General features: G+C 68.3%; 61 protein-coding genes, 1 tRNA gene and 1 other RNA gene (2 of these 63 only partly in view). 33 read left to right on the plus strand and 30 right to left on the minus strand.

Annotated elements, in window-relative coordinates; translation table 11 throughout:
* The 3 genes from U8D42_RS23700 to U8D42_RS23710 all read right to left on the minus strand — a co-directional run.
* A protein-coding gene (locus tag U8D42_RS23700) for a hypothetical protein (RefSeq protein ID WP_322860847.1) crosses the window boundary here: on the minus strand, window positions 1–408 show its 5' portion. The gene continues 99 nt to the left of window position 1, outside the view; only the first 408 of its 507 coding nucleotides appear in the window; its start codon is at window positions 406–408; its stop codon lies off the left edge, out of view.
* A 24-nt stretch (window positions 409–432) separates the two neighbouring features.
* Window positions 433–2,112: a DUF4185 domain-containing protein gene (locus U8D42_RS23705; protein ID WP_322860846.1), complete on the minus strand. Its 1,680-nt coding sequence runs from the start codon at window positions 2,110–2,112 to the stop codon at window positions 433–435.
* An 81-nt stretch (window positions 2,113–2,193) separates the two neighbouring features.
* Window positions 2,194–3,327, minus strand: coding sequence for a 1,4-beta-xylanase (locus tag U8D42_RS23710; RefSeq protein ID WP_322860845.1), 1,134 nt, complete (start codon window positions 3,325–3,327; stop codon window positions 2,194–2,196).
* 190 nt (window positions 3,328–3,517) lie between these two features.
* Here U8D42_RS23710 and U8D42_RS23715 point away from each other — a divergent pair, with 190 nt between their 5' ends.
* The 10 genes from U8D42_RS23715 to U8D42_RS23760 all read left to right on the plus strand — a co-directional run bounded on the left by U8D42_RS23715 (window position 3,518) and on the right by U8D42_RS23760 (window position 10,730).
* Window positions 3,518–3,850 (plus strand): PE domain-containing protein, encoded by a 333-nt coding sequence (locus U8D42_RS23715; RefSeq protein WP_085241223.1) that lies wholly within the window; start codon window positions 3,518–3,520, stop codon window positions 3,848–3,850.
* A gap of 89 nt (window positions 3,851–3,939) precedes the next feature.
* Window positions 3,940–4,326, plus strand: coding sequence for a DUF2237 family protein (locus tag U8D42_RS23720; protein WP_322860844.1), 387 nt, complete (start codon window positions 3,940–3,942; stop codon window positions 4,324–4,326).
* A gap of 71 nt (window positions 4,327–4,397) precedes the next feature.
* A complete protein-coding gene (locus U8D42_RS23725) occupies window positions 4,398–5,660 on the plus strand; it encodes a sulfotransferase family protein (RefSeq protein ID WP_090418967.1) in 1,263 nt (420 codons plus the stop codon).
* An 18-nt stretch (window positions 5,661–5,678) separates the two neighbouring features.
* A complete protein-coding gene (locus U8D42_RS23730) occupies window positions 5,679–6,920 on the plus strand; it encodes an MBL fold metallo-hydrolase (protein WP_322860843.1) in 1,242 nt (413 codons plus the stop codon).
* Window positions 6,917–7,666, plus strand: a complete 750-nt coding sequence (locus U8D42_RS23735; RefSeq protein WP_085241229.1) for an SDR family NAD(P)-dependent oxidoreductase — start codon at window positions 6,917–6,919, stop codon at window positions 7,664–7,666. Before U8D42_RS23730 ends, U8D42_RS23735 begins: the two co-directional genes overlap by 4 nt.
* Window positions 7,667–7,680: 14 nt before the next feature.
* A complete protein-coding gene (locus U8D42_RS23740) occupies window positions 7,681–8,157 on the plus strand; it encodes a VOC family protein (protein WP_322860842.1) in 477 nt (158 codons plus the stop codon).
* Window position 8,158: 1 nt separating this feature from the next.
* Window positions 8,159–9,124, plus strand: a complete 966-nt coding sequence (locus U8D42_RS23745; protein WP_322860841.1) for an LLM class flavin-dependent oxidoreductase — start codon at window positions 8,159–8,161, stop codon at window positions 9,122–9,124.
* Between the two features lie 50 nt (window positions 9,125–9,174).
* Window positions 9,175–9,450: a hypothetical protein gene (locus U8D42_RS23750; RefSeq protein ID WP_322860840.1), complete on the plus strand. Its 276-nt coding sequence runs from the start codon at window positions 9,175–9,177 to the stop codon at window positions 9,448–9,450.
* A gap of 32 nt (window positions 9,451–9,482) precedes the next feature.
* Entirely contained in the window at window positions 9,483–9,686 is a 204-nt protein-coding gene (locus tag U8D42_RS23755; protein ID WP_322860839.1) for a hypothetical protein, read from the plus strand.
* Between the two features lie 45 nt (window positions 9,687–9,731).
* Window positions 9,732–10,730 carry a D-2-hydroxyacid dehydrogenase family protein gene (locus U8D42_RS23760; protein ID WP_322860838.1) on the plus strand — a complete coding sequence of 333 codons (999 nt, stop codon included), beginning with the start codon at window positions 9,732–9,734 and terminating at the stop codon, window positions 10,728–10,730.
* Here U8D42_RS23760 and U8D42_RS23765 read toward each other — a convergent pair whose 3' ends face one another.
* The 4 genes from U8D42_RS23765 to U8D42_RS23780 are packed head-to-tail and all read right to left on the minus strand — an operon-like array spanning window position 10,731 to window position 13,682.
* Window positions 10,731–11,345, minus strand: a complete 615-nt coding sequence (locus U8D42_RS23765; protein ID WP_322860837.1) for a TetR/AcrR family transcriptional regulator — start codon at window positions 11,343–11,345, stop codon at window positions 10,731–10,733.
* The gene (locus tag U8D42_RS23770; protein ID WP_322860836.1) at window positions 11,342–12,115 is read right to left on the minus strand and encodes an SDR family NAD(P)-dependent oxidoreductase; all 774 of its coding nucleotides are present in this window, start codon (window positions 12,113–12,115) and stop codon (window positions 11,342–11,344) included. The genes U8D42_RS23765 and U8D42_RS23770 overlap by 4 nt, the downstream gene beginning before the upstream one ends.
* Entirely contained in the window at window positions 12,112–12,606 is a 495-nt protein-coding gene (locus U8D42_RS23775; RefSeq protein WP_322860835.1) for a VOC family protein, read from the minus strand. Before U8D42_RS23775 ends, U8D42_RS23770 begins: the two co-directional genes overlap by 4 nt.
* On the minus strand, window positions 12,603–13,682 hold the full coding sequence (locus U8D42_RS23780; protein ID WP_322860834.1) for an NAD(P)H-dependent amine dehydrogenase family protein: 1,080 nt from the start codon (window positions 13,680–13,682) through the stop codon (window positions 12,603–12,605). Before U8D42_RS23780 ends, U8D42_RS23775 begins: the two co-directional genes overlap by 4 nt.
* 103 nt (window positions 13,683–13,785) lie before the next feature.
* Here U8D42_RS23780 and U8D42_RS23785 point away from each other — a divergent pair, with 103 nt between their 5' ends.
* Genes U8D42_RS23785 through U8D42_RS23805 form a run of 5 tightly spaced genes read left to right on the plus strand, consistent with a single transcriptional unit; the run spans window position 13,786 to window position 18,199 of the window.
* Window positions 13,786–14,643 carry an SDR family NAD(P)-dependent oxidoreductase gene (locus tag U8D42_RS23785; RefSeq protein ID WP_322860833.1) on the plus strand — a complete coding sequence of 286 codons (858 nt, stop codon included), beginning with the start codon at window positions 13,786–13,788 and terminating at the stop codon, window positions 14,641–14,643.
* A 9-nt stretch (window positions 14,644–14,652) separates the two neighbouring features.
* Complete coding sequence (locus U8D42_RS23790) at window positions 14,653–15,039, plus strand: DUF1330 domain-containing protein (RefSeq protein WP_322860832.1); 387 nt, start codon at window positions 14,653–14,655, stop codon at window positions 15,037–15,039.
* Window positions 15,040–15,081: 42 nt separating this feature from the next.
* A complete protein-coding gene (locus U8D42_RS23795; protein WP_322860831.1) occupies window positions 15,082–16,437 on the plus strand; it encodes a WS/DGAT/MGAT family O-acyltransferase in 1,356 nt (451 codons plus the stop codon).
* 4 nt (window positions 16,438–16,441) lie between these two features.
* The gene (locus tag U8D42_RS23800) at window positions 16,442–16,927 is read left to right on the plus strand and encodes an NUDIX domain-containing protein (RefSeq protein ID WP_322860830.1); all 486 of its coding nucleotides are present in this window, start codon (window positions 16,442–16,444) and stop codon (window positions 16,925–16,927) included.
* 45 nt (window positions 16,928–16,972) lie between these two features.
* Window positions 16,973–18,199 carry a cytochrome P450 gene (locus tag U8D42_RS23805; protein ID WP_322860829.1) on the plus strand — a complete coding sequence of 409 codons (1,227 nt, stop codon included), beginning with the start codon at window positions 16,973–16,975 and terminating at the stop codon, window positions 18,197–18,199.
* Window position 18,200: 1 nt separating this feature from the next.
* Here U8D42_RS23805 and U8D42_RS23810 read toward each other — a convergent pair whose 3' ends face one another.
* Window positions 18,201–18,569: a hypothetical protein gene (locus U8D42_RS23810; protein ID WP_322860828.1), complete on the minus strand. Its 369-nt coding sequence runs from the start codon at window positions 18,567–18,569 to the stop codon at window positions 18,201–18,203.
* Window positions 18,570–18,700: 131 nt separating this feature from the next.
* Between U8D42_RS23810 and U8D42_RS23815 the strand changes: the two genes are divergently transcribed.
* Window positions 18,701–20,236, plus strand: coding sequence for an HNH endonuclease signature motif containing protein (locus U8D42_RS23815; RefSeq protein WP_322860827.1), 1,536 nt, complete (start codon window positions 18,701–18,703; stop codon window positions 20,234–20,236).
* On the opposite strand, the gene U8D42_RS23820 is transcribed toward U8D42_RS23815, so the two are convergent.
* The gene (locus U8D42_RS23820; RefSeq protein ID WP_085241255.1) at window positions 20,233–21,303 is read right to left on the minus strand and encodes an ATP-dependent DNA ligase; all 1,071 of its coding nucleotides are present in this window, start codon (window positions 21,301–21,303) and stop codon (window positions 20,233–20,235) included. The genes U8D42_RS23815 and U8D42_RS23820 overlap by 4 nt on opposite strands.
* 26 nt (window positions 21,304–21,329) lie before the next feature.
* Here U8D42_RS23820 and ligD point away from each other — a divergent pair, with 26 nt between their 5' ends.
* Together ligD and U8D42_RS23830 are read left to right on the plus strand one after the other, a co-directional pair.
* Window positions 21,330–22,373, plus strand: coding sequence for a non-homologous end-joining DNA ligase (gene ligD, locus U8D42_RS23825; protein ID WP_322860826.1), 1,044 nt, complete (start codon window positions 21,330–21,332; stop codon window positions 22,371–22,373).
* A gap of 665 nt (window positions 22,374–23,038) precedes the next feature.
* Complete coding sequence (locus U8D42_RS23830; RefSeq protein ID WP_322860825.1) at window positions 23,039–23,179, plus strand: hypothetical protein; 141 nt, start codon at window positions 23,039–23,041, stop codon at window positions 23,177–23,179.
* A gap of 180 nt (window positions 23,180–23,359) precedes the next feature.
* On the opposite strand, the gene U8D42_RS23835 is transcribed toward U8D42_RS23830, so the two are convergent.
* On the minus strand, window positions 23,360–23,491 hold the full coding sequence (locus U8D42_RS23835; protein ID WP_276327146.1) for a hypothetical protein: 132 nt from the start codon (window positions 23,489–23,491) through the stop codon (window positions 23,360–23,362).
* 629 nt (window positions 23,492–24,120) lie between these two features.
* On the opposite strand from U8D42_RS23835, the gene U8D42_RS23840 reads away from it, so the two are divergent.
* On the plus strand, window positions 24,121–26,088 hold the full coding sequence (locus U8D42_RS23840; protein ID WP_322860877.1) for a glycoside hydrolase family 172 protein: 1,968 nt from the start codon (window positions 24,121–24,123) through the stop codon (window positions 26,086–26,088).
* Here the strand turns inward: U8D42_RS23840 and U8D42_RS23845 are convergent.
* Both U8D42_RS23845 and U8D42_RS23850 read right to left on the minus strand, forming a co-directional pair.
* A complete protein-coding gene (locus tag U8D42_RS23845) occupies window positions 26,085–26,843 on the minus strand; it encodes a rhomboid-like protein (RefSeq protein ID WP_085241260.1) in 759 nt (252 codons plus the stop codon). The genes U8D42_RS23840 and U8D42_RS23845 overlap by 4 nt on opposite strands.
* Complete coding sequence (locus U8D42_RS23850) at window positions 26,840–28,156, minus strand: diaminopimelate decarboxylase family protein (RefSeq protein WP_322860824.1); 1,317 nt, start codon at window positions 28,154–28,156, stop codon at window positions 26,840–26,842. The genes U8D42_RS23845 and U8D42_RS23850 overlap by 4 nt, the downstream gene beginning before the upstream one ends.
* Window positions 28,157–28,361: 205 nt before the next feature.
* On the opposite strand from U8D42_RS23850, the gene U8D42_RS23855 reads away from it, so the two are divergent.
* Entirely contained in the window at window positions 28,362–29,564 is a 1,203-nt protein-coding gene (locus U8D42_RS23855; RefSeq protein WP_085241264.1) for a cytochrome P450, read from the plus strand.
* Window position 29,565: 1 nt separating this feature from the next.
* Here the strand turns inward: U8D42_RS23855 and U8D42_RS23860 are convergent, their stop codons facing one another.
* Window positions 29,566–30,129, minus strand: a complete 564-nt coding sequence (locus U8D42_RS23860; protein WP_322860823.1) for a TetR/AcrR family transcriptional regulator — start codon at window positions 30,127–30,129, stop codon at window positions 29,566–29,568.
* 106 nt (window positions 30,130–30,235) lie between these two features.
* Here U8D42_RS23860 and U8D42_RS23865 point away from each other — a divergent pair, with 106 nt between their 5' ends.
* On the plus strand, window positions 30,236–30,622 hold the full coding sequence (locus U8D42_RS23865) for a PPOX class F420-dependent oxidoreductase (protein ID WP_322860822.1): 387 nt from the start codon (window positions 30,236–30,238) through the stop codon (window positions 30,620–30,622).
* On the opposite strand, the gene U8D42_RS23870 is transcribed toward U8D42_RS23865, so the two are convergent.
* The 4 genes from U8D42_RS23870 to U8D42_RS23885 all read right to left on the minus strand — a co-directional run bounded on the left by U8D42_RS23870 (window position 30,606) and on the right by U8D42_RS23885 (window position 33,723).
* On the minus strand, window positions 30,606–31,769 hold the full coding sequence (locus U8D42_RS23870; RefSeq protein WP_322860821.1) for a zinc-binding dehydrogenase: 1,164 nt from the start codon (window positions 31,767–31,769) through the stop codon (window positions 30,606–30,608). The two genes, U8D42_RS23865 and U8D42_RS23870, sit on opposite strands and share 17 nt — an antisense overlap.
* A gap of 65 nt (window positions 31,770–31,834) precedes the next feature.
* A complete protein-coding gene (locus U8D42_RS23875) occupies window positions 31,835–32,818 on the minus strand; it encodes an SDR family NAD(P)-dependent oxidoreductase (protein WP_322860820.1) in 984 nt (327 codons plus the stop codon).
* 27 nt (window positions 32,819–32,845) lie between these two features.
* The gene (locus U8D42_RS23880) at window positions 32,846–33,526 is read right to left on the minus strand and encodes a cutinase family protein (protein WP_431523889.1); all 681 of its coding nucleotides are present in this window, start codon (window positions 33,524–33,526) and stop codon (window positions 32,846–32,848) included.
* Between the two features lie 23 nt (window positions 33,527–33,549).
* The gene (locus tag U8D42_RS23885; protein ID WP_055403166.1) at window positions 33,550–33,723 is read right to left on the minus strand and encodes a CsbD family protein; all 174 of its coding nucleotides are present in this window, start codon (window positions 33,721–33,723) and stop codon (window positions 33,550–33,552) included.
* A 60-nt stretch (window positions 33,724–33,783) separates the two neighbouring features.
* On the opposite strand from U8D42_RS23885, the gene U8D42_RS23890 reads away from it, so the two are divergent.
* Complete coding sequence (locus U8D42_RS23890) at window positions 33,784–33,936, plus strand: hypothetical protein (protein WP_167542613.1); 153 nt, start codon at window positions 33,784–33,786, stop codon at window positions 33,934–33,936.
* Between the two features lie 13 nt (window positions 33,937–33,949).
* Here the strand turns inward: U8D42_RS23890 and U8D42_RS23895 are convergent, their stop codons facing one another.
* Genes U8D42_RS23895 through U8D42_RS23905 form a run of 3 tightly spaced genes read right to left on the minus strand, consistent with a single transcriptional unit; the run spans window position 33,950 to window position 35,837 of the window.
* The gene (locus U8D42_RS23895; protein ID WP_322860819.1) at window positions 33,950–34,594 is read right to left on the minus strand and encodes a cutinase family protein; all 645 of its coding nucleotides are present in this window, start codon (window positions 34,592–34,594) and stop codon (window positions 33,950–33,952) included.
* Window positions 34,591–35,658, minus strand: coding sequence for an NAD(P)H-dependent amine dehydrogenase family protein (locus U8D42_RS23900; RefSeq protein ID WP_167542638.1), 1,068 nt, complete (start codon window positions 35,656–35,658; stop codon window positions 34,591–34,593). Before U8D42_RS23900 ends, U8D42_RS23895 begins: the two co-directional genes overlap by 4 nt.
* A gap of 29 nt (window positions 35,659–35,687) precedes the next feature.
* Entirely contained in the window at window positions 35,688–35,837 is a 150-nt protein-coding gene (locus U8D42_RS23905) for a hypothetical protein (protein ID WP_322860818.1), read from the minus strand.
* A gap of 160 nt (window positions 35,838–35,997) precedes the next feature.
* Here U8D42_RS23905 and U8D42_RS23910 point away from each other — a divergent pair, with 160 nt between their 5' ends.
* Both U8D42_RS23910 and U8D42_RS23915 read left to right on the plus strand, forming a co-directional pair.
* Window positions 35,998–36,378: a hypothetical protein gene (locus U8D42_RS23910; RefSeq protein ID WP_085241272.1), complete on the plus strand. Its 381-nt coding sequence runs from the start codon at window positions 35,998–36,000 to the stop codon at window positions 36,376–36,378.
* A 15-nt stretch (window positions 36,379–36,393) separates the two neighbouring features.
* Window positions 36,394–37,137 carry an enoyl-CoA hydratase/isomerase family protein gene (locus tag U8D42_RS23915; RefSeq protein ID WP_085241273.1) on the plus strand — a complete coding sequence of 248 codons (744 nt, stop codon included), beginning with the start codon at window positions 36,394–36,396 and terminating at the stop codon, window positions 37,135–37,137.
* On the opposite strand, the gene U8D42_RS23920 is transcribed toward U8D42_RS23915, so the two are convergent.
* Window positions 37,138–37,917, minus strand: coding sequence for a hypothetical protein (locus tag U8D42_RS23920; protein WP_322860817.1), 780 nt, complete (start codon window positions 37,915–37,917; stop codon window positions 37,138–37,140).
* A gap of 92 nt (window positions 37,918–38,009) precedes the next feature.
* Window positions 38,010–38,095 (minus strand) — tRNA-Ser (locus U8D42_RS23925).
* Between the two features lie 75 nt (window positions 38,096–38,170).
* Here U8D42_RS23925 and ffs point away from each other — a divergent pair.
* From ffs to U8D42_RS23940, 3 genes are all read left to right on the plus strand, one after another.
* Window positions 38,171–38,267: signal recognition particle sRNA small type (gene ffs / locus U8D42_RS23930), an RNA gene on the plus strand.
* 75 nt (window positions 38,268–38,342) lie between these two features.
* Window positions 38,343–39,635, plus strand: a complete 1,293-nt coding sequence (locus tag U8D42_RS23935; RefSeq protein ID WP_322860816.1) for an aminotransferase class I/II-fold pyridoxal phosphate-dependent enzyme — start codon at window positions 38,343–38,345, stop codon at window positions 39,633–39,635.
* Between the two features lie 107 nt (window positions 39,636–39,742).
* Window positions 39,743–41,569 carry a DNA polymerase III subunits gamma/tau gene (locus U8D42_RS23940; protein WP_322860815.1) on the plus strand — a complete coding sequence of 609 codons (1,827 nt, stop codon included), beginning with the start codon at window positions 39,743–39,745 and terminating at the stop codon, window positions 41,567–41,569.
* Here U8D42_RS23940 and U8D42_RS23945 read toward each other — a convergent pair whose 3' ends face one another.
* On the minus strand, window positions 41,570–42,880 hold the full coding sequence (locus tag U8D42_RS23945) for a class I SAM-dependent methyltransferase (protein ID WP_322860814.1): 1,311 nt from the start codon (window positions 42,878–42,880) through the stop codon (window positions 41,570–41,572). It abuts the gene before it with no gap.
* Entirely contained in the window at window positions 42,877–44,268 is a 1,392-nt protein-coding gene (locus U8D42_RS23950; RefSeq protein ID WP_208859302.1) for an FAD-binding oxidoreductase, read from the minus strand. Before U8D42_RS23950 ends, U8D42_RS23945 begins: the two co-directional genes overlap by 4 nt.
* A gap of 67 nt (window positions 44,269–44,335) precedes the next feature.
* Between U8D42_RS23950 and U8D42_RS23955 the strand changes: the two genes are divergently transcribed.
* The gene (locus U8D42_RS23955) at window positions 44,336–44,779 is read left to right on the plus strand and encodes an SRPBCC family protein (RefSeq protein ID WP_085241280.1); all 444 of its coding nucleotides are present in this window, start codon (window positions 44,336–44,338) and stop codon (window positions 44,777–44,779) included.
* Here U8D42_RS23955 and U8D42_RS23960 read toward each other — a convergent pair whose 3' ends face one another.
* Window positions 44,780–45,541: an Rv3717 family N-acetylmuramoyl-L-alanine amidase gene (locus U8D42_RS23960; protein WP_322860813.1), complete on the minus strand. Its 762-nt coding sequence runs from the start codon at window positions 45,539–45,541 to the stop codon at window positions 44,780–44,782.
* A 98-nt stretch (window positions 45,542–45,639) separates the two neighbouring features.
* Between U8D42_RS23960 and U8D42_RS23965 the strand changes: the two genes are divergently transcribed.
* The gene (locus tag U8D42_RS23965; RefSeq protein WP_085241284.1) at window positions 45,640–45,987 is read left to right on the plus strand and encodes a YbaB/EbfC family nucleoid-associated protein; all 348 of its coding nucleotides are present in this window, start codon (window positions 45,640–45,642) and stop codon (window positions 45,985–45,987) included.
* A 13-nt stretch (window positions 45,988–46,000) separates the two neighbouring features.
* Entirely contained in the window at window positions 46,001–46,612 is a 612-nt protein-coding gene (gene recR / locus U8D42_RS23970; RefSeq protein ID WP_085241286.1) for a recombination mediator RecR, read from the plus strand.
* A 6-nt stretch (window positions 46,613–46,618) separates the two neighbouring features.
* Here recR and U8D42_RS23975 read toward each other — a convergent pair whose 3' ends face one another.
* From U8D42_RS23975 to U8D42_RS23990, 4 genes are read right to left on the minus strand one after another with little or no spacing between them, the layout of a single operon-like run.
* Window positions 46,619–47,056: a hypothetical protein gene (locus U8D42_RS23975; RefSeq protein ID WP_322860812.1), complete on the minus strand. Its 438-nt coding sequence runs from the start codon at window positions 47,054–47,056 to the stop codon at window positions 46,619–46,621.
* A gap of 1 nt (window position 47,057) precedes the next feature.
* Window positions 47,058–47,765: a type 1 glutamine amidotransferase gene (locus tag U8D42_RS23980; RefSeq protein ID WP_322860811.1), complete on the minus strand. Its 708-nt coding sequence runs from the start codon at window positions 47,763–47,765 to the stop codon at window positions 47,058–47,060.
* Window positions 47,758–49,050 (minus strand): Mur ligase family protein, encoded by a 1,293-nt coding sequence (locus U8D42_RS23985; RefSeq protein ID WP_322860810.1) that lies wholly within the window; start codon window positions 49,048–49,050, stop codon window positions 47,758–47,760. Before U8D42_RS23985 ends, U8D42_RS23980 begins: the two co-directional genes overlap by 8 nt.
* Entirely contained in the window at window positions 49,047–49,172 is a 126-nt protein-coding gene (locus tag U8D42_RS23990) for a hypothetical protein (RefSeq protein WP_322860809.1), read from the minus strand. Before U8D42_RS23990 ends, U8D42_RS23985 begins: the two co-directional genes overlap by 4 nt.
* Window positions 49,173–49,181: 9 nt before the next feature.
* Between U8D42_RS23990 and U8D42_RS23995 the strand changes: the two genes are divergently transcribed.
* A complete protein-coding gene (locus tag U8D42_RS23995; protein WP_322860808.1) occupies window positions 49,182–50,174 on the plus strand; it encodes a DEDDh family exonuclease in 993 nt (330 codons plus the stop codon).
* Between the two features lie 57 nt (window positions 50,175–50,231).
* Here U8D42_RS23995 and leuA read toward each other — a convergent pair whose 3' ends face one another.
* Complete coding sequence (gene leuA, locus U8D42_RS24000) at window positions 50,232–52,073, minus strand: 2-isopropylmalate synthase (protein WP_322860807.1); 1,842 nt, start codon at window positions 52,071–52,073, stop codon at window positions 50,232–50,234.
* A gap of 350 nt (window positions 52,074–52,423) precedes the next feature.
* Between leuA and U8D42_RS24005 the strand changes: the two genes are divergently transcribed.
* Window positions 52,424–53,689, plus strand: coding sequence for an aspartate kinase (locus tag U8D42_RS24005; protein ID WP_085241294.1), 1,266 nt, complete (start codon window positions 52,424–52,426; stop codon window positions 53,687–53,689).
* Window positions 53,690–54,229 carry the 5' portion of an aspartate-semialdehyde dehydrogenase gene (locus U8D42_RS24010; protein ID WP_322860806.1) on the plus strand. 495 nt of this gene lie beyond the right edge of the window, so only the first 540 of its 1,035 coding nucleotides appear in the window; the start codon lies at window positions 53,690–53,692; its stop codon lies beyond the right edge, outside the window.

Consider the following 54,229-nt stretch of genomic DNA (forward strand, 5'->3'; position numbering starts at 1 on the left):
AATCACGCCATCCACAGTGATGGAGTGGAAAGGCGGTAGCGTTTTCAGTGGATGCCCGTAAACCTGACCGTTGGGCGCGATGGGATTGCCGGACTGCACCAAGCCGGAGGTCGTTCCGATCGCGTTCACAGTGCCTGGTTCGGCAGCAGGCGGGATACCGGGAAAATTGTTGCCGGTGCATTGAGCCTGACCGGAAAAAAAGTCGCACGTTATACCGTCTGGCGTAAGAAAATACACGGTATTGAGAGGGGTTCGGCCCGTATTGGGGAGCCCTATCGTGTAATCTTCTACATTTACTTTCGTAAAGTTGTTGATGTCCGGAAATGTAGGCGTGTCGGCGTGCGCACTGCAGCTGGTCAAGAGTGCGCTCAGAATTGCTGCGGCAACCGCCGGTGTCTTATAAATCATATTATGATCCTGTCATCCTATCATTCACCGAGTCGCACTGACCTGAAATTCTCGAGTGTTATACGGAGTGTTCGCTGTCGTATTCCACTGACTTACAAGCAAATTCAGGTGATCGAGCGTAGATCCAGGCATGATAAATCCACCGTAATTCTGTGGCAAGAAATTAGCCCCCTCATGATTGCTCTGCTGTGCAACAACGGTCGGTCCAACGCTGAGCACTTTCGTGGGGTCGTCCGCCACGCGAACTTCGACATTCCCCGTTCCTTGATTAAATCCCGAAAGCACCGCCTTGCCGCTGACGTCCCGGAAACTGATTTCACCAAAGGGTGTTTGGCTAACAGGCACCGTTGCGACTTCTCCTGCATTGCCCCATCCGGATCCGTTCCACGGTTGCCATTTACCGCGGTCGGTGACTTGGTCAGCATCAACTCGGTACATCGTGACGCCCTGGCTGCGGTCGAAAGAGTTAGCCGCGATGTACACCTTGCCGTCTTTGGCCTGAAAGCCGCTGATCTGGGTGGGCTGGCTCGCCAAGCTTGTTCCCGGGTGGGTGCCCGGGGGAACGGGATCATTCGGATTCGGCAGATTTGGCGTCCAGGGACGCCAAGACTTGTCGATCGGTTTCCAACCTTCTGCGGGGTTGCCGGTGGCCTTGACGAGCCAGGACCCCCCGGTGGGATTCAGGTTGTCGGTGCCCGCCACCATCATGTACGTGGTGCCGTCTCGCATCCGGATACTCCCGGCAGGCAAAGTGTCGGTTTTCCCTGCTTCGGGCGGCGGCGGGAACAGAACACTGGTGCTCTTGTCGTCCCCGGTCAGCGGCGGACCGAAGTGCGGACGCCCCTGTGCATCGAAGGTGACCGGTACAGCAACAGACGGGTAGTGCTTGCCGTCGTAGGCCTTATCGCCGGTGAATGAATCGCCGAAGATCGCAAGAAATTTCGTGGGCTGCCCGTTCTCTCCCGGCACCTCGACGACCTCGCCAAGATCTGCCGCGCCGATCCCCGGTATGCCGGGCACGGCACCGGTACCGGCGATCGGCCCGAGGTCTCGCACCTCACCCCGCAACGGACGCTCCATGGTGTCGTCGACGGCGGCGGGTGGGTCGTAGCCCTCGCTGTGCAACGAGCCCAGCGCTTTGTGCAAGGTATCCGAGTAGCCGTTGCGGATGGAGTTCATCTGTTTCACCGCGTCGCGGACGTCGTCCACGGCGTCGGCGTGGGCGGCTTCCATGATCATGCGCAGCTTTGCTACCTCCTTCGGCGGAAGGCTGGGATCCCGCAGATCCGCTTGCGCGGCGCCATAAAGCTCGTCGAGCCAATGCAACTGATGCTCTAAGGTGGCGATCTCGGCGGCACCCTGCTTCTGCGCATCGGCCAAGGCGCCGGCGATGTTCTCCAAGTCTGCGCCGATCTTGGGCAGTTGCTCCGATTGGGCGCCAAGGGATTTCGTCAACCGCTGCACTTCCGCGGAGTCGTTGATCGGGTTGTCGCCGTTCTGGTGGTTCCACGACTCGCGGAAGCGCTGCTGGGCAATCTGGAAGGCATGGTCGGCTTCGGCGGTGTGTCGGCCCGCGGCATAAAACGTCTCAGCCAGGCGTGAGATTTGAAATGGGCTACCCGCTTGCAGGCTCCGGTTGATCGCCCAGGGGTCGCCCCCGGCCGAGGCGATCAGCTCCGGCTCGCTCAGATGAGTCAGAGTCATCGCCGCCCCCTTCCCGCGGGTCAACCCTACTACCGCAAAAAGGGCATTCAACGGCGAATTCGGCTAACCGAACGGCCCCGCTCAAGCCTGGGTGCCGGCCAGCTTTCGGGTCGTCAGCGCCTCGCTGTCCCTGAAGGGTCGGCCGTCGGGCGCGAGCAGGTCGTGGAACCAGACTTTCGGGATCGTGGTGTACGGGTGGTCCCACGATTCCCAGGGAAAGTAGGTCTGCGTCTTGCCGGCGACCAGGCCCCAGTTGATGGCTCCGACGTTGTGGCGCTTGGCCACCGGCAGAATGGCCTCGACGGTGCTGCCCCGTGGCCGCGCCATGTACTCCGTGCACAGGATCGGTCTGCCGAGCGGGGCGAGCTCGCCGATCCGGGACTCGAAGCCCGCGGGGTCGGCGTAGGAATGGAACGTGATCACGTCGGCGTTGGCCAGCTGAATATCGCTGATTGCGCTGCGGCCCTGGGGTTGTCCCCAGTCGCCGCGCCACACGCCGCTGGTGAGCGGTTGGCTGGGGTCCACCGCGCGCGCCCAGCGGAATACCTGCGGCAGCAGATTGCCGACGAGCTGTTCCTTGTCGCTGCGCTCGGTGTTGCGGTATTGGCGTGCCGGGTTGTCGGGCTCGTTCCACAGATCCCAGCCCAGGATGCGGTCGTCGTTGCGGAACTGCGTCAACACGGCCGTGACGTAGTCGCGCATGACGCCGGTGTAGCGGGGGTCGCCCAAGCGTTCGGCGCCCGGGCTCTGCACCCAGCCGGAGTTGTGCACCCCGGGCGTCGGCGGGCGCTGGCGGCCCGCCCGGGGCGCCGGGTCCCAGCATGAGTCGAAGAACACGAACAGCGGTTTGATGCGGTGGCGCGCGGCGATGTCGACGAACTGCGCGAGCCGCGTCTGAAAGCCGCGCTGGTCCTGGGCCCACAGCTGATCGTGCAGGAACACCCGGGCGGTGTTGTGTCCGTAGAACCTGGCCCAGCCGAGCTCGGTGTCGATGCGCCGCGGGTCGTAGGTGTCTGGCTGGAACATCTCGAGCTGGTTGATGGCGTTGGAGGTGATGTAGTTCGACCCGACGAGGAAGCCCTGCGCCTGGTACCAGCGGTTCGCCCGGTCGGCGGGCCACCGGCCGCGTTCCTCCGCGGAGGCGCGGGGGGCTCGCGCCAGCGCGGTGCCTGCTGCCAGCAAAAGTGGCAGCTTGAGGGCCGTTCTTCGGTGCACGATGTGACGATAAATTTTCCCGGCCATTTCCCCGGGATTTGCTCAGCGCGTCGCGCCGGCTTGACGTGGGAATTGTTATCGCTCCGTCACCCGCACCGCTTAACTCTTTCTCAGGAAAAGTTTTGCATACCCAAACAGTTGCCTGGTGCTATGATTCCCCCACGACATATCGGCGTGGAGGAGTAGGCCCGTGCAGGCACTGTCATTCGATCCGGCCGCCGCCAACGTCGGGTCCGACGTCGTCCGGGGCGCCATGCAGGGGCTGCAGGCCGGTGTGACCGCATCGCCTCCCACCACGGCGCTGCTTCCCGCCGGTGCCGACGAGGTGTCAGCGCAGGCGGCCCTCGCGTTCGCCGCGGAGGCCACCGCCTTCCTGGCACTGCACGCGACGGCGCAAGGAGAGCTGGTCCGGACGGGCACGGCGATCGTCGACATCGCCCGCATCTACACGGAGGTCGACGCGGCCGCGGCGCGAAGCGTCCTCGGCGCCCGCCCGCTGGCCGGCTACCCGATGGCGGGATGACCCCGCTCTTTGCCGCCCGGAGAAATTCGCCGGGCAGCGGACGGCAAAGTCACTTCAAACTTCACCCCACCGAGCGCGATACTGAATACGTGCGCGAGCGAAATGTGTTAGGCGGTCCGCTGGAACCGTGCGGCACAGAGCCACTTACCGGGTACTACCGCGACGGCTGCTGCTCGACGGGGCCCGAGGACCTCGGCCGGCACACGATCTGTGCGGTCATGACGGCCGAATTCCTGGAGCACCAGCGGTCCATCGGCAACGACCTGCTGACGCCGGTTCCCGAATACCGGTTCCCCGGACTGCTGCCCGGTGATCGTTGGTGCGTCACCGCGCTGAATTGGCTTCGGGCGCATCAGGATGGCTGCGCCGCGCCGGTGGTGCTGGCCTGCACGCACGAGCGCACCCTCGAGGTCGTGCCGCTGGAGGTGCTGCAGGAACACAAGGTCGACGTGCCCGACGACTTGGCGAACCTGTAGGGGCCACGCCGGCTCGACGGCTAGCGTCTGTGTCATATTTTCCGTCGGCGACACGTCGAAAAGAGGATCCGGTGGGCTCTGCCGTTGACGACATCGACTTCGACGACCTGACCGCGCCCAAGCTGACCGACGTCCAACGCCAGATCCTGGAATTCACCGAGGCCAGAGTCGTCGAGTTCGGCATCGACCGGATGCTCGCCGAGGCGGTCGAGCAGGCCGGGGTCGACGATATCGACGACGTCGACGGATTCGGCGATCGTCTCGCCGCCCACGTCGCCGCGATCGAAGGCGACGTGGGCCTGCGGCAGCTCACCCGCTCGTCGCTGCGGCAACGCGTCGTGCGGTTGCTGCGCAACCGGTTGTCGCTGACCGATCTCCTCCGTCGTTATCCCGAAATCGAAGCCATCCCGATCGAGAACCCGTTCATCGTCGTCGGAATGCCGCGGTCGGGTACCACCCATCTGGTGAATCTCATTGCCGCCGACCCTCGTCGGCGGGCGCTGCCGTACTGGGAGAGCCAGGAACCGATTCCCGCGCGTGGCCAGGGTCCCGACATCTTCGGGATCGACCCGCGCTACGCGCGGGCCAGCTCCGAGCACGACGCGCTGATGGCCAGCGCGCCGGCGGTCGCCGCCATGCACGACCGGTTCCCCGAGGCGATCGAGGAGGAGGTCGAACTCCTCGACCTCGATATGGCCGCCTATGTCCTGGAATGGCATGCGCGCGTGCCGGACTGGCGCGACTACTACCTGAACCTGGACCAGACCCGGCATTACGCATACCTGAGGAAGGTTCTCCAGGCGCTGACCTTCCTGCGCGGCCCGCGGACCTGGATTCTGAAGAGCCCTCAGCACTGTGAGCAACTGGGTCCGCTCCTGGCGACGTTTCCCGACGCGACAGTGGCTTTCACACACCGCGATCCCGTTGCGGTGATCCAGTCGGCGGTCACGATGATGGCCTACTCCGATCGACTACGACGAACGAGCATCGATCCGGACTGGCTACTCGACTACTGGACCGACCGGGTGCACCGGCTGCTGAGCGCATGCGTGCGCGACCGCGATCTCGTGCCGGACGAACGCAGCATCGACATCGGCTTCCATCAGCTCAACGGCAACGAAATGCCGGTGCTCGAACGGCTTTACCAATGCGGCGGCGTCGAATTGACACCGAAGGTGCGCGCACAGTTCGACAAATACCTGGCGGGCAATCCGCGCGGCAAACACGGTCGCATCCACTACGACCTGCAACGGCACTTCGGCGTCACCCCGGCCGAGCTCCGCGGTCGCTTCGACTTCTACTTCGACAGGTTCGACGTCCATGCCGAGAGCTAGTGAGAGGCGACGAGAGCGATGAGTTTCGAACCGGTCTACCGCACCAGGCCCGGGGCCGACGCCATGCGGCCCGCGGCCGCCGACCGGGCCGAGGAGATCGCGCCCGGGCTGTGGTGTTCGCCGGGGCTCTCGAACGCCTACCTGCTCACCACAGATGAAGGCCGGGTGATCGTCAATACCGGTATGGGGTTCGAGGGCCCGGTGCATCGCGCCAACTTCGACGCCGTCGACGCCTCCCCGGTGCGCTACGTCATCTTCACCCAGGGGCACGTCGACCACGTCGGCGGCTTGGACAGCGTGCGCGACCCGGAGACCACCGTGGTGGCCCAGGCGAACTGGACGTTGTGGCGCGACGACAACGAGCGCCTCATGCCCTACCGTGCCGGCCGCAGCGCCTTCGCGTTCAAGGACACCCTGGCGGCCGGGATCCAAGCGATTCAGCGACGCCTCGATAGCACGCGGCTGGCCGGTCAGAGTGTTCCCGTCGTCGACCTCGACTTCGAAGACACCCTGACCCTGCAGCTCGGTGGTCGGCGGATGGAGCTGATCTCCGTGCCGGGCGGCGAAACCACCGATTCGCTGGTGGTGTGGCTGCCGGACGAGCAAATCTGCCTGTGCGGCAACGTCTTCGGGCCGCTGTTTGGGCACATCCCCAACCTGGTGACCATGCGCGGTGACCGGTACCGCGACGCCCTGGCGGCCGTCGCGTCGGTGGAGCGGGTGCGCGACCTGCGCCCCGAGCTCCTGGTGACCGGCCATTTCGAGCCGATCGCGGGCGCCGAACGCATCCATGCCGAACTGACCCGGCTGCGGGACGCGATCGCCTATGTCCACGATCGCACCGTGGAGGGGATGAACGCCGGCAAGGACGTGCGGACGCTGATGCGGGAGATCACGTTGCCCCCGGAATGCGAAGTGGGGCAGGGCTACGGGAAGGTGGCCTGGGACGTGCGGGCCGTCTGGGAGAACTACTCCGGATGGTTTCACCACGAGTCGACCACCGAACTCTATCCGGTCGGGTTCGACACCGTCGCCGCCGACGTGGTCGAGCTTGCCGGGGCCGACGCTGTGGTGGGCAGGGCTCGGGAACACCTGGCGGCCGGCCGCCCGCTGCAGGCCATCCACCTCGCCGAGCTCCTGCCGTCGGACCACACCGGGGCGCGGGCCGTGTTGCGGGACGCCCACGAAAAGCTTCTGGCCGGCTGCTCCAACTTCTGGGAAAGCGCCTGGCTCAGACACCAGATCGCGAGGAACTCATGACGGCACGCGCCAGCTTCGACTTCAGCGGCACCACGGCCCTGATCACCGGCGGCACCAGCGGAATCGGGCACGCGACCGCGGTCTTGTTCCGCGACGCCGGGGCCCGCGTCGCCGTCACCGGAACCAAGCCGGGGCCGGCCGACTATCAGGCCGACCTGTCCGGCATGGATTACCATCAGCTGCAGATCAGCGATCCGGAGTCGGTCGACGCGCTGGCGCAGAAATTCACCGCCCTCGACGTGCTGGTCAACAACGCCGGCGCCAATTTCCCCGGCGGCCTTGATGAATCGAAGCCGGAAGGGTTCGAGGCGTCGGTCGCGCTCAACCTCACCGGACCCTATCGGCTGACTGTCGGGCTCTATCGTGCCCTGCGGACGTCGACGGCGGCGGGCGGCGCGAGCGTGGTGAACCTGGCGTCGATGTCCGCACTGCGTGCGGTCCCGTTAGTGCCCGGCTACGGCGCGGCGAAGGCCGGGATCGTCTGTATCACGAGGAATCTCGCCGTCAAGTGGGCGCCAAAGGGCATTCGGGTGAACGCGGTGGCGCCAGGTGCCGTCGATACCCCGATGACCGCGCCCATGCACGGCTCGGCCGAATTGGTGGAGGCCGAGCTGGCGCATATCCCGTTGCGCCGCTTCGGTTCCGTGGGGGAGATCGCCCCCACCATCGCCTTCTTGTGCACCGAGCAAAGCAGCTACACCAGCGGCGCGGTGTTCGTCGTCGACGCCGCGTCGGACTGCGTCTGAGACACGAGGAAAACATGGCACTTGCGCTGCGACCCGAGGACCTCTACCACACCGGCATCGTCGTGCCCGACCTCGAGGCGGCCATGGCCCGGCTGAGGGCACTGGCCGGCTACCGGTGGATCACGCCGATGAGCTACACCTTGCCGTTCCGCACCACGGCCGGCGTCCGCGAGCTGACATCGACGATCGTCTACTCGTTGCAGAGCCCGCACGTCGAACTCGTGCAGGAGGTGCCCGGTACGCCGTGGACCGCCCCGCCGGGCAACGCGGTCCACCACCTCGGCTACTTCAGCGACGACCTGGCCGCGAGCGCACGAGCGCTGCGGGACAACGGCTTCACCCTCGAGATGACCGCCGAGGTGCCCGGCTCCGACCTCGGGATGTTCGCCTACTTCACCGACGCGTTCGGCGCGCGGATCGAAATCGTCGATCGCGCGCTGTTTCCCGACTTCCCGGCGTTCCTGCAGTCGATGGCCCCGCGGGAGGCGTGACGTGTTGCTGACGGTGTTGCGCTTCAATTTCGCGTCGCCGCAGGGTGAACCGCGCACGCAGAGCGCGCTGTTGTCCGCTGCCCTCGAATTGGCGCAGTGGGGCGAGTCGCGCGGCATCACCTCCGTCAGCGTCGACGAACACCACGCGACGGGACACGGCTGGAGCTGTAACCCCATCATGGCGGCGGCCATGTTCCTGGCGCGGACCTCGAGGCTGATCGCCAGCGTGGACTGTGCCCTGGGCCCGCTCTGGAATCCGGTGCGCCTCGCCGAGGACATCGCCCTGGTCGACAACATGAGCCGGGGCCGGCTGCACACCACGGTCGGCCTCGGCTACCGCACGGTCGAATACGACACGCTGGGAGCCGATTTCGCACGGCGCGGTGCGCTGATGGACAGCCTGCTGGAGCGGATGCTGTCGGTGTGGTCCGGTGCCGAGCCGGGACTCTGCACCGGCACCTGGACGCGGCCGCATCCACCGCTGTACGTCGGGGGCGGCGCGCCGGTCACGGCGCGACGGGCGGCACGGTTCCGGCTGCCGCTCAGTCTGGCCGACCACCTGCCCGAGGTGGCCGCCTACTACCGGGAGTTGTGTGTCGAGGCCGGCATGACGCCGTTCATCCTCATGCCGGGGCCGGTCAACCGCGGCATGATCTTCCTGCACGAGGACCCCGACCGGGCCTGGGCCGAGCTCGGTGACCACATCCTTTGGGAGGCCGTCACTTACGGCGGATGGTCGACCGACCAGCGGTCCCTGATGCATCTGCCCGGCGTGCAGACGCTGGACGAGGTCAGGGCGTCGGGCCGCTACCGGTTCCTGACCCCCGACGAGCTGATCGCCGAGGTGCGCGGCGCCGACAACTACGGACCGCTCGTGATGCACCCGCTGGTCGGCGGCATGCCCGTCGACGAGGCGTGGACGTCGGTCCAGCTCCTCACCGACAAGGTCCTGCCCGCGCTCAGCTAACTACGCGAAAGTTCGGATTGCGCATGCGAATAAGGGGTATGCGGCCAACCATGAAACCTGACACGAGAAAGACCCTGGCCGTCCTCGGCGGCGCCGCCACACTCGGACTGGCCGTCACGTTCGGCGGCGGTGCCGCCGCAAGCACGCTGGCAAGTAACACGCCGGCGGCGCCGCCCGTGCCGACGTCGTCCAGCCCGGCGCCCCCGCCGCCCCCACCGCCCGTTTACGGCGGGACGTACGGTAACGGCGGTAGCGGTGAAAGCGGTGCCGGTGGCGGGGGCGCCGCCGGAGGTGCCGGCGGTGGCGGCGGCGGAGGTGGGGGCTGAGCCGCGCCCGGTCCGCGCGTGATGGAGCACCGATGAAGAGATCGCAGGCGAATACCGCAATTGCGGCCTTGGGTGGCGCCGCCGCGCTGACGGCCCTGGTCGGGTACGGTGTCGACACGCCGGTGGGGCTCGCGCCCGCGGCGCCGGCAACGCCCACGTCGTCCAGTCCGTCCACGCCGCAGACGAGCCCCGCTCGCGTCCCCGACAGCGGCTGCGTCTCCGGTGCTAATTGCTAGCCCGAAAGGCCGAGTGCGCGACCTGACCTAGGGTTCAATGGGGCGATGGCGAACCCTGCGCCCCAGGTGGCGATCCTCGACGACTACGCGGGCGTGGCACTACGGCTCGCCGACTGGTCGCCGGTGCAAAGCCGTTCCCATGTGACGGTTTTCGACCGGCACCTGTCCGAGGAGGACGCGGCGGAGGCGCTGCGGCCGTTCGACGTGATCTGCACCCTGCGCGAGCGGATGGCGCTGCCGCGGACGCTGCTCGAGCGGCTGCCCAACCTCAAGCTCATCACCATCGTCGGCAAAAGCCTGCCCAACCTGGACATGGCCGCGGCCACGGAGCGGGGGATCCTCGTCGCCCACACCGACTTCACCCATCCGCGATTCCGCTCCGTGCAGGACGCCACGCCGGAATTCGCGTGGGGACTGCTGATCGCCACGGTACGCAACCTGGCCGAGGAACACCGACGCATGCGGGACGGCGGCTGGCAGGTGACGACGGGTCTCACGCTGTCCGGCAAGACGCTCGGCCTGCTCGGCCTCGGACGGGTGGGCCAGCGGATGGCCGGATACGCCAAAGCCTTTGGCATGGAGGTCATCGCGTGGAGTCAGAACCTCACCGCGGAAGCCGCCGCGGCGGTCGGTGCGCGCCGGGTCGACAAGGCGGCGCTGTTCGAGGAGTCCGACGTGGTCTCCGTCCATCTGGTGCTCTCGGAGCGCACGCGCGGGCTGGTCGGCGAATCCGAACTCGCCCTGATGAAGCCGCACGCATTCCTGATCAACACGTCGCGCGGGCCGATCGTCGACGAGGCCGCCATGATCGCCGCCCTCACCGCGGGGCGTATCGCCGGCGCTGGGCTTGACGTCTACGACGTCGAACCGCTGCCGTTCGACCACCCGCTTCGATTGCTCCCGAATGTCACCCTGGCACCCCACCTGGGGTATGTCACCCGTGAAATGCTCGGCGCCTTTTACTCCGACACCGTGGAGGCGGTGGTCGCCTGGCTGGACGGCGACCCGATCCGGATCGCCAACCCCGAGGCCTCGCGGGCTTGATCAGCCGCGCTTCCCTCTCCAGTGCGGACTCCTCACCGCTTCCAGCGCCTCGGTGACGTAGCGGTGCAGCGGCCACGCCCGAGCGGGCCGGCGGACCCATTGCTGGAAGCCGAAATCGGCCGCGGCGAAGGCGAGTTGCACCAGCAGGCCGGGACGCATGTCGGCGTCCGGGTTGACCCTCATGCGCGCGGCGATCAGCTTGGCCGCCCGCTCCTTGTCGGCGGGCGTGTGGACCGTCACCTTGCCGAGCAGATCGGGCGCCACCAGCAGCGCTTCTCGCCACTCGTCGGTGTCGGCCTCCTCGAACGCCCGGGTCCGCGTGACAATGGCGTTGATCAACGCGACATCCGGGGCCTCGTTCGCGGGCCGCTGCTCGAGCAGGTTGACGATCGCGGCCCCGCCATGGCGAACGGGCGCGAGCAGCAGGTCTTCTTTCGTCGGCACATGCCGGAAGAAAGTGCGCGCCGAAACGCCCGCGGCGGCGGCGATCTCCTCCGTGGTGACGGCGTCGTACCCCCGCTCGACGAACAGCCGGAACGCCGCGCGCCGGAGGTCGGCCCGGATCTGTGCGCGCTGCCGATCGCGCAGCGACTCCGGCCTGCCGGGCGCGCTCACCGGAAACAGCCGATCCCGCCGTCGACGTGAATGGTCTGCCCGGTGACGAACGTCGAGTCGGTGCCCAGCAGGAACGCCACCAGCGCGCCCACGTCCGTGCGGACATCGCCGATGCGCTTCATCGGCACGCGTCCCACGGCCTTTTCGTACTCCTTGGGGGCGAACGACTTCCAGAACTTGACGCCGTCCGATTCGGCGAACGGGCAGATGACGTTGACGCGAATGTTGTCGCGCCCCCACTCCAGGGCGGCGACCTTCGACAGGCCCCGGATGGCCTCCTTGGCGGCGGCGTAGCCGCCCCACTTCGGCTCGCCGCCGGTGCCCGTCCCCGAGCCCAGGTTGACGATCGACCCGCCGCCCGCGTCGACCATGACGGGGTATACGGCCTGCATGAGCAGGAAGGTCGCGCGCGGGCCGACCTCATGGCCGAGCGCGAAGTCTTCGGTGGTGATGTCGACGAACGCCTTGGGTTCGTTGGTGGCGATCGCGTTGTTCACCAAGCCGTGGACCGTGCCGAAGGCGTCGACAGCGGCCGTCACGATCAGTTGAGCGCTGTCCGGCTCACGCAGGTCGGCGGTGAGCTTCTCGACGCGACCGATCGCCGCGAGTTCCTCGGCGGTTTTGCCCAGCAACTCGTCCTGGATGTCGACCAGCAGCACCGATGCGCCGCGCTCCAGCAGTGCGGCGGCGGTGCCCTTGCCCACACCCTGGGCGGCGCCGGTGACGACCGCCACGTGGCCGCGCATCGAATCGGGATGCGAGTAGCTCATGTCGCGGGCCCCATCCGGACGGGTACGCCGCGGTGCATCTCGTACGTGCTGCGCGCGCCGCCGGGAAGTTCGATGAACTCGACGGCGGTCCCGTCCGGATCCTTGACGAAAAACATTCGGACGCCGCCGATTTCGAAGGGATCCTGATCGGGGGCGTAAGCGGCCGCGGTGACACGGCGGTGGGTTTCGTCGAGGTCGGTCACCGACAGCGCGACGTTGTGGATTCCGGTGATGCCACTACGTGCCGGCCGGTGATCCGATTTACCCAGCGACAGCAACTCGACCATCAACCCGCCGAGCAGTCCGCCCACCACCCGGCCCTCCTGCTTGCGGGTGGCGTGCAGCACAGCGTCGAAAGGTTCACCGGAGACCAGGGTTTCGAAGACGACCTCCATGCCCAGCAGGTCGCGGTAGAACTCCAGGGCGCGGTCCATGTCGGTCACCCCGACGACGAGGTGGCAGAACGAGACGTCGCCGAGGACGCCGGTCATGACGCGGCGAGGCCGGGAGCGGGGCGACCGGCGAACAGGGGCAGGTCGAGGTAGGTCTTGATGCCGGGTTCGGCGGCGCAGACGTCGGGGATCGCGTTGACGCAATGGTTGGCCGTGGCCACCACGCCGGGATTCTTCACCAGCCCTTCGGCGATCGTCTCGGGTTGCAGGCCCTTGAAGGTGAGGCACACCGTGGGATCGCCGGTGATCTCGACCTCGAACCGTTCGCCGCGCCCACCGAAATCCCAGGCCGGGTCCAGGTTTTCCTCGCCCATCAACCAGTTGACCGCCGCCGTGATCACGGGTTCGCCGTCCACCATGGCCTGCCAGCGGAACCGGCGCGCGGCCACGGCTCCCGTCGTGATCGGGAACGGGGCGTAGTCGATGTCGGCGGTCGCGACCGCGACGTCCTGGATGGTCCTGATGTTGGGGTCGATGCGAAATCCCATGTGGTCGGCGATCATTCGAACCGATTGTTTGAAGCCCCCGTCCAGCAGGCCGGCCATGGGGCCCTGCATGGCCTCCTCGGGGGTGCCGCCGAAGCCCATGATGTGGCGCACGACGTCCGGGGCGTTGTAGGTGCGGATGTCGGAGAACTCCTCGGCGCGGATATGGGTGACGCCCGACGAGAGCGACGACAGCATCAGCGGGAACCGCTCCGTGATGCCGCCGGGGTGGATCCCGGAACCGTGCAGGGTCACCCCGCCCTGGACCGCGGCGTCCGCGACGGCCCGGTGCCGCGAGTTGGCGGGGTCGGGGTAGACCCAGCCGACCGGGGTGACGACGTTCTTGCCGGATCGCAGGATCGCGATGACCTCGTCGTCGTTGGGCACCAACGGGCTGTACACGACGCAGTCGGCGTCCAGCGCCAGGATCTCCTCAGCGCTGGAGGTGGCGGTGACCCCGAGGTCCGCGGTCCCCAGGATCCGGCCGACGTCGAGGCCGTTCTTGTCCGCCGAGTGCACCCAGCAACCGGCCAGCTCCAGCTGCGGATGATTGAGCACACACGCGATGGCCGCCTTGCCGACGCCCCCGGTCGCCCATTGGATGACGCGGATCTTGGACGGACTGCTCATCTGGGTGACCTCCGAATCGCATGCCTTTACACGCCGATGACCGGAATGGCACAGTATGACTAGCTGACAGTGACTGTCAACATCGGCGTTAGGAAGGCCTGTCATGAGTGTCCTGGACGGCAAAGTCGCGATCGTGACGGGAACCAGCCGCGGTGTGGGCGTCGGCATCGCCCATGAACTGCTCCGCGCCGGCGCCACCGTCATCGGCTGTTCCCGTTCGCCCCTGGACGCCATTCCCGGCGTCGAACCCGATTGGGCGGAGCGCGCCTCGCAGAAGGTCTGCGACCAAGGGGACTGCCGTGCGATCGACTCCTTCGTCGCCGATGTCGTCGCCGAGCACGGCCGCATCGACATCCTGGTGAACAATGCCGGCGGCACCGTTCCGGCCCCGCACGCGGAGAGCATTCCTCAACTGGTGCAACGCATTCAGGGGGCGCCGGCGAGCGACGACGAGTATGAGCGCACGGCGCTGTTTCACGCGTTCGCGGTACAGATGAACCTGATCAGCCCGCTGTGGTTCGCGATCCGCGCGTACCGGCAGATGCGCACCCAGGACGGCGTCGGTTGCATCATCAACATCTCCAGCGGGGCCGGGCATCCGGCGGGGTCACCGACGTTGGTCTCCTACGGCGCCGCCAAGAGCGGGCTCAACCATCTCACCCGGTCGCTGGCCGAGGAGTGGGGGCCCGAGGTCCGGGTCAACTGCATCGCACTGGGACCGACCATGACCGAGAACTTCCGGTCGTTCGTGCTGCCCAAAGACGACCCCACCGGCGCAAAGTATTTCGCGGCCGTCCCGCTGCGCCGGGCGGGCGAACCGGCGGAGGTGGGCAGGGTCTGCGTCTTCCTCGCCAGCGGCGAGGCCGACTTCGTCAACGGCACCACCATCGAGCACGACGGTGGCATGTTGCCCGGCGTCCTGTACGAAGCGGGCCTGAAGACCATCACCGATCTGCTGTAATCGTCTTTCATGAGCCATTCCCTGGAGCCCACTCCCGAACAGTTCGCGGCCCTGGCCACCCGGCCCGCCGACGAGCCGGTGGTGATGGTCAACCTGCTGAAGTTCAAGACCCCGGGCGGACGGGAGTCCTACCAGCGCTACGCCCTGGAGGTCGCGCCGCACCTGCGGCGCGTGGGTGCCACCGTCCGTTATGTGGGGACCGCGCCGACCTTCGTGATAGGGGATGGCGAAAAGCCTTGGTGGGACGCGATTCTGGTCGTCGAATACCCGACGCCGCAGGCATTCATGGACATGGTGAGCACGCCGGAGTACGCGAAAGTGCACGAACATCGCGCCGCCGGGCTCGACCGCGGCGACCTGATCGCGACATCGGTGTGGTCGCTGGCGCCCGAATAAAGGGTGCTAGCGGGTTCGCGCACCGTCGCGTGTAATTGGTGGATGGAACTGATGATGCCCACCGACGCGATATTTCTGCTCGGAGAGTCGCGGGAACACCCCATGCACGTCGGTGGCTTGCAGTTGTTCGAGATGCCCGACGGTGCCGGTAGCGGCTTCGTCCGGGACCTCTATGACCGGTTGATCGCGCAGGACGATTTCCAGCCCACCTTCCGCAAGCATCCGGCGGCATTCGTAGGCGGAATAGCCAGCCTGGGCTGGTCCTACGACAAAGACGTCGACGTCGACTACCACGTCCGGCGCTCGGCGGTGCCGTCGCCGGGGCGAATCCGTGAGTTGCTCGAGCTGACTTCCCGGTGGCACAGCAGCCTGTTGGATCGTCACCGCCCCCTGTGGGAGACGCACATCATCGAGGGCTTCAAGGATGGCCGGTTCGCGATCTACACCAAGGTTCACCATGCGCTGATCGACGGCGTCTCCGCGCAGAAGCTGATGCAGCGGGCGTTGTCGACGGACCCCGGCGACGCCGAGATTCGCGCGCCGTGGAGCCTGCCCAAAGGCAAGCGCAAGAGCAGCCCGGTGAGCCCCTTGCGCTCGCTGCTGCATGCGGCGGGATCCGTTGCGGCACTCGCCCCGTCGACGATCTCGCTGGCCCGCGCGGCGCTGCTCGAGCAGCAGCTGACCTTGCCCTTCGGGGCCCCCCGCACGATGCTCAACGTCAAGATCGGCGGGGCGCGTCGGTGCGCCGCGCAGTCATGGTCGCTGGACCGCATCAAAGGCGTCAAGAAGGCCGCCGGGGTGACCGTCAACGATGTCGTGCTGGCGATGTGTTCGGGCGCCCTGCGCACCTACTTGCTCGAGCAGAACGCCCTGCCGGACACCCCGCTGATCGCGATGGTTCCGGTGAGCCTGCGCACCGAGGACGAGGCCGACGCCGGGGGCAACCTCGTCGGCGCCATCCTGTGCAATCTCGCCACCGACACCGACGACCCCGCGCAGCGACTGCAGACCATCAGCGATTCGATGCGCCGTAACAAGACGGTCTTCTCGCAGCTGCCCCGCTTCCAGGCGCTGGCGCTGTCCGCGGCCAACACGTCGGCGTTGGCCCTGGCCGCCTTACCGGGCTGGGTGGCGTCCACGTCGCCGCCGTTCAACATCATCATCTCGAACGTTCCGGGGCCCACGCAGCCGATCTACTACGGCGGCGCCCGCCTCGACGGCAACTACCCGCTGTCCATCGCGCTGGACGGCCAGGCGCTGAACATCACCCTGGCCAACAACGCCGGCAACCTGGACTTCGGCCTGGTGGGCTGCCGGCGCAGCGTGCCGCACCTGCAGCGCCTGCTCGCGCACCTGGAGTCGTCGCTCAAGGACCTGGAACGTTCGGTCGGGTCCTGAGCGGATGCCGAAGCTCAGTGCGGGGGTGCTGCTGTACCGGACCCGCGACGGCGTCGTGGAGGTCCTGATCGCGCATCCGGGCGGCCCGTTCTGGGCGCGAAAAGACGACGGGGCCTGGTCGATTCCCAAAGGCGAGTTCGCCGACGGAGAGGATCCGTGGGTCGCCGCGCAACGCGAGTTCTCCGAAGAGCTCGGGCTTTCCGTGCCGGCGGGGCCCCGGCTGGACCTCGGACAGCTCAAACAGTCCGGCGGCAAGGTGGTCACCGCTTTCGCCGTGCGCGGCGACCTCGACGTGACCGGCGCGCGCAGCAACACCTTCGAATTGGAATGGCCGAAGGGCTCGGGCACGGTGCGGGAGTTCCCGGAGGTCGATCGGGTGGGCTGGTTTACGGTGGCGCAGGCGCGCGCCAAGCTGCTGAAGGGCCAGTTGGGTTTTCTGGATCGATTGACGGCACATCCGGACGTGACGGCATCGCACGAAGGGACCTGACATGCGGACATCCCGGCCGGCCGCCGCCGCGGGCACAATGGCCGCATGACAACCGCGCCGACCGATTCCCAGGAGTTGTTGCTGCAGCTGCTGGACCCGGCCAACCGGCCCGACCCGTATCGGCTCTGTGCGCAGTTTCGCGACGGCGGGGCGTTGTCGCTGCCCGACGCCAACCTTGCGGTGTTCTTGCGTTACCGAGACTGCGACGAAGTGTTGCGGCACCCGTCGTCGAGCAGCGACAACGTCAACTCGACGGTCGCCAAGCGCCAGGCCGAGGCCGGAACGGCACCGCGCCGACAGGGACCGCCGGGCTTCCTCTTTCTCGATCCGCCCGACCACACCCGCCTGCGCAGGCTGGTCAGCAAGGCCTTCGCGCCCAAGGTGGTGAGCGCGCTCGAGCCCGACATTCGTTCGCTGGTCGACGGAATGCTCGATCGGGTCGCCGACGAGGGCCATTTCGAGGTCGTCGACGATTTCGCCTACCCACTGCCGGTGGCGGTGATCTGCCGGCTGCTTGGTGTGCCGCTCGACGACGAGCCACAGTTCAGCCGTGCGTCGGCGTTGTTGGCTCAGGCGCTGGACCCGTTTTCCACGATCACCGGCGTGCCGCCGGACATCGCGAAGGAACGACAACAGGCCGGGGCGTGGCTGCGCGAATACTTCCACGGGCTGATCGAGCGCCGCCGTTCACGACCCGGCGACGACCTGCTGTCGGGCCTGATCGCCGTGGAGGAGTCCGGCGATCAACTCACCGAGGAGGAGATCGTCTCCACCTGCAACCTGCTCCTGATCGCCGGACACGAGACCACGGTGAATCTCATCGGGAACGCGGTGCTGGCAATGCTGCGCAATCCCGGGCAGTGGGGCGCCCTGGGCGCCGACCCCGGCCGGGCGCCGGCGATCGTCGAAGAGACGTTGCGCTACGACCCGCCCGTGCAGCTGGTGGGCCGAATCGCGCTCGCGGACATGACGATTGGTGGCGTGGACGTGCCGACGGGCGACGTCATGATGCTCCTGCTCGCCGCGGCTAATCGTGATCCCGCGGAATTCGATCGGCCCGATGTGTTCGACCCGGACCGGAAGGGGTTGCGACACTTAGGCTTTGGCCGGGGCGCGCACTACTGCCTGGGCGCCCCGCTGGCCCGGCTGGAGACCGCCGTGGCGCTGTCGGCGGTAACGGCACGCTTCCCGGGCGCGCGACTGAGCGGAGAGCCGCAATATAAGGCCAACGTCACGCTGCGTGGGCTGTCGCACCTGCCCGTCGCGATTTAGCTCAGCCGCGTTCCCATGGCGGGTCTTCGCCCATTTTCTCGTAGTACTTGGCCAAGTGGCTCTTGACTCGATCGACGTCCGTCTTCGGCAGGTCGATGCCGCCGCGCGCGCCGTCCATGATGGCCCCCGCGGCCATCACCCCGCGGGGCACGGCCTTGAGGTCGCCGTCGACGACATCGGCGATCAACAGCTTGTACGCCGTGAAGTTGCCCTTCTTGGCGTTGTCGTACCAGACGTGCGCGTCGCGGTACTTCTCGTTGGGCTCGTCTTCGGCGTCCGCCCAGTTGCGGACCCGCTTCTCGGCGGCGTCACCGTCCCACTTGCGGTCGCGATCCGCCAGGGGAAGGTCCTGAAACGCTGTCACTGACATGTCGTTCGCGTGTCCACGCCCCGCGGGTATTAAACGTGCCCGTGCCGCGGGTTATGCACAGTTCGAAGTTTGTCCACAGGCGAGTGGTTGGGCGGTGCCCGGCGTCCCGACTCGCGCCTACTATCGAAAATATGTTCGATCGCAGGCTGCCGTCAGTCGAGGAGCTGGCGCGCGCCGAGGACGCCGAAGTGGCCGCCGCCATCTCCGCGTGCGCGCGGGTGGAGGCGGCGGCCGCGGCGTGCCGGCTGGCGGCCATCGCGGAACTGGTGGAGCGCCATGCCGACGGGCCAACCAGCTCCGCGCATTGGTCCTGTGACAACTGGGATGCCATGGCCGCGGAAGTCGCAGCGGCGCAAAACATCAGCCACGCGATGGCTTCGGGGCAGATGTATCTGGCTACCGCGTTGCGCAACCGGCTGCCCCGGGTGGCGGCGCTCTTCGCCGAGGGCGCGATCAGTGCCCGGCTGGCGGCGACCATGGTCTGGCACACCGATCTCGTCAAAGATGCCGACACACTGCACTTGATCGACACCGCCCTGGCGGAAGACGCTGCGCGGTTCGGGCCGATGTCGACAAGCAAGACCGCGCAAGCCATCGACGTCGTGGTGGACCGCCACGATCCCGGGGCTTTGCGGCGCACTCGCGCCGCGGCCCGCAGCCGCGACGTCGTCATCGATCAATCCGATGGCGAGTCGGGCACCGCCGCCATGTGGGGGCGGCTCTATGCGCACGATGCGGCCATGTTGGACCGGCGCCTGCTGCAAATGGCCGGGGAAGTGTGCGGAGAGGATCCGCGCACCGTCGCTCAGCGCCGCGCCGACGCGTTGGGAGCCCTGGCCGTGGGCGCTCGCCGGCTCGCGTGTGGTTGTGGCAACACGGACTGCCCCGCCCGCGTCGAGAAGGACGAGCGGGCCGCCGGCGTAGTGATCCACGTCGTCGCCGACGCTTCGGCGCTGGAGGCCGACACGGATCCGCATATGTCCGGGCAGCGGCGGTCCCGCCCCATCACAGACCAGACGACCCTGGCGGAGGCGCTGGCCCCCGACCCCGAGCCCGACGTCCCCGATCCCCGGCCGCCCGCGCTGATCCCTGGCGGCGGCGTGATATTGCCGGCGCAGGTCGCCGAGCTGATCCGTGGCGGGGCCAAAGTGCAGCCGGTGCGCCATCCATCCGACGCAGCGGCCGAGCCGGGCTACCGGCCGTCGGCCGAGCTGGAGCGGTTCATCCGGTGCCGGGACATGACGTGCCGGTTCCCCGGTTGTGATCGACCCGCCGAATTCACCGACATCGATCACACGGTGCCCTACCCGCTGGGCCCCACCCACGCGTCCAACCTCAAGTGCCTGTGCAGGAAGCATCACCTTCTGAAGACTTTCTGGACGGGTTGGCGCGATGAGCAACGGCCGGACGGCACCGTGGTCTGGGTGTCTCCGACCGGGCAGACGTACATCACCCATCCGGGCAGCCGGCTGGTGTTTCCTGTGCTGTGTTTGCCGACGGGCGAATTACCCAGTGCGCCAGCGAATTACCGCGGCCGCGGCGATCGCGGGGTCATGATGCCCGTGCGCCGGCGGACCCGACAACAAGACCGGGCCCGCCGCATCGATGCCGAACGCGCGCTCAACGCCGCCCGCATCGCCGAACGCAACCAGCCGCCGCCCTTCTAGCCCGGTCCCAGCCCGGGCACGATGTCACCGAGGCTGAAGGTGACCGGCTGCTCGAGTTGTTCGTACGTGCACGAACGCGGGTCACGGTCCGGCCGCCACCGGTTGAACTGCGCGGTGTGCCGAAACCGCCGGCCCTCCATATGGTCGTAGCGGACCTCGACCACGCGCTCGGGTCGCAACGGCACGAACGAAAGATCCTTGCCCGCGTTCCAGCGGGAGAATTCGTTCTTGCGCGGCGTGCGTTCGCCCGCCTCGTGGGCCGCCCAGTTCCACGGGTGATCCTCGAAATCGGTGACGAGCGGCTGCAGCTCGGCAAACAGGCGCCGCCGCTCGGCCATCGGAAAGGCGCCGATGACCCCGACGGACGCCAGCTGGCCGTCATCCTGGTACAGCCCGAGCAGCAGCGAGCCGATCGAGTCACCGCCCGACTTGTGTACGCGATAGCCGGCGACCACGCAGTCCGCGGTCCGCTCGTGCTTGATCTTGAACATGACCCGCTTGTCGGGCTGATAGGTGACGGTCAGCGGCTTGGCGATGACACCGTCGAGGCCGGCTCCCTCGAATTCGTCGAACCAGCGCCGCGCGACGTCGATGTCGGTGGTGGCCGGGGTGACGTGGATCGACGGGCCGGAGTTTCCCACCGCCTCGACGAGCGCGGCGCGTCGCTCGCTGAACGGTCGCCGCGTGTAGTCGTCGTCGCCCAGCGCGAGCAAGTCGAACGCGACGAAGGACGCCGGCGTGGTTTCGGCGAGCAGCCGCACCCGCGAATCCGCCGGGTGGATGCGTTGTTGTAAAGCCTCGAAATCCAGGCCGTGGGCGGTCGCGATGACGATCTCCCCGTCGATCACGCAACGCTCGGGCAACTCCGCCCGGGCGGCGGCCACCAGCTCGGGAAAATAGCGCGTCATGGGCCGCTCGTTGCGACTGCCGAGCTCCACCTCCTCCCGGTCACGGAAGCAGATCGACCTGAACCCGTCCCATTTGGGCTCGTACGACGCGTCTGGTGGGATCGACCGCACCGATTTGGCGAGCATCGGCGACACCGGGGGCATGACAGGGAGGTCCATAGGCCGATTGTGCTGGAATCGTCGGTATGGCTGCTGCAGAAGAGCTCGACGTCGACGGTATTGCGGTGCGCCTGACCAACCCGGACAAGGTCTATTTCCCCGAGTTGGGCTCCAAAGGCACCAAGCGGCGACTCGTGGAGTACTACCGAACCGTGGCCGTTGCAGCCGGAAGCCCGATGCTCGCCGCGCTCCGCGACCGGCCGACCCATCTGCAGCGGTTCCCGGATGGCATCGACGGCGAGGAGATCTACCAGAAACGCATCCCCCGGCACCATCCCGACTACCTGCAGACCTGCCGCGTGACGTTTCCCTCGGGACGCACTGCGGACGCGCTCAAGGTCACGCACCCCTCGGCGATCGTGTGGGCGGCGCAGATGGGCACCATCACCTTGCATCCCTGGCAGGTGCGTTGCCCGGACACCGACCATCCCGACGAGTTGCGCATCGACCTGGATCCTCAGCCCGGTGTCGCCTTCGCGCAGGCGCGTACGGTTGCCGTCGACGTGCTGCGGCCGTTACTCGACGAGCTCGGTCTGGTGGGCTACCCCAAAACCTCCGGCGGCCGGGGAATCCATGTCTTCCTGCGGATCGCCACCGAGTGGGACTTCACCGAGGTGCGGCGCGCCGGCATCGCGCTGGCCCGCGAAATCGAGCGCCGCGCGCCCGAGGAGGTCACCACGTCGTGGTGGAAAGAGCAGCGCGGCGAGCGCATCTTCATCGACTTCAATCAGAACGCGCGGGATCGCACCATGGCGTCGGCCTACTCGGTGCGGCCAACCCCGACGGCGACGGTGTCGACGCCGCTCAGCTGGGACGAGCTGGCGAGCGCCGAACCCGACGACTACACCATCGCGTCCGTTCCCGACCTGATGAAGGGGCGCGAAGACCCTTGGGCGGCAATGGACGACGCGGCGCAGTCGATCGCGCCCCTGCTGGAAATGGCCGAGCACGACGAGGAGCGCGGACTGGGGGACATGCCGTATCCGCCGAACTACCCGAAAATGCCCGGCGAGCCGAAACGCGTTCAGCCGAGCCGGGATACGGACCTGAAGGGGGATGGCGGCCGCTGACGGGTCGAGACCCTGTGGTTGTTGTGCCCCAGAAACGACCCCTCGAAGTCACCTGGCGGACCCGACGCTTCTGGGGCAACAACTTTCAGCACAACTCTACTGCTGACTGTCTGCCCTGGCGAGACAACAGCGCAGATTTCAGGAGATTCCTGCTGCCGGCCGGCCGTGGCGCCGGACCTGCTCCGCAAGGACGCGCCCGAGAGCGGCGCGCCGGACCATCGGGAAGGCTTGAGGCACAAGTCACTTCAACATAGCGAGGCGCGTCGTACGGGGGGACGGTTGGCCGCCGCCACCCGACGGCGCGACGGCGGCCAACCGTGAACTGGTGATGCCTTGGGGGCAGCTCTAAGGCGTGCAGCTGATCCCAGTAGTGCTGCTGGTGCACGAGATGGTAGGCAGCGTGCATCCGGAGCTTGTCAATGCGGTGAAGCCCAGGACCAGGCCGAGAACGACTTTGTACTTCAAACGAGACATGAACACTCCGTTCGCCAATGAACAAATGTTTCGCCCGAGGGAAGCTATTTTACGTGAGCCCAATGCGGAATGGTGTGGGATTCAACGAATTTGGGCTGATTTCCCACCAGTCGATGAATGCACGACAACCTGTTCGCGAAAGGTGGTGGGCTCGATTCCCTTGTGCCACAACATGGAAGAGATTCGTCACAGTGACCGATGCGCTGGCTCGGCTCGGCGAACGCCGCAACGAATCAACGGGTTCCGACACCTTGCGCACCCCAAAAGTCGAGTGTGCGGGAACCGGCACGGCTTCACTTCGCCTTTCCCGCAGGCAAGCCAGCAAGAAGTGAGCCAGGTGCCTACTGCTGCCGAAACGCTTGATAGCCAAGCGTCCTCATCAATCCAGATGGCAGCAAGGCGGGGTGCGCTGACTGGCACGCTTAGGCAACGACGTGCCTCTCGGTGGGTCTATGAGCGGACCACGCCGAGTAGGGCGTGCCAGTAGCGCAACCCCCTCGAAAGCTTGCGGCCTATCCCGTGCAGGTTATTCCGGTCGTGGCCGTGCTGCAGTCGATGGTCAGCGGTACCGTGCAACCGGAGCTGGCCAATGCGGTGGCGGCCAGGATCAGGCCGAGAGCAATCTTGTACTTCATGCGTGACATGAACCACTCCATCCGTTAGAGGGAAGATGTACGCCCGAGGTGAGCAATATTACGTGAGTGCAATGCGGAACACGATGGGATTCACCAAATTTCCGGCGATCCACACGTCGATAGTCTGGAAGCGGGCCATGGCCTTTGGCTGAACCGCCGCGCGCCGCGAGGTCAAATCCGCTGCCGGCGGGCGGCTTTCAACCTATTTGGCATTCATTTCTTCGGGCGAAGTTCCACATGGGGTAAACGGGTCACGACATGAAGCGCATACCATCCGGCCTGTATCTAAAGCGATTCAACCGATGCCAAACGCATTCGTGCGAGCCGAGATACGTACCGTAGGTCTTGAAATCCGCACTTGCAGCGTCTCTTGGTATGGGTAATGTCGAGGCATATCGTGCCGGTCAACTCGGTTGGGCGCGTCGGCACCGAGCGCACGGACCGCACCGCCAGCTTCGCTCTTGCCACCTTCTTCGTAGGTTGAATGCATTTCAGGCGCGCCACGCCGCAGCGGATCCGGACTTAGATTTCAAATTCGGCCAACCCGACCGGGAAAAGTAAACTTTGCCGCTATGCCTGTGGCAATTCGTGCGTGGTGCGTGGTCTCGGCCCTCGCGCTGTCGGCGGCAGGTGTCACCATGGCGGCGCAAGCGCCGGCTGAGCCGAGCGGCACCGGCGACCGGCTGATCGGCTGGGACACTTACCGCCGACTGGATCGGTTGCCGTATCTACGCTCCGACACCCAGGCCTTGCAGCTTTCCAGCTTCGATCGCAGCGGTGGCGATTTCGACCTCTCCACCGGAAATCGCAACGGCACCGGGGGGTGTTTGGCCGACGGCGGTGCCGGCTGCGTCATCGCGGAGGATCGTGGCGCCGGCGAGGTGGATTCGATCTGGCTCACCCGTGACGGTGGCAAGGTGACCCGGATCGGAAACATCCGCGTCGAACTGGACGGACGGACGGTCTTGGACGCTCCGCTGCAGTCGGTCGTCAACGGTGCGCTGGGCGCGCCATTCGAATGGCCACTGGTGGCCAACGCGACTCAGTCGCCGGGCGGGGTGTACGTCAAGGTGCCCATGCCCTACCGCCAGTCGATGCGCGTCAGCGTCGCATCGAACGTCGAGTACTACCACGTCGATTACCGTCAATTCCCGACGGCCGACGGCGTGACCACCTTCTCGCCCGCCGACCCGGCCCGCGACGTGCTCGCCACGCTGCGCAAGGCGGGCACGGCCGATCCCAAACCGGCCGGACCCGCCGGCGCTCATGACAAGCGGACAGTCGAACTGCCGGCCGGGGCGGAGGTGACGATCGCGGAAGCGACCGGCCCGGCCGGCGTTTCGGCGATACGCCTGCAACTCCCCGAACCCACGGACCAACTCCTGGGTGGCCTACGGCTGCAGATGGACTTCGACGGCCGGACCACGGTCGACTCCCCACTCGGGGAATTCTTCGGCGCCGGACTCGGCGTCGCCACCGTGCGGTCGCTGATGTTCGCCGCGGTCCCCGACCCGGGAGGATCGTTGTCCTTGTCCGCGTGGTGGCCGATGCCCTTCGCCCACGACGCTCGCATCACCCTCGTGAACACCACCGACGAACCGGTAGACGCAATCGCGACCGACGTGACGATCACGCCCGACGCCCGCTGGGCGCCTGCGCTGGCCACCGGTCGCGCCGGCTATTTCACTGCCCGGTCCCACGCCGCGCCGACGATGCCGGGCCAGGATTGGCTGTTCGCCGACGAACGGGGCCACGGGAAGTTCGTGGGTGTCAGCCACACCATTCGCGGCTTCCGGATCAAGACCGCGTTCAGCGACGCCGCTCCGTACTTTCTGGAAGGAGCCGAGCGCGTGTACGCCGACGGCGCCGCGTCGCCGCAGTGGTATGGCACCGGCACCGAGGACCTCTACGAGGGCGGCTGGTATTTCAAGGACGGCACCCGCTTCACCGACCCGCTCACCGGACAACCCGATCGGCGCACCGCCACCGCCGGCTGCCCGGACTACTGCGTCGCCGTCTACCGGCTCATGCTCGCCGACACCATCGACTACCACTCCGCGCTCCGCTTCGGCATCGAGCACGGCAAACGCAACATGGTCCAACCCGATTACAGCTCAACCGCTTTCCTCTACACACAACCGAATGACACGCTGGCGCCCGGCGACGAGCTCCGCCCCGCCGACCCCGTCAGCCGGTTCCTGCACGGCTACGCCGACGCCGACGCCTCGGACCGGTTGTTGGTCAGCGAATACGAGGGCGCCGAAGACACCCGTCCGGTCGTCGGGTCGGTCCGCGCCACCAACGCCGCGATCACCTTTCACGTCGACACCGACCCGGGCAACCGCGGCATCCTGTTGCGCCGCACGTCGGACCAAGCGGACGGCTTCCAATCCGCGGACGTCGCCATCGACGGCGTTCCGGTCGGGAACTGGCTGCAGCCGCGGGCCAACACTTTTCACCGCTGGCTCGACGACACCTACCTGTTGCCGCCGTCGGCAACCGCAGGCAAGGCGCAGCTGACGGTCACCCTCACGCCCGCGCCCGATTCCCCGCCCTGGACGGCGAGCCGCTATCAGGTGGAAACACTCTCGGGGCCAACCGACTAGACGGGCGCCGACCGCATCACCCGGGTGGCGAGGAGGGCCGCCACCACGCCCGCCAACCCACCGAGGGCCGCCACCGGCGACGACCACCCGGAGAGCACGAAATAGCCGAAGGTGGCGCCGACGGCGAGCAAGGCCGCGTGCGCGGGCGTCCAGCGCGCGATCGACGGCAACCGGAACGACAAGCCCATGCCCAGCAGCAGTGCCAGCACGTGACCGAACGCGGTGAAGTCCGCGTCGGCCGTCGCCACCAGCGCGACACCCAGCCACCACCCGACCCAGGCCGCACGCCAGCGCAACGGTATCGATGCGGTCAGGGCGCCCAGCACGCATGCCGCGCCGTAGCTGATCCCCACGTCGGTGGCCCGCGCGACCGAGAACGGCAGCCATCCCGTCTCCACCGCCGCGACCAGACCGACCGCGACGATCACGGTGGCGCCGATGTGGCCGACGGCAAAGGTGACCAACAGACCCCTGCCGCGCCAGATGAGTTCGCCCAGCGCCAGCAAGCACACCAGCCCGGGCAACCAGAGATAGACGTCGCCGCCGTCGCTGACGAACGCGCTACCTACCAGGCTGCCCAGGTGGCCGTGCGCCAGGTTGTGCAGGTTGGTGCTCATTTCGCGGACGACGGCGGCCCGGGTGCGCGCACCCAGCGCCGTCAGGGTGACCGAGACCGCGAGCAGCAACAAGGCGTACGCCGCCGTGACGCGCAACCGGTCGGCACGCAGCCGAGCCTGATTGCCGGGCGCCGTCATTGGCCGTTCCAGCCGCGATCTCGGGCCAGCAGGTCGGCCACGGTCTCCCGGCGCACCAGTTCCCGGGACCGGCCGCCGGAGACCGCGACCAGCGGCGGGCGGCCCACCAGGCTGCGACTCGACTCCGTCGAGTGCTGATAGGCGCCGGTGCAGGCCACCGCCAGCAGGTCCCCGGGCCGGATGTCCGCGGGCAACGCGACGTTGCGGGCGATCTCGTCGCCGTCGCCATGCCGGCCCACGACCGTGACGGGTGCGGTCGCGGTTGGCCGGTGCCGATTGGCCAGAGCCACCGTGTGTTTCGCGCCGGGCCGCTCGGTGCCGGGGATGTCGCCCGTGCCGCCGTCCACCGCGACGAAGGTGTGCCCGCCGGGCTGCCGTTTGACGGCGATCACCCGGCACAGCATCATCCCGGCGCGCGCGGCGATGGCCCGGCCCGGCTCGATCACGATTTTCGGGCGCGGGAATTCGTAGTCCGCACAGGCGGATTCGAGTGCGGCGTCGATGGTGGCCCGAAGCGACCGCAGGTTGAGTTCCGGGTCGCCGGAAAGGTAGGGGACACCGTGTCCGCCGCCGAGGTTGAGTTCGGTGAGCACGACCTGATGGCGGTCGCGGACCTCGGCCATCACGCCGATCATCTGGCGGATCGCCTCACCGTAACGCGCGGCGTCGCTCAGCTGCGATCCCAGCCGGCAGTGCAGACCCACCAGATTCAGCCACGGCTGGCCCAGGACGCGTCTGATGGCGCCGGCGGCCAGGCCACCCGACAAGGCGAAGCCGAACTTCTGGTCGACGGCCCCGACGTCGGGGATGACGCCGAGCAGGACACGCTGGGGGTGACGCACCCGGCAGGCGAGCAGCGAGACCTCGCTCGGCGTGTCGATGACGATCCGCCCGACCCCGGCGGCGACCGCGTCGTACAGCTCGGCCGCCGTGATGACGCCGTCCAGGATGATTTGTGCCGGCGGGACGTCGGCGGCCAGGGCGGTGGCCAGCTCGCCGGCCGAGCACACGTTGACGCCGGCCCCTTCGTCCGCGGCCCAGCGCGCGACATCGACGCTCAACAGCGCCCTGCCCGCGTAGATCAGCTCGGCGTCGGGCAGCGTCGCGCGATAGCAGCGGATGCGCGCCCGGAAATCCTCCTCGTCCACCACGTAGGTGGGGGTGCCGAACTCGGCGGCGACATCGTCGGCGGCCACGTCGCCCACGCACAGCCGGCCCCGGTCGTCGACGTAGGCGCTCAGCGGCCAGACCGCGCGATCGAGGTGCGGGTTCAGCCCGTGCCTCACCGAGGGAAGCAGCTCGAAGAGCGTCATACCTCCACGGTGCCGGTCGGATCGCACGCGTGCCGCGCTCTTAACGAAGCCTTCACACCCGGGCGGTAGATCTTCACAGATCCGGAACACCGGGCGCGAACGGGGCGATCACCGCGCGGGCGTCTTGACTGCCCCGGTCCCCGCTGCTAGACATGGGTTCGCCAGGAATTTGGGCGATCGCCCAAAGTGGAGGTGAAAAGCAGCGATGACGGTCACCAGCGGCACGGACGTCTACTACGACCCCTATGACACCGGCATCATCGCCGACCCGTACCCGACCTACGCGCGGCTGCGCGAAGAGGCGCCGATCTACTACAACGAGCGCTACGACTTCTGGGCATTGTCAAGGCATTCCGACGTCGAGCGGGCGCTGGCCAACTGGGAGACGTTCTCCAACAAGCGCAGTGACATCCTCGAGCTCATCCAGTCCAAGTTCGACATGCCAGGCGGGGTGATGATGTTCCAGGATCCGCCGGAGCACACCAGGCTGCGCGGCCTGATGTCGCGCGTGTTCACCCCGCGCCGGATGGCGGCACTCGAGGACCAGATCCGCCGATACTGCGTGCGGTGTCTGGACCCGCTGGTCGGTTCCGGGGGCTTCGACATCATCGCCGAGCTGGCCTCGATGATGCCGATGCGGGTGATCGGGATGCTGTTGGGAATCCCGGAGTCCGAACAGGTTTCGGTGCGCGACGCCAACGACGCCAACCTGCGCACCAAACCGGGCGCACCGCTGAAGGTCGCGGACGCCGACGCGATCGCCGACGGCCGGATCTACGCCGACTACGTGGAATGGCGGTCCAAGAACCCCTCCGACGACCTGATGACGACGCTGCTCAACGTCGAGTTCGACGACGAGCACGGTGTGCACCGGAAACTGACGCGCAAGGAGGTGCTGCACTACACGCAGGTGGTCGCCGGGGCGGGCAACGAGACGACGGGCCGGCTGATCGGCTGGCTGGCCAAGGTGCTCGCCGAGCATCCCGATCAGCGGCGCGCGGTCTACCAGGATCGGTCGCTGCTGACCCGCACCGTCGACGAGACGCTGCGATTCGAACCGACGGGACCGCACGTCGCCCGCTGGATGGCGAGGGATTTCGAGTGCTACGGCACCACGGTTCCGGCCGGCAGCGCCATGCTGCTGCTGTTCGGCGCTGCCAACCGTGACCACCGCCGGTACACCGATCCCGACATCTACGACATCCGCCGTGACAACATCTCGCACATCACGTTCGGAAAGGGCGTGCACTACTGCCTCGGCGCCAACCTGGCCCGCCTCGAGGGCCGCGTCGCGCTGGACGAGATCCTCAACAGATGGCCCGAGTGGGAAATCGACTACGACACCGCGAGATTGGCGCCGACGTCGACGGTGCGGGGCTGGGAGCGGCTACAGGTGGTCCTGCCCTGAGTCAGGTGGGCGCCTCGTATCGGTCGATGAGTCGGTTGACCAGCGCGATGGCGTCGGCGTGGCCGCGCGTGGCACCGAGGGAATCCTCCAGGATGACGGCGCGGCCGATCGCGGCGATGACCACCGCGAGACCCGCCGGCGGGAATTCGACTGCGTCGAGGCCATTCTCGCGAACGATCTCGTCCAGCGCGGCGATCTGCATGTCGCGCCACCGCTCCGACCACGCCGCGATCTCGGCCCGGATCTCCTTGCGGTGGTTGGCAAGTCCCATGAATTCCTGCAGCAACCGGGCATCCTTGGGCGCGACGAGGGTGTCCCACAGGGCATGCAGGGGGCGATCGGACGCCAGCGCCTCCTGCTGGCGATCGAGGTAAGCGGCCGCCCCGCGCCTGAAGACGTCGAGGTAGAGCTCGTCCATCGTGGGGAAGTAGTAGTGCACCAGCGCCGCTTTGACCCCGGCTTGGGCGGCCACCCGGCGCGAGGTCGCCGCGGCGTACCCCTCCTCGACCATGACCTGAACCGTCGCGTCGATCAGCAGGTCCCGAGTCGTCGAGTCCCTGGCCATCACCGGACCCTAATTTGGGCGGTCGCCAAGAATCAACAAGGCTCTTGATTAGAAGATCGAGGACCGGGGAATGGTTCACGGCAACCGTTCAGAAAGTGAAGGAACAATGGCTCCCAGTTTCTCCGACGTCATCCAATCCAAGTACCTGCTGCTGACGACGTTCACCAAGGACGGCCGCCCCAAGCCGACCCCGATCTGGGGTGTGCCGGAGGGCGACAAGCTGCTGGTGATCACCGACGACGGGTCGTGGAAGACCAAGCGGATCAACAACACGCCTCGGGTGACGATCGCCAAGAGCGCCGCGTTGGGCAAGCCCAAGAGCGAAGAGGTCGAGGGCGTGGCCCGGGTGCTGCCGAAGTCCGAGACGCGCCGCGTCTACAACGCCGTGCTCAGGCGGTACTGGTACCACGCCTGGTGGTTCTACGCGCACTCGATCGTCCGGGGCGGCATCGACAAGGTGCACGTGGGGCTCGAGATCAAGCCGGCCGGCTAGCGTCGCTGCTGGGATCGATCAAGATCTTCGCGTGCGCCTCGGGATCACCGAGTGCATCAAACGCGGCTTCGACGCCGGCCAACCCGACCGTCCCGGTGATCAGCGGCGCGACGTCGACCTTGCCGTCGGCGAGCATGTGCAGGGTGTCGCGGAACTCGAGAGGCGTGTAGCCGAGCACGAAGCGCAGGTCGATCTCTTTGTTGATCGCCATCGCCGGCCGAATGTGGTCGGATCCCATGCAGACCCCCACGACGACGACACGCGAGAACAGCGGTGCGCCGGCGATGATGCCGTCGATGATTCCTGGGACACCCACGCATTCGAAGATGACCGGGTGCTTGGGGGTTGCCGCGCCGGCGGCCTCGGCGGCGCGCCACACGTGCCACCACGGCAGCCGCAGTCGTTGCAGTTTCTCGATCGTGCCGACCGCGAGGTCGAACGCCTCCAGAATGCCCTGCAGATGCTTGCCGCCGGCCTCGGTCGCGTAGGGCGAGTCCTGCGCGGGGTCGACGACGATATCGGCGCCGCAGGCCGTCGCCAGCGCGCGCCGGCCCGCAGAGATGTCGCTGGCGATCACCGTGCGCACGCCGTGCGCCTTGAGCATGCAGATCACGGCGAGACCGATTGGCCCGCAGCCGATCACGATCGCCACGTCACCCTTCTTCACCTCGCCGCGCCGGACGGCGTGCCACCCGACGGCCATCGGCTCGGTCAACGCGGCGATCTGCGGGGACAACCCGTTCGGCACGGCGAACGTCAGCGACCGCTCGACGAGGAGCTGCTCGGCGTAGGCCCCGGGTGCCATGGTCGACAGCCCGATCCCGTGCACCTCCTTGCCGCGCCGCAGCAGCGGCAGGGCCACGACCGGGGTGCCGGGTCGCGGGGCCTTGCGCGTGCCCGGCCCGTAATCGAGTACCTCGCCGCAGAATTCGTGGCCGAAGACGACGTGCTGGTCCGATCGCATGAACGCGTCGTAGCCGGATTCGGCCATCACGTCGGCGAGCTCGTCGCAATGGTGGCGGGCGTGCAGGTCGGATCCGCAGATGCCACACCTGAGGACCTCGATCAGCAGCTGGCCCTTGGCCGGCGTGGGTGTCGGCTGGTCAACGACATCCAGCTTCCCGTTGGTGCACGTCACGCTTTTCATTGCGCTATCCCCGTTCGGCTCGTGTCCGCGAGTGTGGCGTACCAGTCCCCTGCAGGCGGGAAGCCTCAGGTGGCCGCGCGGTAGGCGGCCAGCGTGTCCGCCACGGTTTCCCGGGGATCCCGGTAGGTGATGCCGAGTTCGCGTTCACTGGGTGAGTCGTCGGACGCCGGCATCTGCGTGTAGTACTGCATGCCCGCCCAGGTGAACGGCGTCTCGAACGGCAGGAAGCGGCCGGCCGCGTCCAGCACCGCCCCCGCCACGCGCAGCGCGGTGTCGGGGATCGGGACGGACACCATGGGCGTCCCGGCAACCTCGCCGAGCATGGCCGCCAGCTCGGCCGCCGGCACCCGGTGGCCACCGGCGGTGTAGCGGCGCGGGCCGCGCCCGGGCTCCAGCAGCGCCGCGTGCAGCGCGGCCAGATCGCGGACGTCGACGATCAGCCACGCCGCACTGCGGCCCGGGATCGCGTGCATCTGCACGGCGGCCCGCACGCCCTCACCGGCCTCGCCGAACTGGTCGCCGACCGGCGGGCCGAGCACCATGCCGGGATAGGTGATGTTCACCGGCGCACCCGCGTCCTGCAGTCCGCGGGCATAGATCTCGACCTGCGCCTTGGACGTGCCGTACCCGTCGGCCCCGCCGACCACCGGCAGGTCCGCGCTCAGCGTCTCGAGGCTCGGGTGGAACAGCGCGGTGAAGCTGGAGACGTGAATGATGGGGTCCAGGCCCAGCTCGACCGACTGACCGAGGACGTTCTGCGCGCCCTGCATGTTGGTGGTGAGCATCTCCGTCGTCTGGCGCGGATCGGTGGCAACCAGGGCGGCGCTGTGCACGACGGCCTCGCATCCCTCCAACGCCTTGCGCACCGCCATCCGGTCGGTGATGTCGGCGACGGCGAAGTCGGACACGTCCACGCCCAGCTTGGCCACCGACCTCTCCAGCTTGTCGGGGTTGCGCACCAGAAACCGGATGGAGTGTCCCGCGTCGGCGATGGCCTTGGCCGTCCATCCGCCGACGAATCCCGTACCGCCTGTGATCAGAACGCGCATGCTGCGATCTTTGCAGGACCGTCGGGCCTACAGATGACTGGAGGCGAAGTTGGCGGCCTGTCCGGTCATGCCGTTGACGCCGTAGGACACGTGGGCGGCAAAGTCGTTGCCACTGCCGGTGCTGCAGACCGGATCGCCCTGGGCGCACAGCTCCAGGGTCTTGGGCTGATACAGCGGGCCGATGGCGAGCGGCGGTGCGTGGTACTTCTGCAGGAAGTCACGCGACGGTGTCCCGAACAGGGTCACCACGGCGACGTGGTTCGCGACGTCGGGCGGCATCGGAGGCGGCACGGCCGACGCCGGCACCCCCGGCGGTACGGCCGCCGAGGTGACGTACCCGGCCAGGGCCGCGCCCTGCGAATACCCGCCGAGCACCTCGCGGGTGTTGGGGCAGTTCTTGGCGGTGGCCTCGACGTGCGCACTGGCGTCACGGATGCCGTCGATCACCGTTTGCGGGAAATTGGGGTTCGAAAAGTCGGTGCTGGCGGGGTAGTTGACCGGGTACACGCCTAGCGATCGCGAGCCGATCTGCGAGCGCAGCGCTTCCACGAACGACCCGCCGATGCCGCCGATGCCGGGCGGCTCGCCCGACCCGCGGGCGAACACGACCTCCACATCGGGACACGGGTCCGCGGATGCCGACGGGCTCGGCGCGCTGGAGACCAGCCCGCCGGCCACCAACGCCGCCAGTCCGACGAGCGCCGGCAGCCGGCGCAGCGTGGCGATTCTGCTCACTTCTTGAAGGCGTCTTTCACCTTTTCGCCGGCGTCCTTCAGGCTGGACTTCGCCTGGTCCGCCCTGCCCTCGTCGCGGGTTTCGTGGTCCCCGGTGGCCTTGCCGATGGCCTCCTTGGCCCGGCCGCCCAGGTCCTCGATCTTGTTTTTCAGCTTGTCCTCGTTACTCATGCCGGTGTGGCTACCCAGCAACGGGAGCTGTTGAAACCCGGCCCTGCCATGATGGAGCTTGTGAGCGCCGCGATCGTGGTGGCAGTGGTGGTGGGGCTGATGCTGCTCGGCATCGGCATGGTGGTCAACCAGCTGCTCCGGCTGCGCCGGTATCTGAAGGAGTCGCCGCCGGGGCCACCGCCCCCGCCCGAGTCCCCGGACCCGCCCCGCTAGGGGCCGGCCACCCCTACAACCGGGCGGCAACAAAGTCGGCGGCTTGCGTCGTCATCCCGGACTGCACATACGAGGCGTGCGCGAAGATGTTGATGTTGGAGCCATCGGAGCACGCCGGGTCGCCGGCGGCGCACATGTCGACGGTCTTCGCGGCGTATGGCGGGCCGATCGGCGGGAACACGGCGCCCGACAAGCGATTCGCGAGTGCGCTCGTCGGATTGCCGAAGACGGCGATCGCCGCGACGTGGTCGGCCGCCTGGGCTGGCATGGCCGGTGTGGCCAAATCGATCACTCCGGCGCCCTGCGAAAACCCGCCGAGCACCATTCGGGTGTGGGGGCAGCGACCGATCATGTCCTGCACGTGGGCAACCAGGTTGTCGGCACCGCTCTGGGCGCTCGCGGCGAAGGCCTCGGTCGCGGGGTAATCGACCGGGTAGACACCCATCGACCGCCCGGAGAGCTGGGAGCCGAGGGAGTCGATGAACGCCTGGCCCACATTGCCGACACCCGGGGGCTGGCCGGTGCCCCGGGCGAACGCCACCTCGACGGCGGGGCACGGGTCGGCATGAGCGGCGGGGATGTCGAGCGGCCCGCCCAACCCGGCCGACGTCAGCGCGAGCGCGGCGCCAAGCACGCGAAAGATGTGGTGTGCACTCACCGCTTCATGCTGACATAGGCGTTCCCACGCGGCAGTGTCAACGGAAGATCGGCGTAGGTGACGATGCCCGGCGCCGCGGCGACCACGGCCGGAATCGCGTTGATCGCCGGCATCGCCGTCATGATGTGCCCGAGGTCCATGAACTCCTCGATCGTCGTGGCCTCGAAGTAGGGCGGCGGCAGGAAGCCGACCTTGGTGGTGACCGTCGGCTGTCCGTCGATCTGGATGACCCAGCCGTCCTGTTCGATCTTCCAGTCGGGTTCGAGCGTCTGGCCCTTGCGCCACCGGACATTCAGGTCGATCAGCGTGGTGTCGCCGACGATGCCCTGCCAGCTGATGTACACCCCGGCCACGCATCCCGCGGGGATGGTCCACGACGCCATCTCCAGATCGGCCGTGGTCTGGGCGAACTCGGCCACGCACCTGACCTCGTCGAGCTCGACGCCCAGCGCGTCGCCCACCAGGCGGACGGCCTCGCCGAAGATGGCCGTCCCCTTCGCCGCCATCGCCTGCAGCTCCGGGTGGTCGATCGGCTGTCCGAAGCCCACCGGCCTTTCGGTCTCCGGCGAGTCGTAGAACGTGGTGTCGGCGGCCTCGTTGACCGTGACCTTGTCGATGCGGTTGCACACCATCGCCGACACGATGGCCAGCAACTCGGCGAAACCCGGGCTCACCCCCGAGCCGAAGATGGTGGCGCCGCCCTGCTCGCAGGCCTGGGCGAGCTTTTCGCGCCCGGCGCCGAGATTCCCCCCGGTGATGAACGACGCGGTCGTCACCACGTTCACGCCCGCGGACAGGATGCGGACCAGCTCGTCGACGTCGATCCACATCGGGTTGTAGACCACGCAGTCGGGTTTCAACGCGAGCAGCGCGTCGACATCATTGGTGGCCGCCACGCCCAGCGGCGCGATCCCGACGAGTTCGCCGGCGTCGCGGCCGACCTTCTCCGCCGACCACGCGAAGCAGCCCACCAGTTCCAGGGTGGGGTTGGCGACGATCGACTTCAGCGAGCTCTTGCCGACGTTGCCGGTGTTCCACTGAACCACTCGATAGGTGTTTGGCACTCGCTCAGCATAGGGAATCGTGGCGGTCGTTAGTAGGCGGATTCGGCCGCCAGAATTTCGGCGAGGTAGGCGTCGCCGGCCGGCCGGCCGGTCGGTCCGGCCGCGCCCGCGCCCGGCGCCGCACGCGTTCGGGGGGCTTCGGCCGATTCCGTCGTCTCGGCCCCGACGGGCACCGACATCGCCGGCCAATCGTGGTTTCCGGGGTTCCTCGGCGTTTCCGCTGCGGATGCGCTGGCTGCGGCCCTGGTGTTCGAGGACCTCGAACGCTGCCGATCCCAAATTCCGCGGCGCCGAGCCGGTAGGCTGCGTCGGGGTCGGCGCCGAGGAAGGGAGACCGCGATGCTGAGCGTGAAGTGGCTGGAAAGGCCTGAGGCGCATGACTTTCCGGCGGCGACCGACTACCTCACCATGCTCGCGGACGCGAACACCGTCAAGAAGGTGCTCAAGAAGCTGAAGGCCGGAACGGTCACGCATCGAAAGGCCAAAGACATCCTGCGCGCGGCGCAGTTGGCACTGCTGCCCCCCGACAATCCCCACGTCGCAGCCGACCTGACCAAAATCGAGAAGGGCCAACCGCTCTCGCCCATCCTGCTGGTGCGCGGGGACTTCGCGACCGGTGTCCCGCTACAGATCGCCGACGGCTACCACCGCGTGTGCGCGAGCTATCACACCGACGAGAACACCGACATTCCGGTCGTCATCGCGGCCGTGAGCCGCTGACCCGGGGAGGCGACCATGATCGACATCAAAACCGTGGGAAGCGTTCAGGTGCTGACCCTGTCATCGGGTCCCGTCAACGCCCAGGACGTGGAGTTGCTCGACGAGCTGACCTTGGCGGTGCGTGACCTGGAGCGTTCGGACGCCGGCGCGCTGGTCGTCACCGGAGCCGGCCGGGCGTTCAGCGCGGGCGTCGACCTCAATCGCGTGGTCGAGGGCGGCTCCGGCTACACCGATCGGCTCGTCCCGGCGCTGTCCGCGGCGTTCGAGGCGATGTTCGCCTACCCGGGCCCGACCGTCGCGGCGATCAACGGCGCCGCCATCGCGGGCGGATGCGTGCTGGCGTGCGCCTGCGACCGCCGCCTGATCCTCCCGGAGGCGCAGATCGGGGCGGCCGAGGTGCGGGTCGGGGTGCCCTTCCCGGTCGCCGCGCTGGAGGTCATGCGTTACGCCTGCGGCGACCAGGCCGAGGAAGTGCTGCTGGGCGGCCGCACCTATCGGGCGGCCGAGGCCGTGGCCCGCGGGCTCGCGCATCGGGTGGTCGCCGACGATCTCCTCGGGGAGGCCGTGGCGGAGGCGTCGGATCTCGGCGGCATCCCGGCCGGCGCATACCGCCAGACCAAAACCCAGCTGCGGGCGCCGACGATGGCGCGGATCCGCGAGGGCCGGGGCATCGACGACGAGGTGCGTCAGATGTGGGGCGCCGACGAGACGCTGCGGCGCATCGCCGCCTACGTGGAGCGGCTGCGGCGACGCGGCTGATCAGTCCTCGTCGACGGCTTCTTCGACGGCCACGCCGCCCCGGGTGCGCCGCCGCCGCATCCGATGCGAGCCCTTGCCCGTCGGGCGGCGGTTGCGCAACCTGGCCTGGTCCGCTTCCGCGTCCTCGGTCTCCCCGGTGGACTCGGCGGGCTCTTGCTCCGTAGCGTCCGCGCCCCCGGCCTTGACGGTCTCGGCCTCCTCCGGTGCGCCGGCCTCTTCGGCCTCTTCGGCCTCTTCGGCCTCTTCGGTCTCCGGTTCCTCGGCGGCCTCGGCGTCGCTGTCTTCCTCGGCGTCGGCCTCTTTGCGGCGCCGACGCTCCTTGGGCTTCTTCGCCTTGATCGGTTTCGGCGGCGGCGGGGGCAACTCGGCGACGAACGACAGGTAGAACGCGAAGAACCCGAGCAGCGCGATCGCGGCGGCCGCGCCGTAGATCGCGAACAGATATTGGCCGGCCGCGTCCAGGCTCAGCCAGATCTCGCTGATCGCCGTGCCGATGATGAGCACGCCCGCCAGCACGTGGCACACGATCGAGGCGACCCGCAGGTTCAGGGCCAGCTGCGGCGTCCCCAGCTCCGGCTTGCGCACCCGCAACAGGTTGAACACCACCGGCAACGCGGCCAACGCGATCAGCGCACCCGTCGTGATCCGCAGCGCCGTCCCCAACGTATGGGTGGTGTCACCCATCAGCTCCGGCCAGCGGGGTAACACGAAGAAGAAGTAGAGGGCGCCGCCGGCGAGGGAGAACAGCAGGTGCCACGGCACGGCGATTTTGCGCCCCATACCCCTCCTCATGCTGGTGAGTTCACGCCAGCCTAAAGGCGGCCAACCCGAATACATACCAATTCGTGCACGTCCGCATGGCGGACCAGTTGCGGAGGATGCGGGATTTGAACCCGCGAGGGCTGTTAACCCAACCCGCGTTCCAGGCGAGCGCCATAGGCCACTAGGCGAATCCTCCGTGGCCATGGTAACCGAGGCCGCCGTCGCCGCCGCCACGCGCTCGGCGGCTCCCTCGGTCCGGGTATTACACTCGCGGTGGACCCCGCGCGGCGTCTATCCTGTGAACTCCCCCAGGGCCGGAAGGCAGCAAGGGTCAATGGGCTCTGTCGGGTGCGCGGGGTCCCCTATGTTTGATGAGTGGCGACCCGCTGCGCCCGGCTTCGCCGCGCTTGCGATCGCCACTATGAGCAGCGAAAGGGCCCGTGGTGTCTTTCGATTCCCTCAGCCCCGAAGAGTTGGCAGCTGCGCATGCGCGCAACCAGCAGGACTACGCGAACCTGCAGGCCAAGAAGCTGGCCCTCGACCTGACCCGCGGCAAACCCGCGCCCGAGCAGCTCGACCTGTCCAACCAGCTGCTGAGCCTGCCCGGTGACGACTATCGCGACAGCGAGGGCACCGACACGCGTAACTACGGCGGCCTGCACGGCCTGCCCGAGTTGCGGGCCATCTTCGGCGAGCTGCTCGGCATCGGAGTGCCCAACCTGATCGCCGGCAACAACTCCAGCCTGGAGCTGATGCACGACCTCGTCGCCTTCTCGATGCTGTACGGCGGCGTCGACTCGCAGCGGCCCTGGAAGGACGAACCGGCCGTCAAGTTCCTGTGCCCGGTTCCCGGCTATGACCGGCACTTCGCCATCACCGAGACGATGGGCATCGAGATGATCCCCGTCCCGATGCTGCCCGACGGCCCTGACGTCGACCTGATCGAGGAGTTGGTGGCCGTCGACCCCGCCATCAAGGGCATGTGGTCGGTGCCGGTGTTCGGCAACCCCACCGGGATCACCTACTCGTGGGAAACGGTGCGCCGGCTGGTGCAGATGCGGACGGCGGCGCCCGACTTCCGGCTGTTCTGGGACAACGCGTATGCGGTGCACACCCTGACGCACGAGTTCACCCACCAGGTCGACGTGCTGGGGCTGGCGGCCAAGGCCGGCAACCCCAACCGGCCCTATGTGTTCGCGTCCACCTCCAAGATCACCTTCGCCGGCGCGGGCGTGAGCTTCCTGGGCGGCTCCCTGGGCAACATCGCGTGGTACCTGCAGTACGCGGGGAAGAAGTCGATCGGCCCGGACAAGGTCAACCAGCTGCGACACCTGCGCTTCTTCCGCGACGCCGACGGGGTGCGCCTGCACATGCTGCGCCACCAGCAGATCCTGGCGCCCAAATTCGAGCTGGCGCTGGACATCCTGGACAAGCGGCTGAGCGACTCCAAGATCGCGTCGTGGACCGAACCGCAGGGCGGTTACTTCATCAGCCTCGACGTGTTGCCGGGGACGGCGCGCCGGACCGTGGCGCTGGCCAAGGACGCGGGCATCGCCGTGACCGAGGCGGGAGCGTCGTTCCCCTACCGAAAAGACCCGGAGGACAAGAACATCCGGATCGCGCCCACCTTCCCGTCGCTGCCCGACCTGCGCGACGCGGTCGACGGGCTGGCCACCTGCGCGCTGCTGGCGGCGTCGGAGTCGTTGCTGGTCTCCGCCGCATCCAGTGTGAGCTGAGGGCGACGACGCGCGGGCGAGCCCGCGCCGGATTCACACTGAAAGCCACTGATGCGCACTCGATGCCAGCCGAGCTCTAGTCGGACTACGCCGGTAGCCTGCTGAGCGTGGCCCTCTACCGCAAGTACCGACCGGCAACCTTCGCCGAGGTGGTGGGCCAGGAGCACGTCACCGAACCGCTGTCGATCGCCCTGGAAGCCGGCCGCATCAACCACGCCTACCTGTTCTCCGGTCCCCGCGGCTGCGGGAAGACGTCGTCGGCGCGCATCCTGGCCCGGTCGCTGAACTGCGCCCAGGGGCCGACGGCCACCCCGTGCGGGGTCTGTGAATCCTGCACGGCGCTGGCGCCGAACGCCCCCGGCAGCATCGACGTGGTGGAGCTGGACGCGGCCAGCCACGGCGGCGTGGACGACACGCGGGAGCTGCGGGACCGCGCGTTCTACGCGCCGGCGCAGTCGCGCTACCGGGTGTTCATCATCGACGAGGCGCACATGGTGACCACCGCGGGGTTCAACGCGCTGCTCAAGATCGTGGAGGAGCCACCCGAGCACCTCATCTTCATCTTCGCCACCACCGAGCCGGAGAAGGTGCTGCCGACGATCCGTTCGCGCACCCACCACTACCCGTTCCGGCTGCTGCCGCCGAAGACCATGCGGGCGTTGATCGGGCGGATCTGCGAACAGGAGGGCGTCGCGGTCGACGACGCGGTGTTCCCCCTGGTGATCCGGGCCGGTGGCGGCTCCCCGCGCGACACCCTGTCGGTGCTCGATCAGCTGCTGGCGGGCGCCGAGGGCGCGCACGTGACATACCCGCGGGCGCTCGGCCTGCTCGGTGCCACCGACGTCGCGCTGATCGACGACGCCGTGGACGCCCTCGCCGCCGGGGATGCCGCCGCGTTGTTCGGTGCGGTGGAGTCGGTGATCGATGCCGGCCATGACCCGCGGCGCTTCGCCACCGACCTGCTGGAGCGGTTCCGCGATCTGCTCGTGCTGCAAGCGGTGCCGGACGCGGTCAGCCGCGGCGTGGTGGACGCGCCGGAGGACGTGCTGGACCGGATGCGGGACCAGGCGAGCCGCCTCGGGCCGGCCACCCTGACCCGCTACGCCGAGGTCGTGCAGGCGGGGCTCGGCGAGATGCGCGGCGCGACGGCCCCCCGCCTGCTGCTCGAAGTCGTCTGCGCGCGGCTGCTGTTGCCCTCGGCCAGCGAGACCGAGTCGGCCCTGTTGCAGCGCGTCGAGCGGATCGAGACCCGGCTCGACATGTCCATTCCCGCCTCGGAGGCGGCCGCCGCGCACCCGCCGCACCCGGCGGTGGCCGCACCCGCGCGGCCCCGCAGGGAGCCGGCCCCGCCCAAGGAACACGTCCCGCCCCGGTCCGCTCCGCCCGTTCCCAGGCCGGAGTCTGTCCCGGAACCGGTCCCGGTGCCGCCGGCCCCCGAGCCGGCCCCCGCGCCTATCGCCGAGCCGGCCGCCGCGCCCGGCGAACTCAACGCCGCCGCCGTGCGATCCATGTGGCCCACGGTGCGCGACAAGGTGCGCCAGCGCAGCCGCACCACCGAGGTCATGCTGGCGGGTGCCACCGTCCGCGCGCTCGAGGAGAACACGCTGGTGTTGACGCATTCGTCGGCCCCACTGGCCAAGCGGCTGTGCGAACAGCGCAACGCCGACGTCATCGCCGAGGCGCTCAAGGACGCGCTGGGCGTCAACTGGCGGGTGCGGTGCGAGGTGGGCGCGGCCGTGCCGGTCGAATCAGCCCCGCCGCCCACGAGGGTCGAAGAGCCGGCGCCCGAGGTGGCCCGACGCGACGACGAAGAGGAACACATGCTCGCCGAGGCCGGCCGCGCGGAGTCGTCGGGGCCGCGGCGCGACCCCGAGGAGGTCGCGCTCGAGCTGCTACAGAACGAGCTGGGTGCGCGCCGGATCGACGGGGGCTAGCTAGGGCGTCCACCACGGCCGCAGCGGCAGCCGGTCGATGCCCCGGGCGTCGACGTTGGCCGCCAGCACGTGGTGCAGCTGCAGGTTGTTCTGCTCGAAGGCCACCCGAGAGGCCGCCATGTACAGGCCCCACACCTTGGCGGTGGCCAGCCCGATCTCGCCGACCGCGTCGTCCCAGTGCTCGACCAGGTTGCGGCACCAGTCCCGCAGCGTCATCGCGTAGTGCTGCCGGAAGTTCTCCTCGTGCAGCACCTCGAAGCCGACGTCCTGGACGTCGGTGATGATGCGGCCCGAGCCGGTGAGCTCCCCGTCGGGGAAGACGTACCGATCAGTGAAGCCACCCGCGAACGAGGTCGACTTGTTGTCGTGGCGGGTGATGCAGTGGTTCAGCAGGAGGCCGCCGGTGCGCAGCCTCGACTTCAGGAAACCGAAGTAGGCCGGGTAGTTCTTGACGCCGATGTGCTCGGTCAGCCCGATGGAGGACACGGCGTCGAACCCGCGCTCGCCGATGTCGCGGTAGTCCGAATGCCGGACCTCGGCAAGGTCCGTCAGCCCTTCGTCCTCGATCGCGCGCTGCGCCCACTTCGCCTGCTCGCTCGACAGGGTGGCGCCGATCACCCGGACCCCGCGGCGCGCGGCGAAGCGCACCATGCCACCCCAGCCACAGCCGACGTCGAGCAGCCGGTCGCCCGGCTGCAGCCTCAGCTTCTCGAAGACCAGCCGGTACTTGTTCTGCTGGGCCTCTTCCAGCGTCGCGTCGGCGTGGGGATAGGCGGCGCACGTGTAGGTCATCGACGGGCCGAGCACCCATTCGTAGAAGGTGTTGGACACGTCGTAGTGGTGGTGGATGGCCTCGGCGTCGCGCGTCTTGGTGTGCATGAGCCCGTCGGCGATCCGCCGCCACCGCGGCGGGGTCTCCTGCGGCGGCGGGGCGATCGGCACCAGCCGCTCCAGGCCCATCGAACGCACCACGTGGGCGAGCACCCGCGCGGGCGGCCGCTTGAACTGGACGCGGTCGGTCAGCGTCTTGAGGAGTTCGTAGGGGTCACCGGGGTGGACCCCGTACAGGTCCAGGTCGCCCGCCACGTATGCGCGGGCGAGGCCGAGCTCCCCGGGAGCGGTGGCCAGGTAGGTGGCGCCGCGCGGGGTCCGAAGGTCCAGGCCCAGTTCGGCGTCCTTGCTGCCCGCGGTGCTGCCGTCGTAGGCGGTGAACTTCAACGGATGGCGCCCGGTCGCGGCGAAGACCTCCAGGATCTCCGCCATGCTCATTTTTCGGGCCGGGGCGCGGTGGGGTTCTTTGGTGGTCGTCATCGCCGCTGTACCGCCTTTGCGTAGAGGTCGAGGAGACGGGAATCGGGATCATAGGTTTTCTTGACGGTGTTGTAGGCCTCGCCGCCGTACAACTCGTCGAATTCCTCGCGGGTGTAGTAGGAGTCGGAATACAGCGACTTGTGACCGTCGAGTTCGCTCACCTTCGCTTCGATCGCGCGGTTGGTTTCCCCTTCGGTGGTGCCCGCCGGCACCGAGGACCAAAACCCGACATTGACATACGTGTGGTCGGGCCGCATCGGATACAGCGGCCAGCCTTCGTCGTCGCGCAGGCGCAGCGGACACAGCCAGATCGGGGTGATGGGCACGTTGCCCAGGAACCACTCCAGGAAGTCGCAGGTCCGCTCGACCGGCACCTCGACATCCTGGACCACCCGCTCACGCGGGGGCCGGCCGTTGCGCTTCTCGATCCGGTCCGCGATACCGAAGCGCTGGTCCATGGCGACGAGCTTGGAGTAGACGCTGCTGCGCCGGTAGCGCCGCGGCCACCACCGCCGTAGCCGGGGGTTCTGCACGCCGAAGGCGCGCGAGCACCAGAACCAGTCCGTGTCCCAGCGCCAGAGGTAGTCGTGGATGGTCAGCCGGTCGTCCTTGGTGGCTTCCACCCCCGCGGAGTCGTGCCGGATCGACTGGTAGTAGATGTCCTTGCCGGTGTAGTCGCTGACCGGGCCGGGGGTGGTGGTTCGCCGGCCCACGCAGAGGTAACTTTCGTCGGCGCTGAACACCACCCCGTCGAGATAGTCCACCGGGGTGCCGCCCTGCCCGCCGGTGTCGATGATGCGTTCCATCGCCGCGACCAGCGCCGGCAGCGAGCGGAACCGGACGTGCCGCAACGCCACGAACGGCGCGACGGGCTCCAGCTCGATCCGCAACCGGGTTGAATAGCCAAGCGTCCCATAGGAATTCGGGAAGGCGCGGAAGAGGTCGGGGTGCTGGGTGCGCGACGCGGTGAGCAAATCGCCGGCGCCGGTGAGGATGTCCATCTCCAGCACCGATTCGTGGGGCAGGCCGTTGCGAAACGACGCCGACTCGATACCCAGGCCGCTGACGGCGCCGCCGAGGGTAATGGTCTTCAGTTGCGGGACGACGAGCGGCGAAAGGCCGTAAGGCAACGTCGCGTCGACCAGATCCTCGTAGGTGCACATGCCGGCCACGTCGGCGGTGCGAGATTCGGGATCGACGCTCAGCACGCCGGTCAGCCCGGACGTGTCCAGGCCCGGGGCGTCGCGTTTAGTGCGGGCGCGGAACAGGTTTGACGTCGGTTTGGCGAGCCGGACGGCGGACGTCGCGGGGATGGATCGATAACTCGCCATCAACCGGTCAACGCCCGACTTGTGCGCCGAGAGTGCAGATCCAGGGACAGGCACCACATATACCCTAGTCTTCGACCACAGCCCGTGCACCCGCGCGCGGGCGGCATAACTTCAGGAGTTTGTCTTGGGACAGGTGAGTGCTGCCAGCACAATTCTGGTCAACGCGGAGCCGGCCGCCACCCTGGCGGCCGTCGCGGACTATCAAAAGATGCGCCCGAAGATTCTGTCCCCTCAGTACAGCGACTACCAGGTGCTGCAGGGCGGCCAGGGCGCGGGCACGGTGGCGAAATGGAAGCTGCAGGCGACCAAATCCCGCGTCCGCGACGTGCAGGTCGACGTCGACGTCGCCGGCCACTCCGTCATCGAGAAGGACGCGAACTCGTCGATGATCATCAACTGGACGGTGGCCCCCGCCGGGCCCGGGTCCAGCGTCACCGTGAAGACCACCTGGACCGGCGCGGGCGGCGTCAAGGGGTTCTTCGAGAAGACGTTTGCGCCGTTGGGGCTGAAGAGGATTCAGGGCGAGGTGCTGGCCAACCTGAAGAACGAATTGGAGGGCTCGGCCTAGCTAGCGCGCCTGGCCCTGGGAGGCCAGGAAGCCCGCCACGCCGCGGACCATCGCGTCGGCGTACTTCTGCCGGCCCTCCGCCGACTCCATCAGCGCCGAATCCGCGGGGTTCTTCATGTTGCCGCACTCGACCAGGATGGACGGGTACTGCGCCAGGTTCAGGCCGGCCAGATCCGAGCGCCCGTAGAGACCGTTCTGGCCGATGTAGTTGGCCGGCGGGATCCCGGAGGCCTGCATCTGGTCGCGCATGATCCGCGCGTACTGCACCGACGGCCCGGCCTGCACCTGGTTGAGGGGCGGGGCCGAGTAGTTGACGTGGAAGCCCCGGCCCGACGCCGGCCCGCCGTCGGCGTGGATGCTCAGGACCGCGTTCGGGTGCAGCGCGTTGGCCATGTTGGCGCGCTCATCGACGCACGGGCCCAGCCCGGTGTCGTTCCCGCGCGCCAGGGCGGTCCGGACGCCCAGGGCGTTCAACTCCTGGCGGACCCGCAGCGCGGTGTCCCAGGTGAAGGTGTGTTCCTGGTAGCCGCTGTTGGTCGAGGTCCCGCTCGCCTGGCAGTCCTTGGTGCCGCCGCGGCCGGTGGGCACCTGACGGCTAATCGATGCGTCGTTGGAGCCGTTGTGGCCGGGATCGATGAAGACCACCATCCCGGCGATGTTGGAGGGGGCACCCCACGCGGCCGGGGTGATCGCCGTCGAAGCGGCGACCAGCACACCGATGACCAACCTGACGCCGACACGCCTGCTCACTCGTAGGTCCACGGCGCAAAGGTAGCCTCGCGCGGTCTACGCTGGGTGTTTCGAATCGCCGGACACCCGCAGGCGAAACCAAGTCGAGACCAAGATGCGAGGGGACTGTCATGCAACCCGGAGGCGACATGTCGGCGCTGCTGGCCCAGGCGCAGCAGATGCAGCAGAAGTTGATGGAAGCCCAACAACAGCTCGCCAACGCCGAGATCCACGGGCAGGCCGGCGGCGGGTTGGTCAACGTGACGGTGAAGGGCAGCGGCGAGGTGGTCGCGGTGCGGATCGATCCCCAGGTCGTCGACCCCGCCGACGTCGAGACGCTGCAGGACCTGATCGTCGGCGCCATGGCCGACGCCTCCAAGCAGGTCACCCGCATGGCGCAGGAACGGCTGGGCGCGCTGGCCGGCGGTTTGGGCGGGCCGCCCCCCGGCCAGCCTCCGGCCCCGGCGCCGGAGCTCTAGATCCTCCGCCGACATGTTTGAAGGACCCGTCCAGGATTTGATCGACGAGCTCGGCAAGCTGCCGGGCATCGGGCCCAAGAGCGCGCAACGCATCGCCTTCCACCTGTTGTCCGTCGAACCGCCGGACATCGACCGGCTGACCGCGGCGCTCGGGAAGGTCCGCGACGGTGTGCGGTTCTGCGCGGTGTGCGGCAACGTCTCCGACAACGAGCGCTGCCGGATCTGCTCGGACCCCCGCCGCGACGGCTCGCTGGTGTGCGTCGTCGAGGAGCCCAAGGACGTCCAGGCCGTCGAGCGCACCCGCGAGTTCCGCGGCCGCTACCACGTGCTGGGCGGTGCGCTGGATCCGCTCTCCGGGGTCGGGCCCGACCAGCTGCGGATCCGCGAGCTGCTGAGCCGGATCGGGGAGCGGGTGGACGATGTGGACATCGCCGAAGTGATCATTGCCACCGATCCCAACACCGAGGGCGAGGCGACCGCCACCTACCTGGTGCGGATGCTGCGCGATATCCCCGGCTTGACCGTGACACGGATCGCCTCCGGGCTACCGATGGGCGGCGACCTGGAGTTCGCCGACGAGCTGACGCTGGGCCGCGCCCTCGCCGGGCGCCGGGCGATGGTCTGAGGCCGCTCAGGACTTGATCAGTCGGAACGGCCGAGTGACGGTCGAGCCTGGACCTCCGCACCCGTCCGACGTGGTCGTCCGGCCCTCACCGGCAAGTGACACGGCGTCGAAGCTGTAGTCGACGGTTGCCGGGACCGAGGCTCCGTTCGCGCACGGCGCCTGCGTCGCGCCGCTGTGGGTCCAGCGTCCGTTCGCGAGGTCGAACTCCCAGCTGATGACGAACGTCCCGCCGTCCTGCGAGGTCGCCAGGGTGCAGTCCGACCCGCACGGGGCGAACAGCCAATTGGTCGACTTGTCGCTGTCGGTATAGAGCACGGTGTATCGACCGCTCGGCACCTCCGGGGCGGCGTGCGCGGGCACCGGCGTAATCAATGCGGCTGCGACGAGCAGGGCGCCGCCGCCCGCCCACCCCGGCCGGCTGCTTCTCGCGATGTCTTTCGTCACGTCAGCGCACCGCCAATCGCTCCCGGCGCAACAACTCCACCTCTGGCAGGTTCAACGGCGCCAGCTCACCCACCACCTTGCTCAGCAGCAGGTCGGCCAGCTCGGGATTGCGGGCCAGGCACGGCCCGTGCATGTAGGTGGCGACCACGCTGCCCTGCACCGCGCCGTCGTAGCCGTCGCCCGCCCGGTTGCCCGCGCCCTTGGTCACCGCCCCCAGCGGCGACGCGGCGGGGCCGAGCACGGTGCCGCCCCGGTGGTTCTCGAAACCGGTGAGCCGCTGGGTCAGCTCGGGCAGCAGCGGCTTGCTGACCAGCTCGCCGATGGTGCGGGCCTGCTGCGGCGACGTGACGGCGTCGAGCAGGCCGACGCCGTCGACCCGTTCACCCGCCGACGTCTCGTACCACTGCCCCAGCACCTGCACGGCGGCGCAGATCGCCAGCACGGGCGCCCCCCGCTCCGCGGCGCGCTGCAGCCCCGGATGCTTGATCAGGTGCTTGGTGGCCAGCCGCTGCGCGTAGTCCTCCGCCCCGCCCAGGGTGTAGAGGTCCAGCGACTCCGGCACCGGGTCGGCCAGCGTGATCTCGACGATGTCGGCGGCGATGCCCCGCAGCCGCAGCCGCTGGCGCAGCACCAGCGCGTTGCCGCCGTCGCCGTAGGTGCCCATCACGTCGGGCAGCACCAGCCCGATGCGCACGGTCGAGTCAGCCATGGCGCGCCAATGCCCGTTGCAGCTGGAGGAACGCGGTGTAGTTGGCGACGACCTCGACCCGCCCCGGCGGGCAGGACGCGACGGCCGCCAGGGTGTCGTGCACCAGGGTGTGGTCCACGCCGGCGTATCCCAGGCGCACCGCGAGGTCGGTGCCCCGCTCGCCGGCGGCGACCACCCGGGTCTTCTCGCGCTGCCGTTCCTCGCCGGATTCGCCTCGTGACGCACGAGGCTCACCAGCGAGATGCTCGAAGCGCACGTCCCACAGCCAGGACAGGTCCTCGCCGTCGGGGACCTGGCCGTTCACCGCGATGACCACGCCGGCCGCCTGCTTGTCGACCATCGACAGCGCCTCCTGCCAGCCGGCGGGGTTCTTGGCCAGCAGGATGCGCACCTCGTGGTCACCGATGCGGACGGTCCGGTAGCGCCCGGCGACCTCGTCGACCCGGCTGACGGCCGCGACGGCCTTGGCGGGGTCCGCGTCCAGCGCCACGGCCGCGGCGACGGCCTGCGCGGCGTTGCCGCGGTTGACCGCGCCCGGCAGCGCCAGCCGCATCGGCAGGGCCAGCCCGTCGGGCCCGTACAGCTTCTCGTCGTCGAACCACCACTGGGGGCTGGGCCGCTTGAAGTCCGCTCCGGTGGAAAACCAGTGGCCTCCCTTTATTGAGGGGTCGCGGACGATGACCTCGCCGCTGCGCGGGCAGCTGACCGAATCGTTCGCCCACGAGCCGCCCGCGGCCACCCACACCACGTTCGGGCTGTCGTAGGCCGCCGACGTCATGAGCACGTCGTCGCAGTTGGCGACGACGACCGCCGACGGGTGCCGCGCCAACCCGGCCCGCAGCGTGCGCTCGATGACGTTGATCTCGCCGACGCGGTCCAACTGGTCGCGCGACAGGTTGAGCAGCACGACGACCGCGGGCTCGACGGCATCCGACACGTGCGGCACGTGCATCTCGTCGACTTCCAGGGCCGCCAGCGGTGCCTCGCGGTTGGCGGCCAGCGCCGCGACCAGGCCGGCGTCCATGTTGGCGCCCTCGGCGTTGGTAGCCACCGGCCCCAGCGTGCCCAGCGCCGCCGCGGTCATCCGGGTGGTCGTCGACTTGCCGTTGGTGCCGGTGACGACGACGGTGCGCCGTCCGGCCGCGAGCTGGCGCAGCACCGATCGGTCCAGGGTCATGGCGATCAGCCCGCCGATCATCGCCCCGGCCCCGCGTCCGGTCACCCGCGACGCCCAACGCGCGCTCGCTCCCGCGGCGAGGGCGAGACGTGCGCGGGTGGTGATCACCCGGGCAGTTTAAGGGCGATCGCAAGCGCGGCGCAGAGCGCCGGGCGCTGCGGGTCGCCCTCATCGAATTCAGCGGCCGACACGATGTGCAGCGACCAGGCGATGTCGGTCGGACGTGCCATCCTCAACTCATGAACGGCATGTCCTGGGGTCGGCCGGCCAGCGAGCCGGTCGGGGGCTGGGCCGTCATCGACGTCGAGACGTCGGGCTTCCGGCCGGGGCAGGCGCGGGTCATCAGCCTCGCGGTGCTCGGCCTCGACTCCGACGGTCGCGTCGAGCAGTCCGTCGTCAGCCTGCTCAACCCCGGCGTGGACCCGGGTCCCACCCACGTGCACGGCCTGACCGCCGCCATGCTGGAAGACCAGCCGCAGTTCGCCGACGTCGTCGACGACGTCGTCAAGGTGCTGGACGGCCGCACGCTGGTGGCCCACAACGTCGCGTTCGACTACGCGTTCCTGGCCGCCGAAGCCGAGCTCGCCGAGGCCGAATTGCCCATCGACTCGGTGATGTGCACGGTCGAGCTCGCGCGGCGGTTGGACCTCGGCATCGACAACCTGCGGTTGGAGACGCTGGCGGCGCACTGGGGCGTGACCCAGGAACGGCCGCACGACGCCTTCGACGACGCGCTGGTGCTGACCGGTGTGCTGGCCTCGGCGCTCGAGCGGGCGCGTGAACGCGACGTCTGGCTGCCCGTGCGTCCGGTGACCCGGCGCCGGTGGCCGAACGGCCGCGTCACCCACGACGAGCTGCGCCCGTTGAAGGTGCTGGCATCCCGGATGCCCTGCCCGTATCTCAACCCCGGCCATTACGTGTCTGGCAGGCCGCTGGTGCAGGGCATGCGAGTGGCGCTGGCGGCCGAGGTGGGGCGCACCCACGACGAGCTCGTGGAGCGGATCCTGCATGCCGGGTTGGCCTACAGCGACGCGGTCGACGGGGAGACCTCGCTGGTGGTCTGCAACCACCCCGCCCCGGACCAGGGCAAGGGCTATCTGGCTCGGCAGTTGGGCATCCCGGTGCTCTCCGACGCGGAGTTCCTGGACTGCATCCGTGCCGTCGTCGGCGGTACCAGCATGGAGGAATTCACCGACACCACCGCGGTGGATCAGCAGCTCGCGCTGTTCTGACCGCCTAGGCCGGATGGTGCCGACGCCCGGCGCCAGCGCCGCGCTTGCTGATCGGCGTTAGCGCGATGCGCGGTTGACCGCCGACACGACCGCCCGCAGTGATGCGGTGGTGATCGACGGCGCGATGCCGACGCCCCACACCGTGCGGCCGTTGACCGACGCCTCCACGTACGCGGCGGCCTGCGCGTCGTCGCCGGCGCTCATCGCGTGCTCGGAGTAGTCCAGGACCGCGACGTCGAACCCCACGTCGCCCAGCGCGTGGACGAACGCCGCCAGCGGGCCGTTGCCGGCGCCGCTGATCTCGGACTCCACGCCGTTGACCTTCACGGTCGCCGCGATCGTGGTGTTGCCGCTGTCCTCCTCCGACGCCTCGACCCGCTGCTTCATCCGCTCCAGCGGCCACACCGGCGCCAGGTACTCGTCGTAGAAGGCGTCCCACATCTCCTTCGGCGAGACCTCGCCGCCCTCGCCCTCGGTGATCTTCTGGACCACCTGGGAGAACTCGATCTGAAGCCGCCGGGGCAGCGCCAGGCCGTGGTCGGACTTCATGATGTAGGCCACCCCGCCCTTGCCGGACTGCGAGTTGACCCGGATCACCGCCTCGTAGGTGCGCCCGACGTCCTTGGGGTCGATCGGCAGGTAGGGCACCTGCCAGAGCATGTCGTCGACATCGGTGTCCGCCGCGTCCGCGTCGATCTTCATCTGGTCCAGGCCCTTGTTGATGGCGTCCTGGTGGCTGCCGGAGAAGGCGGTGTAGACCAGGTCCCCGCCGTAGGGGTGACGCTCGTGCACCGGCAGCTGGTTGCAGTACTCCACGGTGCGGCGGATCTCGTCGATGTTGGAGAAGTCGATCTGCGGGTCCACGCCGCGGGAGAACAGGTTGAGCCCCAACGTCACCAGGCACACGTTGCCGGTGCGCTCGCCGTTGCCGAACAGGCAGCCCTCGATCCGGTCGGCGCCCGCCTGGTATCCCAATTCGGCTGCGGCGACGGCGGTTCCGCGGTCGTTGTGCGGATGCAGGCTCAAGATGACGGAGTCGCGACGCGCCAGGTTGCGGCTCATCCACTCGATCGAGTCGGCATAGACGTTGGGAGTAGCCATCTCGACCGTGGCGGGCAGGTTGAAGATGATCGGGTTTTCCGGGGTCGGCGCGATGATCTCGCCGACGGCGTCGCACACCTGCCTGGCGTACTCGAGCTCGGTGCCGGTGTAGGACTCCGGCGAATATTCGAAACGCCATTGTGTGCCAGGGTATTTGGCGGCTTCCTCGACGCACTTGCGGGCGCCTTCGGTGGCGATCGCCTGCACCGCGGCCCGGTCGGCGCGAAACACCACGCGGCGCTGCAGGATTGACGTCGAGTTGTAGAAGTGCACGATGGCCCGCGGAGCGCCGTCGCACGCCGCGAACGTGCGCTCGATGAGTTCGGGACGGCACTGGGTCAGCACCTGGATGGTGACGTCGTCGGGGATGGCGCCGTCGGTGATGATCTCGCGCACGAAGTCGAAGTCGGTCTGGCTGGCCGAGGGGAATCCGACCTCGATCTCCTTGTAGCCCATGCGCACCAGCAGGTCGAACATGCGGCGCTTGCGGGTCGGGCTCATCGGGTCGATCAGCGCCTGGTTGCCGTCGCGCAGGTCCACCGCGCACCACAGTGGCGGGCGGTCGATGACCCGGTCGGGCCAGGTGCGGTCGGGCAGCCGGATGGGCTCGACCTCTTCGGCGAAGGACCGGTACCGGTTGACCGGCATCGCCGAGCCCCGCTGAGGATTCCAGGCGGGCTGGCCCGGCCGCGGCGGTCCCGCGGGTTTGGTGATGTTTCGCGCCGAGGTGTAGGCGTCGGGGTTGGAAGTCACGGTGTTTGCTCCGGGGGTGTCAGAAGGAACCTCAGACCGGCGCATCGCGAACACCCGCGACGGGAGGCCGGTCTGGATCAGACCCCGTCGCGGCGTCCGAGGAGGAGCACCCGCTGCACGTCGGCAACTCTACCGCTTTTGGCGCTCGGGTAAAAATTGCGCGGAAGCTGGCTGGGAATCCCCGGCGCCGAGTGTGCGACGACGGCTTTGCGGGTGAGTCCGGGGCGGGGGAATCGCGAAAGCCCCGCCCTGAACTCACACACCGGGCCTCCAGCTCAGACTCGATTCAAGCGGTACCCGCAGACAGCGCCAAAAACCCGGATGGGCAGGCACGTATTCTGTTGTGGACTTAACGCGCAATCAGCGCAGAGACTCAGAAGACAGGAAGACCAACAGTGGCGCTCGTCGTGCAAAAGTACGGCGGATCCTCGGTGGCCGATGCCGATCGGATCCGCCGCGTCGCCGAGCGCATCGTCGCGACCAAGAAGCAGGGCAACGACGTCGTCGTGGTGGTCTCCGCGATGGGCGACACCACCGACGACCTGATGGATCTGGCCCAGCAGGTGTGCCCGGCCCCGCCGCCGCGCGAACTCGACATGCTGCTGACCGCCGGCGAGCGCATCTCCAACGCTCTGGTGGCCATGGCGATCGAGTCGCTGGGCGCGCAGGCGCGCTCGTTCACCGGCTCGCAGGCCGGCGTGATCACCACCGGCACGCACGGCAACGCCAAGATCATCGAGGTCACTCCGGGCCGGCTGCAGGAGGCGCTCGAGGAGGGGCGCATCGTGCTGGTCGCCGGGTTCCAGGGCGTCAGCCAGGACACCCGCGACGTCACCACGCTGGGCCGCGGTGGCTCGGACACCACCGCCGTGGCGCTGGCCGCCGCACTGCACGCCGACGTCTGCGAGATCTACACCGACGTGGACGGCATCTTCACCGCGGACCCGCGGATCGTGCACAACGCGCGCCGGCTGGACACCGTGACCTTCGAGGAGATGCTCGAAATGGCGGCGTGCGGCGCCAAGGTGCTGATGCTGCGCTGCGTGGAATACGCCCGCCGGTACAACATTCCGGTGCACGTCCGCTCGTCGTACTCGGACAAGCCGGGCACCGTCGTCGTCGGATCGATCAAGGACAAGCCAATGGAAGACCCCATCCTGACCGGAGTCGCGCACGACCGCAGCGAGGCCAAGGTGACCGTCGTCGGCATCCCCGACATCCCCGGCTACGCGGCGCGCGTCTTCCGGGCCGTCGCCGACGCCGAGGTCAACATCGACATGGTGCTGCAGAACGTCTCCAAGATCGAGGACGGCAAGACCGACATCACCTTCACCTGCTCGCGGGACAGCGGGCCCACGGCGGTGGCCAAGCTGGATGCACTCAAGGACGAGATCGGGTTCAGCCAGCTGCTGTACGACGACCACATCGGCAAGGTGTCGCTGATCGGCGCGGGCATGCGCAGCCACCCCGGCGTCACCGCGACCTTCTGTGAAGCCCTGGCCGAGGTCGGCGTCAACATCGAGCTGATCTCCACCTCCGAGATCCGCATCTCGGTGCTGTGCCGCGACACCGAACTAGACAAGGCCGTCGTGGCGTTGCACGAGGCGTTCGGGCTCGGCGGCGACGAGTCGGCGACGGTGTACGCGGGGACGGGCAGGTAGATGGTTGCGATAGGCGTGGTGGGCGCCACCGGCCAGGTGGGCCAGGTGATGCGCAGATTGCTCGACGAGCGCGACTTTCCCGCCACGTCGGTGCGGTTCTTCGCGTCCTCCCGCTCCCGGGGGCGCAAGCTCGAGTTCCGCGGTCAGGAGATCGAGGTCGAGGACGCGGCGACGGCGGACCCGGCCGGGCTGGACATCGCGTTGTTCTCCGCCGGCAAGACCATGTCGCTGGTGCAGGCGCCGCGGTTCGCCGCGGCCGGGGTGACGGTGATCGACAACTCGTCGGCGTGGCGCAAGGACCCCGACGTGCCGTTGGTGGTGTCCGAGGTGAACTTCGAGCGGGACGCGCACCGCAGACCCAAGGGCATCATTGCCAACCCGAACTGCACCACGATGGCCGCCATGCCGGTGCTCAAGGTGCTGCACGACGAGGCCGGGCTGACCCGGCTGGTGGTTTCGAGCTACCAGGCGGTGTCGGGCAGCGGTCTGGCCGGGGTCGAGGAGCTGGCGACGCAGGCGCGCGCGGTCATCGACGACGCC

It is taken from the genome of Mycobacterium europaeum, assembly GCF_034555895.2.
In the GTDB taxonomy this organism is placed as follows: Bacteria; Actinomycetota; Actinomycetes; order Mycobacteriales; family Mycobacteriaceae; genus Mycobacterium; species Mycobacterium europaeum.

Excerpts from the sequence above, each read along its gene's own strand:
- U8D42_RS23705 (WP_322860846.1), bottom strand. The coding sequence starts at position 2,112 with ATGACTCTGACTCATCTGAGCGAGCCGGAGCTGATCGCCTCGGCCGGG.
- U8D42_RS23730 (WP_322860843.1), top strand. The coding sequence starts at position 5,679 with ATGAGTTTCGAACCGGTCTACCGCACCAGGCCCGGGGCCGACGCCATG.
- U8D42_RS23735 (WP_085241229.1), top strand. The coding sequence starts at position 6,917 with ATGACGGCACGCGCCAGCTTCGACTTCAGCGGCACCACGGCCCTGATC.
- U8D42_RS23740 (WP_322860842.1), top strand. The coding sequence starts at position 7,681 with ATGGCACTTGCGCTGCGACCCGAGGACCTCTACCACACCGGCATCGTC.
- U8D42_RS23750 (WP_322860840.1), top strand. The coding sequence starts at position 9,175 with ATGAAACCTGACACGAGAAAGACCCTGGCCGTCCTCGGCGGCGCCGCC.
- U8D42_RS23755 (WP_322860839.1), top strand. The coding sequence starts at position 9,483 with ATGAAGAGATCGCAGGCGAATACCGCAATTGCGGCCTTGGGTGGCGCC.
- U8D42_RS23760 (WP_322860838.1), top strand. The coding sequence starts at position 9,732 with ATGGCGAACCCTGCGCCCCAGGTGGCGATCCTCGACGACTACGCGGGC.
- U8D42_RS23770 (WP_322860836.1), bottom strand. The coding sequence starts at position 12,115 with ATGAGCTACTCGCATCCCGATTCGATGCGCGGCCACGTGGCGGTCGTC.
- U8D42_RS23775 (WP_322860835.1), bottom strand. The coding sequence starts at position 12,606 with ATGACCGGCGTCCTCGGCGACGTCTCGTTCTGCCACCTCGTCGTCGGG.
- U8D42_RS23780 (WP_322860834.1), bottom strand. The coding sequence starts at position 13,682 with ATGAGCAGTCCGTCCAAGATCCGCGTCATCCAATGGGCGACCGGGGGC.
- U8D42_RS23785 (WP_322860833.1), top strand. The coding sequence starts at position 13,786 with ATGAGTGTCCTGGACGGCAAAGTCGCGATCGTGACGGGAACCAGCCGC.
- U8D42_RS23790 (WP_322860832.1), top strand. The coding sequence starts at position 14,653 with ATGAGCCATTCCCTGGAGCCCACTCCCGAACAGTTCGCGGCCCTGGCC.
- U8D42_RS23795 (WP_322860831.1), top strand. The coding sequence starts at position 15,082 with ATGGAACTGATGATGCCCACCGACGCGATATTTCTGCTCGGAGAGTCG.
- U8D42_RS23800 (WP_322860830.1), top strand. The coding sequence starts at position 16,442 with ATGCCGAAGCTCAGTGCGGGGGTGCTGCTGTACCGGACCCGCGACGGC.
- U8D42_RS23805 (WP_322860829.1), top strand. The coding sequence starts at position 16,973 with ATGACAACCGCGCCGACCGATTCCCAGGAGTTGTTGCTGCAGCTGCTG.
- U8D42_RS23810 (WP_322860828.1), bottom strand. The coding sequence starts at position 18,569 with ATGTCAGTGACAGCGTTTCAGGACCTTCCCCTGGCGGATCGCGACCGC.
- U8D42_RS23815 (WP_322860827.1), top strand. The coding sequence starts at position 18,701 with ATGTTCGATCGCAGGCTGCCGTCAGTCGAGGAGCTGGCGCGCGCCGAG.
- U8D42_RS23820 (WP_085241255.1), bottom strand. The coding sequence starts at position 21,303 with ATGGACCTCCCTGTCATGCCCCCGGTGTCGCCGATGCTCGCCAAATCG.
- ligD (WP_322860826.1), top strand. The coding sequence starts at position 21,330 with ATGGCTGCTGCAGAAGAGCTCGACGTCGACGGTATTGCGGTGCGCCTG.
- U8D42_RS23835 (WP_276327146.1), bottom strand. The coding sequence starts at position 23,491 with ATGTCACGCATGAAGTACAAGATTGCTCTCGGCCTGATCCTGGCCGCC.
- U8D42_RS23840 (WP_322860877.1), top strand. The coding sequence starts at position 24,121 with ATGGCGGCGCAAGCGCCGGCTGAGCCGAGCGGCACCGGCGACCGGCTG.
- U8D42_RS23845 (WP_085241260.1), bottom strand. The coding sequence starts at position 26,843 with ATGACGGCGCCCGGCAATCAGGCTCGGCTGCGTGCCGACCGGTTGCGC.
- U8D42_RS23850 (WP_322860824.1), bottom strand. The coding sequence starts at position 28,156 with ATGACGCTCTTCGAGCTGCTTCCCTCGGTGAGGCACGGGCTGAACCCG.
- U8D42_RS23855 (WP_085241264.1), top strand. The coding sequence starts at position 28,362 with ATGACGGTCACCAGCGGCACGGACGTCTACTACGACCCCTATGACACC.
- U8D42_RS23860 (WP_322860823.1), bottom strand. The coding sequence starts at position 30,129 with ATGGCCAGGGACTCGACGACTCGGGACCTGCTGATCGACGCGACGGTT.
- U8D42_RS23865 (WP_322860822.1), top strand. The coding sequence starts at position 30,236 with ATGGCTCCCAGTTTCTCCGACGTCATCCAATCCAAGTACCTGCTGCTG.
- U8D42_RS23870 (WP_322860821.1), bottom strand. The coding sequence starts at position 31,769 with ATGAAAAGCGTGACGTGCACCAACGGGAAGCTGGATGTCGTTGACCAG.
- U8D42_RS23875 (WP_322860820.1), bottom strand. The coding sequence starts at position 32,818 with ATGCGCGTTCTGATCACAGGCGGTACGGGATTCGTCGGCGGATGGACG.
- U8D42_RS23885 (WP_055403166.1), bottom strand. The coding sequence starts at position 33,723 with ATGAGTAACGAGGACAAGCTGAAAAACAAGATCGAGGACCTGGGCGGC.
- U8D42_RS23905 (WP_322860818.1), bottom strand. The coding sequence starts at position 35,837 with ATGTCGGTGCCCGTCGGGGCCGAGACGACGGAATCGGCCGAAGCCCCC.
- U8D42_RS23910 (WP_085241272.1), top strand. The coding sequence starts at position 35,998 with ATGCTGAGCGTGAAGTGGCTGGAAAGGCCTGAGGCGCATGACTTTCCG.
- U8D42_RS23915 (WP_085241273.1), top strand. The coding sequence starts at position 36,394 with ATGATCGACATCAAAACCGTGGGAAGCGTTCAGGTGCTGACCCTGTCA.
- U8D42_RS23920 (WP_322860817.1), bottom strand. The coding sequence starts at position 37,917 with ATGGGGCGCAAAATCGCCGTGCCGTGGCACCTGCTGTTCTCCCTCGCC.
- U8D42_RS23945 (WP_322860814.1), bottom strand. The coding sequence starts at position 42,880 with ATGACGACCACCAAAGAACCCCACCGCGCCCCGGCCCGAAAAATGAGC.
- U8D42_RS23965 (WP_085241284.1), top strand. The coding sequence starts at position 45,640 with ATGCAACCCGGAGGCGACATGTCGGCGCTGCTGGCCCAGGCGCAGCAG.
- recR (WP_085241286.1), top strand. The coding sequence starts at position 46,001 with ATGTTTGAAGGACCCGTCCAGGATTTGATCGACGAGCTCGGCAAGCTG.
- U8D42_RS23980 (WP_322860811.1), bottom strand. The coding sequence starts at position 47,765 with ATGGCTGACTCGACCGTGCGCATCGGGCTGGTGCTGCCCGACGTGATG.
- U8D42_RS23990 (WP_322860809.1), bottom strand. The coding sequence starts at position 49,172 with ATGGCACGTCCGACCGACATCGCCTGGTCGCTGCACATCGTGTCGGCC.
- U8D42_RS23995 (WP_322860808.1), top strand. The coding sequence starts at position 49,182 with ATGAACGGCATGTCCTGGGGTCGGCCGGCCAGCGAGCCGGTCGGGGGC.
- leuA (WP_322860807.1), bottom strand. The coding sequence starts at position 52,073 with ATGCGCCGGTCTGAGGTTCCTTCTGACACCCCCGGAGCAAACACCGTG.